Genomic DNA, 57,671 nt, shown 5'->3' with positions numbered 1-57,671 from the left:
TCGGGGAAAACTACATTTATAAATTCATTATTAAAACGATATTCTGAAAAACAATTTGCACTGGTTGAAAATGAGTTTGGCGACATAGCAATTGATACAAAGTTGATAAAAGGCGTGGAAGCCAGTCAGATGTTTGAATTAAAAGAAGGATGTATTTGTTGCACAATTACCGATGAATATGAATTGGTTTTACAGGAATTGGCTAAACGTTTTCCGAATGTGGAACATTTGCTAATTGAAACCACCGGTGTTGCCGATCCGGCATCGGTTATTCGTCCGTTTTTTCGGGATGAAAATTTACAGCAACTTTATTCTTTTGACGGTACAATTTGTCTGCTCGATGCTTTGAATTTTCATAACGGTTATGAAAAGGATTTGAAATACAAACAAATTGCAGTGGCCGATTTTGTTTTGGTGAATAAAACCGAAAAACAATCATTGGAAGAAAAGGAAGCTTTAAAAAAGCAAGTTCAGCAGATAAATCCGCTGAGCAAAATTCAGTTTGCAGAATATGGATTAGCACCCGATTTTGAGCTTGAAAAGGTAACATATCGTCCGAAATTTTATCCCGCTTTTCAAGGAGAAAAATCACCTCATTCCCAGATTTCAACACAAACAATGGTGTTTTCAAAACCAATAAATAAGTCGGAATTTGAACACTGGCTTTCCTATACTTTAGATGTTTATAAAAATGAAATTTACCGGATAAAAGGAATTCTATGTTTTGAAAATGAAGCGTTTGAATTTTTTTTGCAGGGAGCAGGCGGAAGCTACGAACTTTTTGAAGGTGAGAATATAATATCGGGAAATAACAGTGAAATTGTTGTGATTGGGAAACTGGATAAAGTGGAATTAACAACAAATTTTTGATTAACTCAGAACAACCATCCACAGCGGAATTGTAAAAATTGACAGCGAAGTTGCCAAAACCACAATTCTCGCAACAACTGTAGTTTCCAGTTTGTATTGTACCGCCAGCGCGTAAGGAGTCACACCAAGCGGCATTGAGGCATCCAGAATTGAAGCATCAAACTGCATAGAATCCAGTCCTGCCTGTTTGATGGATAAGTAATAAATAAACGGTAGAACAAGCATTGTAAGCACTGCAAAAATAAAAACCTGAATCCATTCTCCGGGGTGCCCGACTTTGTTAAAACCAAGAAAAATTCCGAGCGAGAATAATACAACTGCAGTTACGGAATTGGAAAAAAGATTGATTGTTTCTTCAAAAATCATGGGCAATTTCAGTTTGAAAAAAACAATCAGCAAACCAATAAAGATGGAAATCAGCAGCGGATTTTTTACCAGGTTTAATCCGATTTTTTTTATATCAATCTCTTTTTTGCTGTTCGATTCAATAAGGATAATTCCAAGCGTTAAAAGCCAAAAAAGATAAACCGCCGATAGGATGGCTGCCGTGGGTAAAACTTCGGTACCAAATGCATTAAATAAAACAGGAATTCCCAGGTAGGCAACATTGCCAAAAGAGAAAACCAGAAAAAGCGAACTGCGCATTCGTTTGGAAAGCTTGAATATTCGCGCAACGGGAAACGCCAGCAACATGGAAATAACGATGTATGCTGAATTTAACAAAATCAACTTTAAATAAGATTCTCCTTCCACTTCCAAATTCATCAGCGACGCAATGACCAAAGCCGGGAAACCAATCCAGAGGGCATATTTATTCAGAATATCAACCCAGGTTTCGCTGGCCGCTTTTGTTTTCGAAAAAATTAATCCTGCAAAAATGATAAGGAAAAGCGGTAAGACCGTTTTTAGTGCAATTATGAAAGAACCCATTCGCCGTAATTAATAAACGGGCGGACGTCGGTAATCATCATTCCCGCTGTTTTAGCAGCTGTAATTCCCAAATCACCATCTTCAAAAACCTGGCAAAATTCCGGATCAATATTCATTAATCTGGCACATTCCAGAAAAGTATCCGGGTTGGGTTTATGGCTGGTAACGTCGTCGGCAGAAACGATTGTATCAAAATATTCAGTTATTCCAAGTGCTTTTAACTGTACTTCAGCGCTTTTCCTGCTGGCCCCTGTTCCAACGGCCATTGGTAATTTTCCGTGGTAGTTTTTTACAATGGTAACTACTTCCTCCACCGGGCGCAATAAATGGGCAAGCTCCCAAAAAGAAGTTTGTTTTTGTTTTACAATGTCTACCGGATTTGCCGAAAGATTATACTGTTCCACAACCCGTTTGGCAAACTCGATGGTTGGGCGGCCTGTCATTTCGTATACAATCTGAGTATCAAATTCAAAACCGTATTTTTTCCCAATCTGATTCCACGTTTCAACGTGAACCGGCAGAGAATCTGATAAGGTTCCGTCTAAATCAAAAATTAAAGCTTTTGCTTTTGGTGAGACCTGTATTTCCATTCATTTTACTTTGTTGCCAAAAGTAACAGTTCATTTGTTGAATATGTTTGAGTTGTTGCGTATTTAACCGAGATTTAAAATTCGCTTAAAAAAATTATCTTTGGAGAAAACACAAAATATACTGGAAATGAGATTTTTAATGTTGCTGCTTTGTTTTTGTACGTTTATTACGGCCTGTGCGCAAAATTTGGGTTCTGAAGCTGAGAGCAGAAATACAAAGTGGGAATTGGTTTGGGAGGATAATTTTGATACCGACGGATTACCCGATAAAAATATCTGGTCGTACGAAGTGGGGTATATCCGGAATAACGAGGCCCAGTATTATACCGAAAAAAGAATTGAAAATGCACATGTTGAAAATGGTAATTTGATTATTGAGGCCCGAAAAGACAATTTTGAAGGGAACGAAATTACATCGGCAAGCATAAATACCTTTAATAAAAGAAATATTTTATACGGAAGGGTGGAAGTAAAGGCAAAACTTCCTACCGGACGTGGAACCTGGCCGGCAATATGGATGCTGGGGACAAGTATTAAGAATGGAACCGGATGGCCAGCTTGCGGCGAAATAGATATCATGGAAAATGTCGGCTTTGAGCCGAACGTAATTCATGCAAATATTCATACAAAATCGTATAATCATGTGTTGGGAACAAACAAGGGAAACAGTACTGTAGTTCAAAAACCATATGAAGATTTTCATGTGTATACCCTTGAGTGGTTTGAAGATCACATGGATTTTTACATAGATAATACGCTGTACTTCAGCTTTAAAAATGAAAATACAGGCAACGACACCTGGCCTTTTGATAAACCGCATTATCTGCTGATTAATCTCGCTATCGGAGGCGGATGGGGCGGTCAAAAGGGAATTGATGAATCAATCTTCCCGCAGAAATATTATATCGATTATGTAAAAGTTTACAAACAGAAATAAAATTTATTGTTTAATGATTTTTGTGGAAAAGACTTCCGAATTTTTTCTCAACTGAACAAAGTACATCCCTGGTTTTATGTTTGCCAGGTTAAAAATATTTTCATTTTGTTGCAGTTCTTTTTGTAAAATCAATTCTCCGGAAATGTTAAAAATCAATATCTGCTTGTAGTCTCCATTGTTTTTTACAATTAGGTTTTCAGTTACCGGGTTGGGATAAATTTCAATTCCTTCCGGAGTGGTTTTTTTCTCTGATAAGTTTGTAACCAACTCAATTTCTTCAAGTAAGATACCGGTCACTGAAAAATTGATATCAGATTTTCCCAAATCAAATACAATGCGAGCCCGGTCGTCGTTTTCTGTCATGTCGAAAATGACTGTAAATGTTTGCAGACTGTCATTCGCAGTATAAGCGTTATAGCCGCTGTATGATGACCATTGGGAAATACTTTGCCCCACATAGGGCGAAAAAGACCGGTTGGCATCCGCTTTTGCCCTAAACGATAATCTGTATTTTTTCCCTTTTTCCAAAGAAATATTCCCTCGAACCAATTGTACGTGCCAGCTTTCTGTGCTTCCGTTTGAAATGGTTATTTCCAATGAATTGTTGCCGTTGGAGAGTTCTGCATCACCGGTTCCCTGTGTGTATAAATTCCAGTTGTCGGTCGAGTTTTCAAAATCGGAGGTATAAACAGTTGTCCCCTTATAGCTTGCCGGTTCCGGCATTTTATTGTGAAGGAGCGCATTTACCAAATCTTCATAGTACGTTTCAGCATTGGGATTATAAATTCCAAATCCGGCACTAAATTCCCAATAAGCCCAGCTCCAGTTTTGCTGTTCAAAATAACGGGCGAGAAAAGTGGTCCATTTTGCACGGGAAGTCATGTCGGCCTCACTATATGCACCAAATTCACCAATATGAACCGGAATTGAATTTTCCAGGCTAAATGTTACCAACGAAGAAAATTCCTGCCGCATCACATCTCTTTCATCTTTGGTGTCCGTCCATTCTGTTCCCAGCCAGCTATCAGCATCATCTCCTGCCCAGCTTGCTCCCTGGTGGGTAAATGAAAATGGATTGTAGTAATGAACGGTAACAATTATATTTTCATCATCTGGGAGTTGGAGCTCAGGAAGCCCGAAGAGTCCGCCGTATTCAGCAGTGCCAATCAAAACAATTCGGTCCGGATTATCCATTCGAATGGTTTGTAGTGCCTCGCCTGACAAACTATTCCATTTATCAGTGGTAAGATTTCCGTGGGGTTCATTTAATATTTCAAAAAGAAGCGAATCCGAATAGTCTTTTAAAAAATCGGAAATTTGTTTCCATTGAGCCAGAAAACGCTCTTTTTGTGCGTCGGGATAGGCATACAACGAATCGTGGTGATGCATGTTTATTATCACAAACAAATCGTTATTTAATGCTGAATCAACGACCTGTTTTATCCGGTTCAAGAATGAAGTTTCAATTGTGTAGGGAGAAGTCAGGGAACTTCTTGCTTCGGGTTCCCAACGAATCGGAATCCGAACGTGATTAAAACCCAATTCTGCAATCATCGATGCATATTCCGGCTGCCACGGGTTTTCCCACGATGTTTCGGTTGGCGCTTCAAACATGTTCCCGTAATTGATTCCGCGGCCTAGTTTTTTATTAATTTCAAAAGCGTGTTCGCGTGTTTGTCCAAAAGAATTTAAAAAGATAAAAATTACAACTGCAAGCGTAAATATTTTCATAAAGTTTCATTTGTAAAGCGTTCAGAAAACTCTCAGAAATACTAAAAGTAATTAGATTTGTTTTGGAGTTAAATAAATTTCGTCGATTTTTTCCCCCAGTGAATAGTCCTTATCTGTAATTTTATTTTCGCGGTGTGTGAAAAGCATCATTTTTACTTTTTTGTAGGAATGAATCAAAATATCAGGGTGATGATTTGCATCCTCAGCTAAAGGAACAATTTTATCCACAAAACTTACAGCTTCCGCAAAGTTTGAAAATGTGAATTCTTTTTCGAGGTGTTTGTCTTTTGTCTTCCATTTCATAAACGAGCTTTTTAATAAAACAATTGAGATGTTGAAATGTTAGTGATTTTTTTTAAACAAAATGATTTTAATTTGATGGAAATGATTTATATTGAATCCATTGATATAAAAAAGTTTATTTTTTTTGCAGAACTATATAGTTGCGTGTTTGTTGTTTACTTATGCAGTAAAACAGGAATAATAGAAATAAAACGTTATTGAGCTACACCTTTTTATATACCAAGCCTTATGAGCACTTCTTTCTCAAATTTGTATATTCAAAAATTGAGCTACACTGAGCGAAAAATAATTGAATACAATGAAAAATTGTTTGGTCTGTTTATTCGTTTTGATAATAAGGAAAACTGGCCCATTCTATACTGTAGTAAATCTGTTGAAAGAGTTACTGGTTTTACCCATAAAGAATTGATTTCAAAAACGTTTCGTTGGTGGGATGCAATTCATGAAGATGATAAGAAACTGGTTGATGATAATTTGAAATCTGCTGCAGAAGAAAACAAATCTGTTGAATTTTCTTTTCGTTTTAACTCTGCTAATGGAGATCTTGTCTGGTTAAGGTTTAGCGGAGGATGTTCGTTTTTTCGCACTGATGTAATTGACGGGATTTTTACTGATATTACAAAAGAAAAGAAAAATCAAATTTCTGTAAAAGAAGAGTTAAATAGTTTAAAGATTTCTCTTCGGGAAATGGGAGCGCATTATTGGGTTCAAAACATAGAAACAAGAGAATTAAAGTTTGAGTCAGAACAATTTTTTCAGCGCCTGGGATATGCAGAAAATGAGTACCCTACAAACCAGGACGAGTACTTGAGTCTGGTAGAGCCTGCTGATATTGAAAAAACAATGGATACGTATGAGAAGCATATTCAAGGTTTGTTGCCTGTGCACACCGCTGAGTACAGGATAAAAACAAAAGAAGGCAAATGGATATGGACTCTGAATATCGCCCGGGTAACACAGAGAGGAAAATCCGGCTCCATTAAAGAAGTATCAGGTATTACTATCGATAACACCGAGAATAAAGTAGCAGAAGAACGTTTAAATGCTGAACGAGAAAGGCTACAGCAGATAATGGATACAAGCCCGATTGCTGTTGCTTTAACTACTGACAGTATTATTCAATACAGTAATAAACGTTTTGAACATATTTTCGGTGTGAGAAAGGGAGAGTCTATTGTTCCAACATATATAAGAAAACAGGATCGCGACACAGTAATGGAACAGCTGAAGCACCAACAATATGTTTTCAATTATGAGTTGAATAAGTTAGATAAAAACGGAAAAGTTATTGACTGTATTGTAAACTATTCAGTAACGCAAATTGATGGAAGGGAAAGTATTTTGAGTTGGATTTTAGAAGTTACTCCACTAAAAGAAGCAGAAAAAAAGGCCGATCTTGCACGAAGAACTTCGGAGCGAATCTTCGAAACTGTACCTGTTCCAATTTTTGTTGTTGATTTTAATAAGAACAGGATTTTAAAATGTAATAAAGCACTGCTGGATTTTCATCAAATAGAAAGGATTGATAAATACGACCCGGAAAATATTTGGGTCAGTTTTGAAGATAGAATGAAGATAATGAACAGGTTGTCGGTTGTTGGTTTTGTATATAATCAGGAAATACAAATTCGACGTCTTGGGACAGCTGAAAAAGTTTGGGGAATGTATTCCATTTATCCCATTAACTATCTCGGAAAAGAATGTCATATCATTTCATTTGTTGATTTAACCAAAATAAAAGAAACCGAGCTTCAGTTATCGTTTGCCAAAGAAGAGGCGGTTTTGGCAACCAAAGCAAAAAGTGAATTTTTGGCAAGGATGAGTCATGAGATTAGAACACCAATGAATGCGATTATCGGCTTAACGCATCTAACCCTTCAAACCAAATTGGCAAAAAAACAACGGGAACATCTTTCAAAAGTGCATTCGTCAGGTGTTACTCTTTTGGGAATTGTAAACGATGTTCTCGACTTTTCAAAAATTGAAGCGGGAAAAATGGAACTTGATCTTCACGAATTTGACCTCGAAAAGTTGTTTATTGATTTTACGAATGTTGTAACCTTTAAAGCTCATGAAAAGAATCTGGAAGTGATTATGGATTTGGATCGGAGAATTCCCAAATTGTTAATCGGCGACTCGTTAAAAATAAAACAGGTACTTGTTAACTTATCAAACAACGCGATTAAATTTACTGAAGAAGGTGAAATTGTAATAAAAGCCGAAATCACGGAGATTAAGGAAAAGCAACTCAAAATATTGTTTTCGGTATCTGATACAGGAATTGGACTTACAAAGAATGAAATAGGAAGGTTATTTCATTCTTTTAGTCAGGCTGATGGAACAACAACGCGAAGATATGGTGGAACAGGTCTTGGTTTATCAATTAGCAAACGTTTGGTTGAGTTAATGGGCGGCGAAATTTGGGTGGAAAGTGAAAAAAATACCGGAAGTACTTTTGGCTTTTCACTTTGGTTGAATACTGCAAAAGCAGACAGTCGGAGAAACGATTTGTCTGAGCTAAAAGAAAGCCGGATTTTAATTTGCGACGACAACAAAACTTCTTGTACAATACTAGCTGGTTTGCTTTCTGAAATAAAATCTGAAATTACGATAGTCAACAATGGAAGGGATGCCATCGCAGCATTGGAAAAAGACCGTGGTGAAAATTTCGATCTGTTACTTATTGACTGGAAAATGGCAGGATTAAATGGTATCGAAACCATTAAACAGATCAAAAAAAGTGGTAAAATAAAGTCAGTTCCTTCAATAATTATGGTTACTGCTTATAATCGTGAAGATGTTATTAGTGAGGCGATAAAGGTTGGCGTAAATTCAACGTTAATAAAACCTGTTAGTTACTCAACTCTTTACGACACGCTTCTGGATGTTTTTGGGAAAAATGAAGACGTTCGTGAAGAGAAATATTCAGTCCCGTTTTTATCTGAAATAAAAAGTCGCGTACAAGGGGCCAATGTCCTTCTGGTTGAAGATAATGCAGTAAATCAGGATGTAGCAATTGGAATGTTACAGGAAGTTGGAGTCAGTGTTGAAATAGCAAACAATGGATTGGAAGCTGTTTCAAAAGTTCGGGGTTCGGGAAATCCCTCAAAATATGAATTGGTAATTATGGATTTACAAATGCCGGTAATGGACGGGTATGACGCGACTATCGAAATTCGAAAAATGGATGAATATAAAAAATTACCAATTGTTGCTTTAACGGCCGATGCTGTGGAAGAAATAAAAGAAAATTGTCTGAGAATTGGAATGAATGATTTTATTTCCAAACCAATAAATCCCGATACATTTTATTTGTCGGTTGATAAATGGATTCAAGTTGTTGAGAATAGAACTGAAGTGCAAGTGCCGATTGCGGAAAATGAAGTTCAGGAAATAACTGCAATCGAGGGGGTGAATTTGAAAAACGGATTGAATCGGATTAATAATAAACTTTCATTGTATCAGAAACTCTTGATTAAGTTTTACAAACATTATGAAGGGTTTGTTGATGAAATAAGAAAAAGACATCGTGAGTCGGAAAACATCGATGATTTGAAAAAAGATATTCATACATTGAAAGGAGTTGCCGGAAATATAGGAGCGGAAAAGTTATTTTTATATTCAAAGAACTTTGAGCAAAAATTAAAAGAGGACGGTCAGAACAGTATTGACAAAGATTTAGATGAGTTACAGAATTTGATAACACCAATTTTAGATTCGATAAAGGCACAGCTGATTACAGGAAAAGAAGACACTACGAGTGATATCGCAGTTGTTTTTGATGAAAATAAAAAGGAACAGCTGGATAAAATTTTGGAAGAGCTCAAAATATTGTTGTCAAGAAATAGTTTCAAGGCAGTTAATAAAACCAATGAGTTGATGAGGTTGGTTGCCGGAACGGAATTAGAGAGACACGCAACGAAAATTGAAGAATTTGTTTCGGATTATGAATTTGAAAAAAGTTTTGCAGAGTTAAAAGAATTTATGAAACATATAACAACGTAGTGGTACCGCACGAATAAAACTTGAATTATGGAAAACTATTCAAACCTTGATGCAGAAGAATTTAGAATATTGATAGTTGAGGATGCCCCTGAAAATATAGATATACTTATTGGTGTTCTTTCTAATTACAATTTGATTATTTCGAAAACGGGGGAGAAGGCTTTAAAATTAATGGCCGGCGATGCTCAACCGGATTTAGTTTTATTAGATATTGAACTCCCGAATATAAGTGGTTATTCTGTTTGTAATCAAATAAGGCAAAATAAAGAATATGATGATATTCCTATTGTATTTTTGACTTCAAAAACAGATAGAGAATCCATCTTAAAAGGATTTGAAACCGGCGGACAAGATTATATCACTAAGCCCTTTGATACAAAAGAATTGTTGGCGCGGGTTAAAACACATATCGAATTAAAGAAAAATAAAGAACAGCTGAAAAATGTAAACCGCTGGCTGGAGAATAAAGTAGCGCAACGAACCGAAGAATTAAAAGGCGCTAATAATGAGCTTATTAGGGTGAATTCTGAATTGGAGAAGTTAAACAAAGAATTGATTAACTTAGATAAAGAAAAAGCCGAATTTCTTTCCATAATAAGTCATGAAATAAGAACGCCCTTAAATGGTCTAATAGGTTTTCTTGATATTATAAAATCAAGTATTGACGACGAGAAAATATTGGAGTACTTTAACTATATCGATATTTCCACTTCCCGGCTGGAAAAATTTGCTTTGCTTGCGCTTCAGATGACACAATTGAAAGTTAAAAATCTAAAACTTGATAAACTTGAATTAAATCTGAATGATATTATTTTGGGATTCACAAATTCGAAATTTGGAGAAGAGTTATCCCAAAAAAAAATTTCTACCAATTTTGATTTCTCACCTCAGGATATGGTTGTTTATGTAGACGAGTCTTTATTCCACCAATGTATTTCGTGTGTTTATGAAAATGCAATTAGTTATACAAATGAAGGAAGCACAATTGAAATACGGGGTTTTTTAAAAGACAACTACTCATGTATTGAATTTGTAGATGAAGGCCCCGGATTTTCAGAGAAGGCACTAAATAATTTATTTAAGCCTTTTATTCCCGGAATAAAACATGTTGACGAAAATATGGGGCTCGATTTGGCAGTTGTAAATTTGATTATTGAGGAACACGGAGGGAAAATTGAAATCGAGAATCAAGATAAAAAAGGTGCATTGGTCAGATTACTATTACCGGCCAAAGAGGCTGGCTGACAATTTGTTTTGTGCCGGGGTCAATTTAATCGCTGATATTCTTTTATGATTTCTAACAACTCTTTCCGATTAAAAGGTTTGGAGAGATAATCATCAAAACCGGACTCAAGAACTTTTTGTTTTTCTTCTTCAAAAGCAAAAGCGGTTTGTGCAATAACAGGAAGGTCGGAGCGAATATCTTTTATTTTTTTGGTTGCCTGGTAACCGTCCATTACCGGCATTTTTAAATCCATCAAAACCAGAAAAATGTTTTTTTCCGTTTTGCAAATTTCAACGGCTTCTTTTCCATTTTTTGCAACGGCATAATTAATTTGTGCCCGCCGCAGAATCTCCATCACGTATCGTAAATTGGAATTGTCGTCTTCAACAACTAAAATTAAAGCCTCGTTTTTGGGATTGGCTATAACATCCGATTCCAATGAATTTATTTCGGCGCCCTTGTTTTTTGTTTTATACGGAATGGTAAAATAAAATCTGGAGCCAACTCCTTCTTCTGAATCCAGGCCAATTTCTCCATGTAACAAATCGATATTTCCTTTACAAATAGCAAGTCCCAGCCCAATACCGTCATACAATCTCATAAGATTATTGTCTGCTTTCCGGAAACGTTCAAAAATTTTCTCGTGTAGTTCGCTCTTAATCCCGATACCGGTATCTTCAACATAAAATTTTAGTTTTTTGTTTTTGATGTAATAACCAAATTCAATAAATCCCTTTTCTGTAAATTTTATTGAATTGCTAATCAGGTTTACAAGAACCTGCCTTAGTTTAGCATGGTCGGTGAGCACAAAAACGGATTTGTTATCCAGCCCCCTGGTTAAAATAAATTTTACCTCGGCGGGAACACGAGGTTTGAAAACAGTGTAAATGTCTTCCAACAATTCATTAATATTTACAATTTCCTCGTTGACCTTAATATTTCCCGACTGAATCATTGAAATATCAAGTACATCATTTACAATGGAAAGAAGTTGTTTTGATGACTTTGTAATTATTTTGATATACTCTTTTTTTTGTGCTTCGGGCAAATCATCAAATTCGAGCAAACTTGCAAAACCTATAATGCCGTTCATGGGAGTACGAATTTCATGCGAAATATTTTGCAAAAACGATGTTTTTAAACGGTCACTTTCTTTGGCCTCCTGTTCTGCTTTACGCAGTCTTTCCAAATGCCGTTTAAGAAGGATATAAAACAAAATTCCGGTTAAAATTACATAGAACCATCCTTTTAATGTTTGCAGCTGAGTTAGGTATGCGTTGTCTATAACAAGTGTGTGGAGAATCTTGTCGGAAAAAAGAATCCACAGACCACCTATCAGCAAGTAAGCCAGGGTAATTTTGTATTCAAATTTTAAGTTGATTTTCATCTGTCATTTAACGACTTTTTTTTATTCTGGAAATAGTTCATAACGTTTTTTGAATCATTGAATTATAGTTAATATTTAAACGTAATTTTCAAATAAAAGTTTTTGTCTGATACAGAGTGTTTTCTAATAAGTTTGAAGAGTCCGGTCTGGCTCATTTCCAAATCCGTTAATTATGATATTATCATTTTCAATTTTTACAACGGCAAATGAATTTATATTTTCTGTTTCTACCATTCCTGTTAGATTCAGAAAGTGTATTCCTTCCCAAAACACGTAATTCCCCGCATGATTATGTCCGTTCATCCAACATTTTACACATTTATATTTTTGGAGGATTGTTAAAACTTCCTCCGAATTCCAGAGCGTATGCGCTTCTAGTGGTAGTAGTGGATAGTGGCAAAATAAAATCACTTTTTGATTATTTTTCTGCGCCTCTTTAAGCTGACTTTCCATCCATACAAATTGTTCTTCGCCGATTCCACCGTTCCAATCAAAAGAATTGGGCTTGTTTTCGGTTTTCATTTTGGCGACAATTTTTTTAGCTTGATTCACTATTCCGGGGTCGTTTGAATGAAAGGTGATATCATTTCCGTTTAAAAAGATAAACCGCCAGCCGTTTTTTACAAAAGAATACCAGGTTTTTGAAAGGTTGAGCTTTTCAGGTACTTTTTCCAGAAATTCGCTGTTTACCTCCAAATCGTGATTTCCGATAACATGAAAAATTTTACTTTTTGATTCTCTTAAAATAGGGGTCAATGTATCATAACTTGATAAATTTCTGTCAATGAGATCTCCCAGGCCAACTACAAACTCAATATTTCCATTTTGATTAAAGAAAGTGATACATTCGTTTAATTTATCGGGAGAGTTTTTGTAGAAACGTGTGTTCCATGTTTCACAGTCGCAGTATTGGCAATCGGCAAAAACACCAAATTCTGTTTGAGATTTTATGGGTTGACTATAACTCATGAGCAAAAAAGTGGTACTTATTAGAATCGTTGATTTAATTTTCATTTGTTTCTCGATTGGTTTACTAATTTAGCGTAATTATTGATTTTTAATGTTATGAAAAAATTAACAGTTGTAATTTTAAGTTTGTTTATCGTCATTTCCTGTTTGGGCCAGGATAAAATGGAAAAGAAGGACAGGACTGAAATCAGTAGTTTGCTAAAAAAACAGGTTGATGCATGGAACGCGGGCAATTTGGAAAAGTTTATGGAAACATACTGGAATTCGGATAGTTTGGTGTTTGTGGGAGGAAGTGGTCCTACTTATGGTTGGCAAAAAACGCTCGAAAATTATAAAAAAAGATATCCGACACGAGCTGAAATGGGCGAAACCCATTTTAAGATTCTAAGAATGTCGAAGATTGACGATAAAACAGTTTTTGTAATTGGTCGTTACGAATTAACGCGGGAAATGGGAAACTTGGCCGGACATTTTACATTGATAATTCAGAATATCGACGGAAAATGGTTGATTATAAGTGACCATTCCAGCGCTGAAAGCTGAAATTAAACGTATATCATTTTTCGCGTCATTCCTCCATCGACAATAAAATTCTGTCCGGTTATAAAACTGTTTTCCGGGTTTAGTAAAAACAGAATCATATTCGAAATATCTTTCGCATTTCCCACACGGCCTGCGGGATGTTGTTTTTTGTCTTCTTCAGTTTGTTGATATACTACTGCTTCCGATTTTTTTCGAATTCCGGAAACATCAATCCAGCCCGGACTAATTGAATTGACCCTGATATCTGGTCCCAAACTCATAGCCAGTGCATGTGTTAAAGAATAAACTCCTCCTTTGCTGGCGGAGTAAGCTTCAGTGTTGGGCTCCGACTGGAAAGCACGGCTTGAACTGATGTTGATAATACTTCCTTTACTTTTTTTAAGAAAAGGCGCAGCGTATTTTGCACACAAAAAAGTTCCCGAAAGATTTACTGAAATTACGCGGTTCCACGCTTCAAAAGTAAGCTCGGTGATCGGTTTATTATCAAGAATGGCAGCATTGTTTATTAACCCCGAAATATTTCCAAATTGTTGAGATGAGGCCAAAATGGATTGCTGAACGTTTTTTTCATCTGCAACGTCGGTTTGGAAAAATGAAATATTTCCAGAGTTTACTTCCGATTGAAACTCTTCAATGGCTTCTTTATCAATTTCAAAAACGGAAACGGAATATCCATTTTTTAGCAATTCCTGCGACACAATTTTTCCAATTCCCTGCGCTCCGCCGGTTACAATAATGTTTTTATTCATTTTATTTTTCCTTCCTGAAAACGATTCTTAACGTCAGTTCCGATTCAACAGGTGTTCCATTGATGGTTTTTGCCTTCCATTTTGGACCGTTAAAAATAAGTTGCTTCGCTTTTTCAAACAGTTCGGAATCCGCGTTGTTTTTATTTTCTATTTTTTTTATTTCACCATCGGAGTCTAAGTGTATTTTTATTTTTACAATGACTTTTTTTGATGGGTAGTCGTCTGGCAATACAGCATTTTTTTTCAGATATTTTTCAAAATAGTCTTTCCCATTAACGGTGCTGGCTGGAATATTTTTTTCTGCCGATATTCGACTTACCGCGCCAACAGTATGTGTTTTTTTATTTGTATAGGCCCCGGTTACAACAATTTCATCAAGCGCCATCGGCGACGCTTCCAATCCAACGGTCACGACAGAATCGTTTGTTGGATGAAATTCAGTGCTTCCCATTCCAATAAAGCTGGCAACCAGAGCACTGTCGTTTTTATTTGTTAGTTGTAGTGTGAAAGTTCCATCCTTGCCGGAAACGGTAACGTTTGAGGTTCCTTTTTCTGCAATAACAGCACCGGTGAGCGGCAAACTGTCAGCCAAAGAAATTACTTTTCCACGAACCACTTTTCCCGCTTTTAGCGCAGAATTTGTTATTTGTGAAAATTGAACCGCATCACCATCTGACGCTTTCGAAGTTCTTCTCAAACTGCTTACTCCGCGAATAGCAACCGGAGCTTTTTTTTGTTCTGCACTTTTTTCAACTTTTGCTGCTGCCATCTTTGGTGGTTTTTCAACTTTTTTTCCTTCTGATTTTGCAACATTAACAGCTTGCTGAGGAAAGCTTTCTTCAACATTTGAATCATTAATTTCTAATGAAATTTCGGTATCTGGTTGCTCAACTGTTTTTGCCGTCCGTGGCGTTATTTTTTCTGTTTCTTTGATTTTTACAGGTTCTTCTGGTTTTGCTTTTTCTTGCTCTTGTGTTTCAAGGTTGGGTACTTTTATTTTTTCTTTTTCAGGAGTGCTTTTTTCCTGCTGAATTTCCGTGTTTTTTATCTCAGCCATTTCCGGCACCGGGGATGTGTTCCTTAACTGAAACCAGATAATTCCTACAGAGAATAATAACAAAATAGTTGCCGCTGCTGCCCAAATCGGTGTATTTCTTCTTTTCTTTTCAGCAATTCTTTTGGAAAGTTGGTCTAAATCTTTTTGGATTTCTTCAGCAGAGAATTGCTGCATGCCTTCCAACGCTTCTGCTTCAAACGGATTTTTTTGCATTTCACGCTCAAACGCATTTCTTTCTGCATCGGTCTTCTGATTGTTCAAATACCGCTGGAAATTTTCGTTGCTGATATGTTTTTTATTCTTAGGCATTCTTACTTTCCAAACAAATTTTAAGGTTGCGTTTTCCGTTCTGAATAAAACTTTTTACTTTTTTCTCCTCCAATTTTAGTGCTGTGCAAATTTCGCGATAACTTTTATTTTCATAATAAAACAAACGAATACAGCTTTTTTGTTCGTTTTTTAGCCGTTCTATACAGTCGCTCAAGGCCTGTTCATCTATTTCATCCGCTTCCCTGTCAATAGGATGCAATTCCGACTCGTTTTCCATAAAAGCAGCCATTTCGTTTTCGTCAGCTATCGAAATTATTTTTCCTGCCTTTGTTTTGCGCAGTTCCATTAAACAATGGTTTTTGGCAACTACATACAACCAACTTTTAAAATTACGGATTTCGTGTTTTTCTATTTCAATAATTAACTTTTCAAAAATCTGAATAACCGCATCCTGCGATTTTTCCCGTTCTTTAAAATACTTCAGACACACTCCGTAAACCAGGTGCATGTATCTTTTATACAACTCACCAAGAACATTCATGTCCTTGTTTGCCAGATAATCCGCCAATAGTTCTTCTTCGGATTTTTCTTTGTTTTTATGACGAAACGGGTTAAGCTGCATGTTTTTGATTTCATGCTAAAAGTATAAAAAAGAATTTTTTTGAAAATTTTTTATGGAATTTGATTTTGACCTGCATCATGATTGTGAAAATAAATTTAAAAAACGATAATCATGAAAAGAATAATTTTGGCTTTGGTAATAACAATTTTAGTTTCCGGATTTATTTCAGCGCGTGAAATTACCGGAACAGTGAGAGACGAATCAGGGAATGTTTTGCCGGGTGTGACCGTGCAGGTTCAAAATACCAACCGGGGAACCGTAACCGATATTCAGGGATTTTACAAAATTGAGGTTCAGCCTGAAGATAAATTCCTGGTGTTTTCATTTATCGGAATGGAAACCGAGAAGGTGAGAATTGGCTCAGTTAATACCATTGATATTCAGATGAAAACGTCAGATGTGTCATTAGACGAGGTTGTTGTAGTCGGAACAAACTCAAAAAGGGAAATACGAACGTGTTCGTCGGTTGTAAGTGTGAGAGGCTTAGGTATGTTGAAGAGCGCCGCAATGAGCCCAACTCCCAACTGGAACACGGAGAATTATTCCACCATTCATAAAAATGGTTTTAAAGATGTTAAGGCTAATCCGCTTTCTACATTTTCAATTGACGTTGACAACGCGTCGTATTCCAACGTGCGGCGATATATTAATCAGGGGGAGTTACCGCCGGTTGATGCGGTTCGGATTGAAGAGATGATAAACTATTTTCATTACAAATATCCGGAGCCAACAGGAGAAACTCCGTTTAGTGTAACAGCTGAATTGGGAACATGTCCGTGGAATGAAGACCACTATTTAATGCACGTGGGTTTAAAAGGAAAAAGTATTGATAAGAGTGAGTTACCTCCTTCGAACCTGGTTTTTCTGATTGATGTTTCCGGTTCGATGAATGCGTATAACAAATTGCCTTTGTTAAAACGGGCTTTTACGATGCTGGTAAATGAATTACGACCTGAAGATCGTGTGGCGATTGTTGTTTATGCGGGTGCTGCCGGAAAAGTATTAAACTCTACTCCGGGCGATGAAAAACAGGAAATTCTGGATGCGCTGGAACATTTAAATGCCGGAGGTTCAACAGCTGGAGGTGAAGGATTAAAGCTGGCTTATAAAATTGCTCAGAATCATTTTATCGAAGGTGGGAACAACCGCATTATTTTGGCCACCGACGGCGATTTTAATGTGGGGGTTTCCAGTACTTCGGAAATGGAAAGACTGGTGGAAAAAGAACGCGAAAGTGGCATTTTTATGTCGGTAGTGGGTTTTGGAACCGGCAATATTAAAGATGATAAAATGGAAGTTATCGCAGACAAAGGCAATGGTAATTATTCGTATATCGATAATATTCAGGAAGCACGGAAAGTATTTATTTCGGAGTTTGGCGGAACTCTTTTTACCGTTGCCAAAGATGTAAAATTTCAATTGGAATTTAATCCGAAACAGGTAAAATCCTATCGTTTGGTTGGGTATGAAAATCGTTTGTTGAACGATGAAGATTTTAACGACGACACCAAAGATGCCGGTGAAATGGGAGCAGGACACACGGTTACAGCGCTGTATGAAATTATTCCCACAGGTTCTGATGGCGAAACACCGTCGGTTGATCCTTTAAAATATCAAGAATCAAAACCTGTTTCAGGGAAATACAATAATGAATTACTGACTGTAAAATTACGCTACAAAGAACCGGACGGCGGTAAAAGCAAATTGTTGGAACAAGCCATTTCAAACAAAATTGAGAAAAATACATCCGATGATTTTCGTTTTTCTGCTGCTGTGACTTCGTTTGGAATGTTGTTGCGAAATTCTGAATTCAAAGGAAATACAACCATCGATTCGATTGTGAAATTGGCAAAAAATGCAAAAGGCGAAGATGAAAACGGATATCGTTCAGAATTTATTCAGCTGGTAAAAACGGTGGACGATTTGCATCTTGTGGCCGAAAAATAATATTTGATTTCTAATTGTTTCTAACTTGTTTTCAAAAGCATCGTCTGCAGAGGCGGTGCTTTATCAGGTTAAGCAATCATTCGATTTGAAACTCATTTGAATAAAACGAATGGTACCCTTCTCCGTGTTTGATTATAAAGCTGTACTCAATTCTATAAATTCCTTTTTCAAAATTTAAATTCAACGTATCCAGGTATATTTCCTTTGCGTCGAGGCCATTACAACACCACGAGGAATATCCGTTGCAAATTGGCCCCCAAAATCCGGTCCACTCATTATTACTATATTTTAATACCGAGGGTGGAATACCGTCATAAGAACTACATTTATAGTAACTGATTTCGTCTGCGTAATTATTAGAAACTTTAATCAGGACGTTCTCTTTTGTACTGTATTTTTCTTTATCCGTTTCTATAACAACATCTTTGTAAAAGTCATCTTCTTTGTTGCAACTGAAACTGAAAATAAATAAGCTTAACAGCAGGTAATAGCGCGGTTTCATAACTGTTTGATTTTGAAAAAGATGTTTGGCTGGTAGTTTTGGTTGCGTTAGATTCAAAAAAGATAAATGATATTGAGTTTTGTTTGTTAATGGCTTTGAATTGCCTTCGTAAGAAATGAAGTTTTTACAATTTTAGCATGGTAAATGAAATTATTAACATTACTACAGCTACAATTGCACCTCCAATAAAAGCTGTTCCGGTTCCTCCCAGAGCATAAAAAAAACCGATTATAATTGGTCCGGTGGTTTGCCCAAGCCGCAAAACCATACTGTTTATCGACATAAAACCTGCACGCTCTGTAATCGGGGCAAAACCTACCAGTAAAGTTTGAACTCCGGGAATAATCATACCGTGAGCCATTCCGAAGGTAACAATTGGGAAAAGTAATTTCCACCATTCATCGGCAAAGGAAAGTAAAAGCATTGAAACAAGATACAAAGTAAAGCCAATTTGTAACTGTGTTTTAGGTTTTAGAATTTTGTTTATTCTTTTTAGTTGGGAAGAAGTAATGGCAGTAACAACAGAAAAACCCGACATAAACAGCCCGATTTGAAGTGAACTTGATTTCATCCTCTCAGTCATGAGTTGCGGAAAGTAGGAAAGATAAGCTCCGTATAAAATTACAAACAAAAGAACGTTCAGAATAAAAAGTCCCCATACTGTTTTTTGATTGACATTTTTCCAGGTTCTTTTCAAATAATCAGCAAGGTTTTGTTTTTTATCGGGTTCAGGATTTTTTAACCAGAATATTACCATGAAAGCAGTCGGAACTCCAAGCAAAGCCAAAAGAAACGGAAACTGCCACCCGGCCATTGCAAGGGCGCCGCCAACTGCCGGGTAAGTTGCTGTGCCAATGCTTAAAACACTGGCGTTGTATCCCATTATTTCACCCCTTTTCGGACCGCTAAAAAGGTCTCCGATTAAAGTCACATTCAACATGCCGAGAGACGCTGCTCCAATTCCCTGGAAAAAACGCAGAACCAGCAGAACATGCCAGTTTTTGGTGAAAAAACATGCCAATCCGGCCAGCCCGAAAAGAAATAGAGAGGGTATCAGGATCGTTTTTCGGCCAAAATTATCTGCAAGAACTCCAATTACCGGTGCCAAAAATATGCCTGGAAATGTAAAAACCGTAATCAGCAGCGTAACTTGCGTGGGAGTAATTCCAAAATGTTTAATGATGGAGGGAAAAGCCGGCGTGATACTTGCAACACCCATCACTGCGATAAGTGTTGACAGAAAAATTACAGTAAGATTTTTTCGTTGCATAAATTTGTTTTAGACGGGCTAATGTAACTTATTCAATCGGAAACAGTCAATTTCTCAGTGTGTTTTTTTAAGATTTAAAAATTAGTTTTCAGCAATATTTTTTATCATCCCGTTAAAAATAAAAAAGTGAAATGGGGAAGTCGCAATCCAGTACAGTCGTCCCAAAATTCCGCGTGGACGGAACGTTGCTGTTTGATGCAGCATCTTATGTTCATCAATCTTAAATTCCAGCCACGCTTCCCCCGGAAGTTTCATTTCTGCAAAAAGTAAAAGCCTCTGTTTTTCACGGCTGGCGTACAAAACTCGCCAGAAATCGAGTGCATCGCCCGGATTTATTTCTCTGGGTGAAGTTCGCCCCCTTTTTAATCCAACACCTCCAACAATCTGGTCAAAAAAGCCTCGGATTTTCCAGAGCCAGTTGGCATAATAGTAACCTTTTTCTCCTCCTATGGTCCAAATATTCTGGATGACCCTATCGATGTTCTCTACTTTATATTTTTTGATGTTTTTGTAACATCCGAATTGCGGAACTTCAATAAAATCGGATAAAGAGAGTCCCAGACTGCTGCTGATTATTGAATCTTTCCAGCTGCTTAGAACCAGATGTTGTTTTATTCTTTGAAATGCATTTTTTAGTGCCTGCTGATAAGTAATTGGTTTTACCTGAAGAATTTGTTCCAAATCGTTATTCCTGCAAATTACTTCGGTTTTCATACTTTCTACCAAACTTATAGCCAGTTTATATGAAACCGACGTTATAAAAAACAACCAGTACGATGAAACTTTCGGGCTAATCAAAGAAGTGGTATAAAAGGGTCTTTTTAATTTTCGTTCTTTGGCATATTGAATCATCATTTCTTTATACGTAAGTATCTCCGGCCCCCCGATATCAAAGGTTTGGTTCAGACATTTTTCCTGAAACAGTACACCCTGTAAATACGAAATTACATCCCGTATGGCAATCGGTTGTGTTTGGGTAAGAAGCCATTTGGGAGCAATAATTACCGGTAGTTTTTCTACAATATCACGGATTATTTCAAAGGATGCGCTTCCTGAGCCAACAACTATCCCGGCACGTAAAACCGTTAGTGAATAAACGTTACTTTTTAAAATATCTTCTACCTTTCTGCGCGATGCCAGGTGACGCGAGAGTTTCGTTGTATTGGTAATCCCACTCAAATAAATAAGCTGTTTTACCCGTGTGTTTTCCATGTACTTTTTAAAATTTTCAGCTGCTTTTGATTCCAGTAAATCAAATTTCTCTGACGAAGTAGTCATGGAATGAATAAGGTAATATGCAGCATCAATATCTTTAGGAATGAGGTCAAGATCAGGTTTATTCAAAAAATCAACTTCAACCACCTCCAGTTTTTCAAGAAGATTTTTGTGAAAATTTAGCCTCCGTTTTTCACGTACGCAACAAATTACATGATGTCCTTTTTCAATGAGTACCGGGAGTAAACGTTTTCCTACATAACCTGTTACGCCTGTTAAAAGTATTCTCATAATTTGTTGATTCAGAAAGAGAACAAATAATCGAGCTTTAAAGTTTACATGTTCTGTTGAACCGATTTATATATGTGGGAATTTCCGGTTTTCTTGACGAAAATTCTTTTTAGCTGCTAATTCTTTCTTTATTTTCGCAACCCAATATACAAAATTGAATCATGCGAAAAATCTTTCTTCTTTTTTTGTTTTTGGCGCAGCTTGTTGTTGCCCAGCAAAAACAAATGACGCTTGGGGATGCCATCCTTGGCCGCTACAATGGTCTTAGTCCTGAATCATTTGAGAATCTGAGCTGGAGGAGTGAAATTGAGTTTACTTATCTTGAGAGTGATACCTTATGGCTTGAATCTGCAAAGAAAGGGGAAAAGATACCCTTTATTGTTCTTGAGGAGTTAAACGCGATTGTGCATGACTCAACGGGAATTCGTTTTAAAAATTTTCCGCAATATTCATGGGTGAACGATTCCGAAATGTTGATTCAGAACAGAAATAAGTTTTTGCTGATTGACAGCGGAAATAAAAAGTTGGTTTATAAATATGAATTGCCCCTAAGTGCTGAAAATGCTGAATTTAATATAGCTGGAAAATTTGTTGTTTATACGGTTAAAGATGATTTGTTTATCTCTTTTGCTGACGGCGGGAAGGTGCAAGTTACTTTTGACGGCGGACAAGGAATTGTAAATGGCAAATCGGTCCACCGAAGTGAATTTGGAATTTCCGGTGGAATTTTTAATTCGCCGCAAGGGAATTTTGTAGCTTTCTACCGGAAGGACGAAAGCAGGGTTCACGATTATCCGCTGGTCGATTTTATGGAGAGGCAGGCAGAATACACTCCCGTAAAATATCCGATGGCCGGATTAACCAGCGAGCAGGTAAAACTGGGGATTTATAAAATTTCCAGTGGCAAAACTGTTTTTATGAAAACCGGAGAACCGCTTGATCATTATCTGACCAATATTGCCTGGTCGCCGGATGAAAAGAACATTTATATTGCAGAACTGAACCGCGGGCAAAACCACATGCAACTGAATTGTTACGATGTTTCGTCCGGAGAAAAAGTAAAAACTTTATTTGAGGAGACCGATGAACGATATGTTGAGCCGCTGTATCCGATTCAATTCTCCCAAACAAATAAAAATGAGTTTTATTATTTGAGCCGGAAAGACGGTTGGTTTCACATATACAAATACAACACACAAGGACAATTGCTAAAACAAATTACAAAAGGAGAGTGGGAAGTAACCAATGTTTTAGGTTTCGACAGTAAAGAAAAATTTGTTTTTGTGGAGGCAACAAAAGAAAGTCCGCTGGAAAATCATATTTACCGGGTGAATATTAAAACCGGGGAAATGGAAAAGCTTTCAAACAGACAAGGCGTTCACAGCGGCGTAGTCAGCCCCGGTGGCAAATTTATAATTGATAACTGGAGTGCGCCGAAGATCCCCCACAATACAGACCTTATTTCTGCGGACGGCAGCAAAAGAAAAAATCTGTTAAGTTCCAAAGACCCGCTGGAAGACTTTCAATTGGGAGAGAATAAACTGGTTTCTATCCTGTCTGCCGACGGAAAAACAGAATTGGCGGGCCGTTTAATTTTGCCGGTGGACTTTGATCCATCAAAAAAATATCCGGTGATTGTTTATGTGTATGGCGGGCCGCATTCTCAACTGGTCAATAAAAGCTGGAACAACCAGGCGCGCTGGTGGCAGTATTACATGGCCTCGCAGGGATATATTGCATTTACGATGGACAACAGGGGAACGCTCAACCGCGGCCGCGATTTTGAAACGGTTGTTCATCGCCAATTGGGAATTCTGGAAACAGAGGATCAGATGAAAGGGATTGAATATTTGAAATCATTACCTTATGTCGATTCAGACAGGATTGGTGTACACGGATGGAGTTACGGTGGATTTATGACACTAAACCTGATGCTGCGCCATCCCGAAGTTTTTAAAGTTGGTGTGGCCGGAGGCCCTGTTGTTGACTGGAGCATGTATGAAGTAATGTATGGTGAGCGCTACATGGATACCCCACAGGAAAATCCCGAAGGATTTAAGGAAACCAATATGTTAAACCATGTTCCCGGTCTTCAGGGGAAACTGATGCTGGTTCACGGTGTGCAGGACGAAACCGTGGTTATGCAGCACAGCATGAAGTTTCTCCGGGAATGCGTAAAACAGGAAAAGCAACTCGATTTTTTTGTTTATCCCACACATCCGCACAACGTTCGTGGAAAAGACAGGGTGCATTTGATGCAAAAAGTAAGCGACTATTTTATTGATAACTTGTAGCCTCCTTTTTTAATAAGCAGCGAAAAGAACGAAAAATCGAACAATAAAACCGATATAAAATATGCGACAAGGGAAGCTGGACAATTTCTATGTAAAGGCTATACCTTTGTTCTTAATTACTAACCTAAAGTGAAAAAAATATGAACGGACAAATTCGCGAAATAGCATTGAGATTAAGGGGTTTACGCGATCTGATGGATATACCGGTGGAAGAAATGGCAACAGCCTGCAATATCAGCACAAATGAGTATCTGGAATACGAAAGTGGTGATAATGACATTCCTATTGGCGCCCTTCAAAATATTTCAAAAAAATATAATGTTGAGTTAACTGCATTGCTTTTTGGTAGTGAGCCAACGATGAAATCTTTTTTCCTTACACGAAAAGGGCAGGGCACAGCAATGGAGCGAATAAGTGCTTATAAATATCAGTCGCTGGCGGCTGGTTTTGTGGGCCGAAAAGCCGATCCGTTTATTGTAACCGTTGAACCGAATGAAAATAGACTGCATTTGAATAGTCACAACGGACAGGAATTTAATTATGTTTTGGAAGGAAGGATGCTGTTGAGCGTTGGCGGGCACGAGCTCACTTTAAACGAAGGAGACAGCCTCTATTTTGATGCCTCTCTTCCGCATGGAATGAAAGCATTACAAAATGAAACCGTTAAATTTCTTTCCCTGATATTTTAATAAAACCAAAGAAATTACAGCTACATGATTGAGAAGTATTTAAAACAAATGGCTTTTAAAGATTTTGAAGATTTTAAAGCCAACTATGAGCTGGTTATCCCCGAAGATTTCAATTTTGCCTGCGACGTTGTTGACGGCTGGGCAGCTGCAAACCCACATAAACGTGCCTTGCTCTGGACAAACGACCAGGGGCAGTGCAAAACCTACACTTTTGGCGAGTTAAAAGAAATTACCGACCGCACTGCGGGCTATTTTTCTTCGCTCGGAATTAAAAAAGGCGACATGGTGATGGCTATTTTGAAACGCCGTGCCGAGTTTTGGTTTACCATTATTGCATTGCATAAAATTGGGGCGGTTATTATTCCGGCAACTCATTTGCTTACGTCAAAAGACATTGTTTACCGAAATAATGCAGCTACCATAAAAGCCATTGTTTGCGACGGAACAGAATTGATTTTAAGTCATGTGGATGGCGCGATGGCAAAATCTCCTTCAATTGAACGGCGAATTTCAATTGGACCAATCGTTCCTGAAGGATGGGAAGATTTTCATAAAGGAATTGAAGGTGCCACACCTTTTGAACGTCCGGCGGAGCCAACAAAAAACGACGACCCGATTATCGTAAGTTTTACTTCGGGAACAACCGGCGACCCCAAAATGGTAGTGCTCGACAGTGTGTATCCGCTGGCGCATATTATTACCGCAAAATACTGGCAAAATTTGCATGAAAACAGTTTGCATTTAACCATTGCCGATACCGGTTGGTTAAAAGCTGTTTGGGGAAAATTATACGGACAGTGGCTCGTTGGATCTTCTGTGTTTGTTTACGACCACGAGAAATTTACTCCTGCCGATATTCTTACCGTTTTGTCGAAACACAAAGTAACATCGCTTTGTGCGCCGCCAACGATTTTTCGTTTTCTGATTCGTGAAGATTTAAGCCACTACGATTTGTCGGCACTGGAATGGTGTACCATTGCCGGTGAAGCGCTGAACCCGGAAGTGTACAATAAATTTTACCAGTTAACAGGTATTAAATTGCGCGAAGGTTACGGGCAAAGTGAAACCACACTTTCGGTATTTACTTCGCCGTGGGTGGAACCCAAACCCGGTTCCATGGGATTGCCAAATCCGCATTACGATGTTGATTTACTCACTCCGGACGGGCGCTCAGCCGAAGCCGGAGAGCAGGGACAAATTGTTATTCATTACGATAAAAAATATCCCACCGGGCTTTTTAAAGGCTACTACCGGAATCAGCAATTGACCGATGAAGCCATGTCAGACGGGATTTATTACACCGGCGATTTAGCCTGGAAAGATGAAGACGGTTATTTTTGGTTTGTGGGCAGAGCTGACGATGTGATTAAAAGTTCGGGCTACCGCATAGGGCCGTTTGAAGTGGAAAGCGCATTAATGACACATCCCGCAGTGGTGGAATGTGCCATTACCGGTGTGCCCGATGATATTCGAGGGCAGGTGGTAAAAGCTACTGTTGTTTTGGGCTATGATTACAAAAAAAAGGCAGGCGATGATTTGGTAAAAGAATTGCAAAGCCATGTAAAAAAAGTAACAGCCCCCTACAAATACCCAAGGGTTATTGAATTTGTTGATGAATTGCCTAAAACCATCAGCGGAAAAATTCGTCGGGTGGAAATTCGAGAACGAGACCATCAATAGAAGACGGTATTAAAGACGAACCATTTTAAAGTGTCATTTCAGACAGGAAAAAAAATCCGGTATTATCGATTTCTATCCGTTTAAGATGACACTTTTTTAATCAGTTAAATCAGGCTTAACGACCTGAGTCCGGCTCCTTATTGTACAAGATTAGAATTCTATCCCCCGGATAAACGGCTGCAAAGCATTGCCCCAAATTTTGTATCCGGCATCGTTTGGATGACAGAAATCTATAGTAAATTCCTTGGTCAGTACCCCATCAGTAGGAAGCATTTCAGAACTGATATCCAACAGCGTTATATCATTTTCTTTAGCGTATGCTTCCAGTACTTTATTTATTTTGTTGATCAATATCCGGCGCGGATTGTCCGGCATTTCTTCCCGCGGCATTATTTTCATCAACACGATTTTTGCCCGTGGAACTTTCGAACGCACACGCAGGCATACTGCTTTAATTCCTTCTACAATTTCCTCAGGGGTATTCATGCGGGCATTTTCTGTTTCACTGGTGTTGTTGGTACCAATGTGTATGACTACCAATTTTGGGTCGAGGGCATCAAGTTCACCATGATCAAGACGCCACAATACGTTTTGTGTTCGATCCCAGCCATATCCTAAATTAAGCACGCGGTGATTCCCAAAAGTTTCCTGCCATGCATCTGGTCCATTGGCTTTGCGCGGACTTCCATCAGTATTTTTAAGCGGCGGATTCTGGCCTCCCCAGAAATGAGTAATCGAATTTCCAATTAATACGATATCCGGATTTAATGTATCTTTCACCCTTAACACATCATCGTGACGAACCCACCAGTCATAACAGTCCTCTTCCAATTTGGTCGTTGGTATAATGGCTGTATTGGCCGGTTTTTTATCATCACGCGATTTGTCTTCCATTAATTCCAAAAGCAGCGGTTCCATTGCTTGTGCCCAGGCTTCAGCTCCTGCCGGTGTCGGATGCAGCCAGTCGCCCAGCATGTCATGATTGATCGAACCATCCATATTCAGGAATACATGGTTTACATCGCAATAAAAAATGTGTTTGTTGTCGGCCCAGCGGGAAACAATATCCGAAGCACGTTCCAGTATCCGGCGGTGCGAAGTAGGATTTGGCCCGCCGTAAGCTCCGGGGAAACAACGCAGCAGAATAATTTTAGACTCCGGGCATTTTTCTCTGAATATTTCCACGATTTTTTTCATTCCGCCTGCCAGTTGTCCGGCTGTGTGACGTGTCGGGTAATTTTTTTCATCGATATTGTTGGTGCCGATTTCAAGAATAATCACTTTCGGTGACTGCCCTTCCATCTCTCCGTTTTGAATATTCCATATAATATTTTCGGTACGATATCCTGAAAATCCCAAATTCACTGCATTTCTTGAAGCAAAATATTTTTTCCACACCGCCTGAAATCCCGGTTTTTCAAAATTATTGGTAATGGAGTTCCCTACAAACAGCAAATCGTATTTGTGATTTTGCACCAACTTTATTTTCTCCGCATGACGTTTAGACGAATATCCTTCCACCGGAACCGCTGCAGGATTTCCTTCTTCTTTGGGAAAGACCACTTCTCCGTTCCAGAAGGGCGCCAGAACAGTTTCTACTGAACTTATATTTTTTGCGTCGGCAACCGTTTTGTTAAAGGCAATCCCGTCGTAGCCTATCCAGGTTTTTGTAAATTCAATCGCAGCGTTGAGTGCTGTTGGTGTAAGTGTTATGGAGTCAGTAATACACAAAAGTTTTGTTTTTGTGCTTAAAGGCGGATTAATTACCGGGAAAACGGTTCCTTGTATGGTTTCTTCAAAACCGCCGGGGGTTATCAGAATTAAATCGTTGGGGCGTTCATTTTCGTCCAGTTCGTACACTGTGAGCGCCGCCAGCTTGCTTCCATCTGAAATTCCGACGATGGAAGTATGCCCGGTTTCCAGCTGTAGTTTTTCATCCGACAGAATCAAACGAAAAGCTTCCACTGCATCGGCTAAATTAATATTATTTCCTTTGATGGTTGCCACTGAAAATCCCTGCTGTTTTATAACTCCGGTGAGCGAATCGTTTTTTGATTCACTTCCCGGGAAAAACAGAACAGTCCCGTTTGAAGATGCGGTATAGTTTACTTGTAAATAAGGTGCCGTTGTTTCATTTACCTCTCCGGAGGAAAGAATGGTTCCGTCAAGAGCAACAGTTTGTATTTTTTGTTGCTGGCAAGCTAAGATGTTTAAGACAAGAACAGCAAAACAGAGGAATTTTGTCAATCGTTTCATGATCAATGCGGTAATTTTTTTTTTGATGGCTAAAAGTAGATAAAATTCCCGCATGAACGAAATCTGATATCCTTATTCATCAGGTGACTTCAAGCCTCCAGATAAAGTGTTGGCGGAAAATGCCTGACATGAATTTTTCCTTTTCGGTTTTCATTCCCACAGGAAATGATATTTTTGCAGCTTTAATTTATTTGAATTGAATCTGAATATAAAAAATATCGTTTTGATTTTGCTGGCGGTATCTTTAGTCTGCACATCCAGGATAAATGCTCAATCTGATACCATCCCCGGAAATTATTTCTCAGTATTCACAGAAAATATAAACCAGATTTCTGGTTTGATTTTTTTTTCTCAAAAGGAACTTTATCCTGGAAAGTTTACATTTGAAAATACAACTGATTTTTCCGAAGTATATAAATCGTTACATTTTCCTGTCTTTCCTGAAGCTATTGATAAGTCAGAAGAATATTTCAGCTTTCTAAATTCGCTGGCAGAAGATCAGAAAAAGAATCTGGTTCAACTGTTTTCGTTTTATGAAAAAGATTTTGAAACGGAATTTAAAAAAGCGGGTTTGCCTGTTGAATTAAAATATCTGGCTCCTGCAATTTCTGTTTTAAATGTACATTCAACCGGAGAAGGCAAAAGAGCCGGTATTTGGCATCTTTCTCATTTTCAGGCTTTGTTGAATGGCGGCGAAGTAACTCGTTTGGTGGATGAACGACTGGATGTTATACGTTCAACAAGATTAGCAGCCCGGGACCTGAAACAAAATCTGGAAATTTACAATAACACAGAGTTGGCTGTTCTCGCTTTTATTTCAGGGAACACAGCGGTAAAAAATGCGATCCATTTTGCAGGTGAAAGCTCGGGCACCGCTGCCGTTTTAAGTCATCTTTCGGGAAAAGTTGCTGAGCAAATAGCAGCGTTTCAGGCAATGGCCGCGTTTTTGAATACCAGTCGTTTTTTTCCTGAACCGGTATTTTATCAAAAAAAGAACGCTCCTGACACCGTTAAGATATACCGGCAGTTGCATTTTAAACAAATTGAAAAAGTAATTGGGGTTTCGGCTGAGCAAATCAGTGATTTAAATCCGCAGTACAAATATTCCATTGTCCCGGAGAATTCAAGGGGGCGGAGGGTTGCTCTTCCCAAAGGCAAACGAGATGATTTTGTGTTATGGAACGATTCGATAAACAACGCCACTGATTCGAGTTATTTTCAATTGATAACACAAAAAATTGAATATCCGTCGGCACCCAACCGACAGTATTTGGGGGAACCCGTAAAAGACCTGGAAATTGAAGGGAAGACAAAAATAAAATATCGTTTAAAAACCGGTGATGTACTTGGTATTATTGCCGAAACTTACGACGTTCGTATTGCCGATTTAAAATACTGGAACAATATTGTGAATGAAAGGCGAATCCAGGCAGGGCAAATGATTGATATTTTTGTACCTGATGATCAGGTTGATTATTACCGGAGTCTTGAAAATCAAACGGCAGAGAAATCGATTGAGAAGGAAGATGTTATTGATAGAATTCAGAGTACCACTGCTTTAAAAGTTTATGAACAGTTTGATACAAACCCAAAAATAGAACACGTGGTAAAAAATGGTGAATCTCCGTTTGTTATTGCAAAGCAGTATGATGGTGTAACACCAGAACTGATATTGGAGTGGAATAACATTGATAATCCGAGAAAAATACAAATTGGTCAGAAACTAATAATATATCCCCGAAAATGAAACCAGTTAAAATATTGCTTTTTACGTTTGGCGTTTTTCTGCTTTTGGCGGGTACCATGTGGATTACCCCCGGAGGGGGAGTAAAATTAGGTGTCTTTACATTTCACATGCCTACTTTTAAAGAAATGCTGGCCGATAATGAGGTAGAATATGCCGATGTTTCTGAAATTCTGGAACAGCAGTTTGATATTGATTCTCTGGTGGACATCGATTTGGATATGGACACTGTTTTCTCTGATTCAGTTGCTGAATTTATTCCAAGTGCCAGTTATGATTCCCTCGTTGCCTCGATTTATAAAATTGAATTGGCAGATACAGGGAAAATCAATTTGTATCGGTTTTTTAAAACCCTTCACGACAGTACATTGGTTCGGATAATGCACTATGGCGACAGCCAAATTGAGGGGGACCGGATTACCAGTTTTATCCGGAATAAGTTTCAGGTGAAATTTGGCGGAAGTGGTCCCGGGTTACGCCCGGCTTTACAACCTTACGATTATATTTTTAGCGCCGTTCAGGAAAATTCCGATAATTGGAAACGTTATCCCATTTACGGGAAAGTCGATTCCACCGTTGAGCATGATCGTTACGGTGTAATGGGGGCTTTTTCAAGATTTGCGCCGCCGGCAAGCGACACTCTTCCTTTCCGGGATTCAATTTTGTACGATGCAGAGTTGAATATTTCCAAATCAGATATTTCGTACAAACTTACAAGAGAATATAGACATTTCAGAATGTTCTACGGAAATGCCAAACGCCCTGTTGAAATGCAGCTCATAGTAAAAGCAGACACCTTGCTGACCGATACTTTGCCTGCAGCGTTGGAGTATGGTGTGATTGAATGTCAGCTTCCTGATTCGGTAAGTCATATTTCTGTTCGTTTCTCGGGCTACGACAGTCCCGATATTTACGGTATAGAGTTGGCGGAACAGCGGGGTGTGATTATGGATAATATTGCGCTTCGCGGAAGTTCGGGAACTATTTTTACAAAATCAGATTACCTCCACAGCCTGAAAATGTACAGTGATTTAAAACCCGGGCTTTTTCTTCTTCAATTTGGCGGTAATGTTGTGCCCTATATAAAAAATGAAAAGGCCATAAAAAATTACGGGCGCTGGTTTAAAAGTCAAATATTAAGATTGCAGAATTTGTGCCCGGATGCTGCCATTATTATAATCGGACCAAGTGACATGTCAACCAAGGAAAAAGACAAGTATGTTACCTACGAATATTTGCCTGTTGTAGTGGAAACTTTAAAAGAAGTTGCGCTGTCGACCGGCTGCGGATTTTGGGATATGTATGAGGCAATGGGAGGATACAACAGTATGCCTTCATGGGTTAACGCCGATCCTGAGTTGGCACGTCCTGACTATGTGCATTTTTCGGCTCGCGGAGCACGTCTGGTGGCGAATATGTTTTATAATGCATTGATTTTTGAGTACAACAATTTTTTAATGGAAATAAATTGAAGAGATTCATTGTTATATTGATTGGGTTGCTGTTTTCTGTGCACGTACTAGCACAGGACGAAAGTTATTTATACCAGGTAAATCCGTATAATTTTATCCGGTACGACCGGAATGAACTGCATCATTTTGGAAACGATAAGTATGCGCAGAAACTTTTTGCAAAGCTTGAAAATATGCTTTCAACGGGAGAGGGAAGAATAAATGTGGTTCATATTGGCGGATCACATATTCAGGCCGGAACTTTTTCCGGAAGACTCAGGAGCCGTTTTCAGCAATTAAATGGCGATATGAACGCGGGGTGGGGGTTTATGTTCCCCTATCGGATAGCTAGAACAAATTCGCCGTACGGCTACTATATTCGTTATTCCGGAGGCTGGCAAAGTTGCCGGAATATAGAGAGAAGAAAAAATGATCAGTTACTGGGAGTGGGAGGAATTTCAGCAACAACAAGGGCACCTTTTACCGACCTTACAATTTTGCTGGAAGATGAAAATGAGTTGGATTACAGCTTTCATAAACTTAAGGTTTTTTGCAATTACGAAACATCAAAGTATTCAGTGTCGGTTGACAGCAGTTTGGTAAAAAGACAAGTAAACGGAGATGGTTTTATTGAGTTTGAATTAAATGCACATGTTGACAGTTTACGGCTGTTGATTCAGCGTGAAGCCAATTCATCTGAAGGATTTACGCTGTATGGAATAAGTACGGAAAAGGCGCCGAACGGTTTTGTATATAACAGCATTGGTGTAAATGGAGCACATGTTCCGGCATTTTTACGTTGCCAGCTTTTTGAAGAACAAATGAAACAGTTGCAACCCGACCTGGTTATTCTCGGGCTTGGAATTAATGATGCGTACGGAAGGCGTTTTTCACAAAAGAGGTTTGAAGACAACTATTCTGAATTGATAGGAAAAATCAGAAAGGCAGCACCGCATACAACCATCATTTTAACCACAAATAACGACAGTTATCTTTATCGCAGGTATGTGAATAAAAACGGAGAGAAAGTGGAAGAGAGCATGTTTAAACTGGCAGAGAAACATGATACGGGTGTTTGGGATATGTTTGAAGTAATGGGAGGACTAAATTCAGTGGTTTTATGGGAAAGAAATTATTTGGCCCAGCACGATAAAATCCATTTTACACGGGAAGGTTATCTTATGCTCGGTGATCTCTTTTTTGCAGCGTTTATGCAGAATTTTGAAAACTATGTTCAAACCAAAAATGAAGTTTCACAACTAACAAAATAAAACTTGGATTTTATACAACAAATAAATTGGGGAGAATGGCTAAAAGGCATTTTGATTTATGATAAATCGGCACCGTTGATTTTTACCCGTTTTTTCTTTTGGGGATTTTTTGCCCTGGTTCTTTTGGGATACTCTTTTGTGTACAATAAAAAAAATCGAAGTATCCGTGCCGGTTATTTATTTGCTGCCAGTTTATTTTTTTACTACAAGTCCAGTGGTTTTTTCTTTTTTATTTTATTGTTCAGTACGATAACCGATTTTTTTATTGGGAAATGGATTTATAATTCCCGGAATGAAATGGCTCGGAAGTTTCTTGTTGCTGCGAGTGTGGTTGTGAATCTTACTTTGCTGGCTTATTTTAAATATGCCTATTTTTTTACCGACAGTATAAATACATTGTTGGGAACCGACCTGCATGTCATCAATCATCTGGCAGTTATCGCAAATCAAACTGCGGGAACACATTTTAATGTAAACCAGATTTTATTGCCGGTGGGAATTTCATTTTTTACATTTCAAACCATTAGCTATTCTGTTGATGTTTTCCGAAGGCAGACTGAGCCGGTAAAAAATCTTATCGACTTTGGTTTTTATGTTTCCTTTTTTCCTCAGTTGGTTGCCGGTCCAATTGTACGGGCATCCGGTTTTGTAAAACAAATTTACGAAGATTACCATGTTTCGAAGCGTGAATTTGGCTGGGCTGTTTTTATGATTTTAAAAGGACTCATAAAAAAAATATTTATTGGTGATTTTATTGCCGTAAATTTTGTTGATCGTGTTTTTTCAGATCCGATTACTTACACCGGCTTTGAAAATCTGATGGCTTTATTTGGTTACTCATTGCAAGTATATGTTGATTTTTCAGGATATACCGACATCGCAATCGGAGTAGCTTTATTGATGGGATTCAGGTTGCCGCAAAACTTTAATTCACCCTACAAAGCAAAAAGTGTTGGTGAGTTTTGGAAACGCTGGCATATGTCGCTCTCTTCCTGGTTAAAAGATTACCTGTATATTCCAATTGGTGGAAACCGCAACGGTTCGGTTTTTAGCTATATCAGTTTAGGGATTGTTTTAGCAATTGTTGTGTTGCTGGCCGGTAAATTTATTTTGGTGCCCATTTTTGCTGTGGCGGTTTTGGTATTTGCAATTCTGGCCAGAATTTTTCCGAGTGTCAAACGGCAAATTGATACCAATATAAATTTAATGTTGACTATGTTGTTGGGAGGTTTGTGGCACGGAGCATCGTGGCAATTTATCATCTGGGGAGGTTTAAACGGAATTGGCCTGGTTACTTACAAATTCTGGCGAAAAATAAGTCCCTGGGAAAAAAGAAATAACGTTTTGGTTAACATCTGGAAAATTGCTATCACATTTGGTTTTATCACATTTACACGTATCTTTTTCCGATCCGAGTCGATGACCGTTGTAAACGGAATGATGCATCAAATAGCTACTGATTTACATTTAAATGTTATACCAGAGGTTTTGGTTGCCTACAAGTGGGTTTTTCTGATGATGTTGTTTGGATTTTTTATTCACTGGTTAAGTGATAAATGGAAGGAGAAAATTACCGAGTGGTTTATTGGAACGCCTTTGTGGTTGAAAATTGTAATTTCTGCAGTTGTTGTGATAATCGTTTATCAATCCATTTCAGCCGATATGCAAGCATTTATTTATTTCCAGTTTTAAAAATTATTTGAAATCCAGTGGGGCGGGAGCGGTAGGCTCGAAACTGTAAAAGTTTTTCTTCAATTGTTCTTCAAAGATAAAACCAACAAAACTCATGTCGCTGGGGTGAAAAGGATAGAAAGCGAGCCTGACTTGCAGGGTTTTGAAAACCAGGTTTTCATTATGAAGTCGCAAGCCGAGGCCAAGGCCGCTGTAATAGTGCTGAGTAAAAATGAGCTTTTTGTTTGAACCTATAACTCCCACGTCGGCAAATCCATAGAAAGCCATATTAAACTTGTAGAATTCTCTGCGTAAAAACAAAACATATTCAAGATCTACACTCAGTTTTTGTTTGCCAACCGCTTCTTTACTTGAAAATCCACGAATATCTTCATTTCGGCTTAAGTCAAGATTCTCGATATCAAAACGTTTAAGGCCAAGAATATAATTTGAACGGATAAATAGTCGAAATCTCTTTCTTCCTGCATTAAACTGGCGCGAAATAAAATTGGTACTCGCCTGAACTTGTCCTTGTTCAAACTTCGATTTATTAAAATAGCCACCAATACCTGCCGACATAAAAAGATAACCTTTTCTTTTTATCAGTAAATTCCCGTTTGAAAGATAAAGGTGTAAATAATGTCTGTTCCCAAACTCATTGGCATCAAATCCGTAAACAATCTCATTTTTAAATCCCTCCGGTATATCTTCAACAATGCCGTAACTGTATATTAACTGGTCCTGAATATATCGCCGTTGAGTAAAAGTCAAACCTGTTAAGTAAAATGTATTGTTGGAGAAAAACTGATTCTCCGTAAACGATGGATTTGGTCTGTGGTGGTAGGTGCGATTATAAAATCCTCCCGAAATAACTACTTGAGAGCTATTGTAATTGTTTCTGTTTATCTGAAAGCTTCTTCCTGCCCAGGCACTGTAAAATGAATAATCAAGAGGCTCATCAATAACTAGCGGCTCATTGTTAAAAATCTGGTTCGTTCGGTGCATTCTTAACGCAGAAGCTCCGTAACCCCATTTCATTGATGGAATTAGAAATGGTTTTTCCAACTCAAAAGAGAATCCTTCTTTTAGGTAAGTATTCATGTATCCTGCAGAAACATCCACAAACTTTCCTTTAACATTGTTAATAGAATAGAACGTTTCTAATCCCATGTACGGTTGTTTGTGCAAATGACCGACAAAACGCAGTGAAATTTCATGGCCAACGCCAAAAATATTCTGGTTGTATAGTTCGAGTGCTGCAGAACTTGTCCCGTTTACATTTCCCGAAATTCCAAGCGAAAACCTGTCTTTTGTAATTACATGAACAGTTACCAAGTCCGGGTTAATAGAATCCTGTTCCAGAAAAAAACGGGCGTCTTTAATATAGGGAAGCGCTCTTATTATACGTTCGTTTTCGTACAATTCTTCAGCATCGATAATATCACCCACCTTAAACATTAACATTTTTTCGATGGTGTTAAGGTTGGATTTTGTATGAAGCGCATTGGCCGTTCGTTCAACCCAACTTTTGGCTCTTTTTGTTGTATCTTCAAGGGCGGGACCAAATACATCAAGTGCAGTGATATCAATTTCAGAAATAGTTTTTCCCTCCATCCGACTGTAATATTCCAGAGCCATCTCCTTTTTATCAACATAGGGACGAGGTGGAGAAATCAGAAAATCGTAAAAAAAACGAGTGATTTTGTTTTGATTGGCTTTGTACTTCAAACTATCATAAAATTGGTTATATTTTTCTTCGGGTAATTTTTCAATAAAGACAGTATCTTTTGTATATGACTGTGCATGAACTTCAAAGCCTAAGACATTTGTTAATGTTATGATAATTAGAATCAATATTTTCGACCACCCACTCATTCCTGCATTAAAATACGATATTATTTTTGATTCAATAGGGAATTAAATTTCATTTTATAAACATGCAAAAAAAAAGTCATTCAGATATTAAAACTTTGAAAAACAGAGTGTTAAAAACTGTTAAACGATGTATGGGAATAGAAAATTTGAGGTGAATTTGTGTTTTGAAAACAGGAATAGTGACGAGTATAATGATAAAGATCAGTAACTTACATCAAGTCATAGAAATTATCTCCATGTGTTATTTAAACGGAATTTTTTATGCTGTTTAATAAATTTTGAAGGTCAAATTACGTTAAGGGTTTAGCGGTTATTTTATACTTTTGCTGCATGAGCAAATTGGGGAAATTTTATAAACGGAACATCTACGGGGTAATGGGTACTTTGGTTTTCCATATTTTGCTCGTTCTTGCATTTCTTTTGGCGGAAGTAGATATGAAAGGAAATGTAAAAGAAGAAGAAATAATTATCGAATTTCCTGATATTTTACCGGAACCGGAGGAAATAATCGAAGAGCCGGAAGTCGAGCAACAGGATGATACTCCAAATGACCCTTCATCGCAAAATACCGAAACCCAAAGTCAGAGAACAAATCGCGCTTCAAACAGGTTATCTGCAACTGAAGAATTTTTTGATGAAGACTATCTCAAAGAAGTAGAGGCAGCGCGACAACTGGCAGCTGATGTTAATAACCAGTTGTCAAAAGAAAGAGTAAAGCTTGAAGACATAGAGATGCCGGTAGAAACTACTGAAGGAATGAATCCTGATTCCATTAAAAATGTGGTTTACACAGGTGAAAGTAATATTGTTTATTATTTGGAAAACAGATATCATTTGAGTTTACCTATTCCTGTTTACTTAACACAAGGAGGTGGAAAAATAGTTGTTGATATTGAAGTTGACCGAAATGGGCGGGTTGTTAAAGCCTCGGCGCGTAAAAATAAAAATATACGCAATGAACAAATTTATACGTATGCAGAAGTGGCTGCGTTAAGAACGATTTTTAATAAGGACTACAATTCACCTGATATTCAGAAAGGTACAATCCATTATACATTTATTGCTCAATAGGTGTTCATGTTAAATTAATATAATCTTTAACATGATTTAACAGAAAATAGTTGCTCCAATTCATTTCTGCTTTTATCTTTGTGGTACGTTTATTTTCATAAGTTTAGGTTTAGTTAGGTTAGTTAGTTTAATGAGAAAAGGCTGGTTGTTGAACCGGCCTTTTTGTTTTTAACTAGGTCTTATAAAATTTTTAGCCCAAATTTCATTATTCTTGATTAGATTTGTACATTTACAATCTTAAATGTAAGGTGTTGTTTATGAGAATATTTCAGCCCGTTGTTTCAAACATATTAATAACAATTTAAAGAATTATTAAAAATACGGGTTACCTTTTTGATAAAAATCGAATTATATATATAGAAGATGAGAAGTTATAGCGATGAGCAAATCCTAAAAGGTATTTTAAGACATGATAATCTGATCTTACAATACATTTATAAGGAGTATTATTACAAGGTTAGTTTTTTTATTAAGAAAAATCAAGGTAGCGAAGATGACGCTAATGATGTATTTCAGGAAGCTATAATTGTTATCTACAGAAAATTAAAAGAGAATGATTTAATTTTCGCAAAGAGTTCTTTTCATGGTTATTTATTTTCTGTCTGTCGTTTTTTATGGTTAAAACAACTGGAAAAACGTAGGATAGAAAAAGAAAAGTTAAATGACACTCTTCCATACCAGGATGATTTATACGATGAAAACCTGGTTGACTTAGTGGATAAAAATGAAAGATACAGTTTGTATCAGAAGCATTTTAAGACTCTTGGATCAGATTGTCAGAAATTATTGCAACTTTTTTTCGATAAAGTCCCGTTAAAGGAAATAGCCAAGATAATGGGATATAAAGGAGAAAAATATGCGAAAACCAGAAAATATAAGTGTAAAGAATTACTGATAAACAGGATAAAGCAAGATACAGAATACAAAAAAATACTTGAAGATGATACCTAAAGCAGAATTTTTTGAATGGATTGAAAATTATTTCGAAGACCAGTTAAGCGAGGTCGATCGAAAAGAATTTGAATCTGAACTTAAACATAACGGTGATTTAAGGGAAGAGCTCAAATTACATCAGGAAATTAAATCAGCAGTCAGCGAAAAAGACATTGTTAACCTCCGGGACAAACTCCAAAACATTTCAAAAACACAAAAATCAGAAAAAAACAGTTTGGGCGCATTTGAATTACTCGATGAATTTGCAGACATTGAGGAAATAAATGAAAATGTATCTCCTGAGGAACTCATCAATTTCTATGATTCGCTTCCCAAAGTGCATGTTTACCAGCACGAAATGAGCTCTAAAGAGAATGTTCATGAGTTTTACAGAGAGCAGGAAAAATCAAATCTTAATGGAGAAATGGACGATTCTCTTGAAGGTTTTGATTTCGAAGAATTAGAAGATCTGGAAGGGCTGGAAGAGGCTGTTTTGGAAAAAGATATTATCAATTTACGGGAAACACTTTCCCAGGTAGCTAAATCAGTAAAACCACAATATTCAACCGAAGATATCGATAGTTATTTGAGCGGAGAGTTAAGTGGAGAGAAACTTCATGAGTTTGAGACAGAACTTGAGCAGAACAGGGCACTCAGAGAAGAAGTTCAACTTCATCGAGAAATGGAAAGTGCTTTACTTGAAGGAGATATACTGGAACTTCGTAATCAGTTAAGTCATATTTTAGAAACCGAGACATCCTGGAATGTTAGTGAAAAAGATATTGAAAGTTACATCGACGGAGAGCTGGAGGGGGAATTGTTAGACGAATTCTTAGCTGAACTGACCGAAAATACTGATTTAATGTCGGAAGTTAATTTGCGTAGAAATGTAAATGAAGCAGCAAGTGAGAAAGATATATTTGACTTGAGAGAAGAGTTAGCTGAAGCGCGTAGAAATGCAGAAAATACTGAAGTTAAATCAATCATACCCGATTCAAAAATTAAACTGGCAAAGAATCTGAAGAGATATGCAGCTGTTATTATTCTTTTATTAGGTATTTCTGGAGTTTTAAATATCAGCTTTAATTCGTTAGACAAAACATACAATTCGTATTACAAATCTCCGCAGTGGTCTCCTGAACGTTCGCTTACCTATGAAGCTACCAGAGCAAATCATTATTTTACCGAGGGGAATCTCTATTTTATGAATGGTGATTACCAAATGGCCATACAGAATTATAATAAAGCACTGGAAAAGGAAAATGAAAAATATGCATCCCACTTCTATAAAGGAGCAAGTTTGCAAAATTTGAATCAGTTTAAAGAAGCAATTCCTGAATACAATCAGGTTATCAAACACGCAGACAATCTTTTTATTGAAGAGGCAGAATGGAACAGAGCACTGTGTAATATTAAGCTTGGAGAATTGGATAAAGCAAAGGTGCAATTAACCGCAATCATCGATAAAAATAGTTTTTATAAAAAGGACGCAAAGGCGATACTAAGAAGACTTAAATATTCTATAAAATAGTTGTAATAAAGAGATTCGTTTGAATTGTTAAATCACACATTCATTCTAAACAATTCAAATCATCACAAGCTCATTGAAATAAATTACTGGAATTAAACTTAAAAATCACACACATTCTAAAAAGTTCAATAACAGTAAATTGTTTTGTTAGACGAATAAAAATCACACACATTATTCAATTTATATTCGTATAACGAAGAAGTAGAGTTTGGTGAAAAAAATAGTTAGGAATAGTCAGTCCAGGTACTTGTAAAAGTTATTCTGTGTAATATACAGTTAAGCCCGTCTTTTGCGGGCTTTTCTAATACGGATTATCTGTTCTGTAGTAACACCGATAATTGTGAGTAAAAGCAAACTAAAGAAGTAAAAATCATAACTCTTATACAGAGAGGTATTATCGCCAATACTAACATAACCAAGCCAGTAATGAGGGTGAGCCAGTCTTGAATTGGCATTTTCCAAATATTCCAGCTTTGCAAGTCTTAACGCTTCGTCTTTATTTTTTCCTTTTTTAAGAAATTTGTAAAATGAGCTCATAATTTTTGTTCCGGAATTATCTTCAACTTCCCATAAAGTCATAATAATTGCCGGACAGCCTGCATAAAGAAAGCCTCGTGCTAAACTAATGACTCCCTCTCCCTTCTTCAACTGGCCTGTTCCGGTGTTACAAGCACTCAAAACAGAGAGACGGGCCTTCAAGTTTAAATTATATATATCCGCAGTACTTAAAAGCCCGTCAGAAGAAAGGTTTCCGTTTTTATTTTGAGCAAAGGCAAATTGAGAAAGTGATGGAAGGGAATCGTTTATAAAAGCATGCATTGCCAAATGTAAAATATCATAATCTTCACTTTTTTCCCTAAACTTTAATTCTGTGGCATTCTCTCCCTTATATACTTCTGTTTTTATTTCTGAGGCGATTAAATCAACTTCCTTTTGTGTTCCTATAAGAGGGCGTAAGGGAAATACACTATTTCCAATTGTAATTGAGTCTGAATTATATTCCGGGGCAAATGCCAGTATTCGTTTTTTAGAATTCGTTTTAGTATTATCAATGTTGTAAATTAAATTTGCTGAATATGAGTAGTTTATGATATTTGATTTAATCAGATAATCTAATTTGTTAAATTGAATAGTTGATGTTGTATCAGGTAAATCAGTGAGTAGTGCATCAAAAGATATGTAGCTTAATTTACCATCGGGTACAATTATTAAACTCTTGTCTTTTATTTTGTTTTCATAGGGAGCAATTAAGTTTTTGTACAGTTGATTTGAAGCAACACAATATTTCTTTGAATCTTCATTTTTTGTGAAAATATAACTAGAGTTGGACATAAATTGGAATATCTCATCGATGTTTTTGGAAAAAGAAGGTGCTAATTCCTGACGTTCAAATTGAACTTCGTTGTTTGTAAAGAAAAAGGTGTAGAGTTCTGTAAGTGAATCCATTTCATTTAAGACATACTCGACCAGAACTTCATCGGATTTTAGTTTATCTTGTATCTTATTGATGTTTATAGAGTTATCGGAGTATTTCAGATTATAATATTGTTTGTAGTTGTCTTCCAAATAATCATTGAGCTCTGTTCTTTGTCTTCTTAAACTAAAAAGAACGGAATCGAGGCGGTTAATTTCCGATACATCAGGAGTCTCTGAAACCTGCTCATTGTATTTCATGGAGCTAAAGTTTGTGATGTTTAAATTAATTTTTCTTTCCAATGTTAAAAGACTATCCGGTATTAGACTTGACTGCATTGCTTCATCATTTGATAATTTATCGAACAAACTTCCTGATTTTAAGGATTCAGCGTTTTTAAAAGCACGTTCGACATACTCCTGAGAGTTTTCTAACTTGTATGCTCTGAATGATGTTTCTATTAGTTTAATAAGGGTTGACTGTTCCAATCCTGCCAACAGTATTCTGCTATCGTCGTCTGAGATCTCTCGTTTTGTTTTTTGTAATAAATCACTTATAAAATCATAATAATCAAGAGCCCGGTCAATAGATTTTTTATAAATATCCTTATCGTTTCCTTCATATATTAATCCCATTTCAACGTAGTTGTCTGCTATAAATTTCAAAATACTGATACTTGATACTACAGATGTGGAGTTAATTTCATCCAGAGAGGTAATTGGTTCAGGATCAGTCGGGAAGTTGTACGCTTTAAGTGCTTTCTTGAAGTAAAAAATTGCTTGTTGGTAGTTCTGATATTTTTGATTTTTAAAATCCTCTACATCAGTTGTATTAATTTTTTTTCCTGAGTTTAAAAATCCATAAATTCTATAGTACTCCGCAATGGTGGTCCCCGTTTGGGTTTCTGTTAAAGAAATTATAGAATAAGCTTTTTTTAGGTATTCTTCAGCTACTTCATAATTATTTATATTGTATTTAAAAGAGGCATAGTTGAGATATTGAAAAGCAATATTTATATCATTGGTCGGGTAAAAATCCAGCGTATATTTTATTGCTTTTTCGTAAGCTATGGAAGCTAGGTCATATTTTTTCTCTGTGTTGTAAATTGCACCTAGTAGTTCATAATAATAGATTTTATCGATGGTCTCTGATTTGTCAATATTATTTTTAATAATTTCGATGGCTCTATCATATCGTTCCATTAAATAATATATCTCTGCAACACTATAATTTATATATGCGATAAGAACATGGTCTACAACCTCTTGGTTTTTAAGGATACTTATACTTTGTTCAAAATATTGTATGGCTTCAGCATAATTCAATTTCGCTCTGTATATATTCCCGATGTTAAAATAAACGTTTGATATTCTGCTACTGTTTGCGCCATATCTGTCTTTATAAAGCTGTTCAGCAATTAAAACATTTTGTTCTGCCAAATCGTATCTTCCAATATTCTTATATGCGGTACCAACTGCCATGTATGTTCCTGCCAAAAGACTTTTCTTTTCGCCTACCAAATAATTCTGCCTTAATTTAAGGGCTACTAAAAATGAATCCAGGCTTTCAAAATACTGTCCTGCATTGCTTAGGTTCGCAGCTGCTCTGTATGCATTGGAAGCCCGAATGCTATCAATATTGTTATTTAGAGTGTTTCCAGATAATAATTCTAGTGGTGTGATTAACATTAAGAAAATGAGTGAAATATATTCTTTTTTCATTAAGTCCTCTCTGTATTTAACAGCGCCAAATTAGCTGAAATAAAAATTTTTTCCAATTCGGGGGTTACCTTTTTACCAATATCCGAATATATAAGTAGAATGTGTGATTTTTAAGTTTAACGAATTAATTTATTTACGATGAAAAAGATGATTGATAACTCAGTAGAAAATTTCCAAAGTTTTGATATTTTAAGTGAAAACGAAATGATGCAAGTTCGTGGAGGCGGAGATCCTATCCCACCAAAAACTCGCGACAGAGATATTTTCGATGACGAAGAAGTTTAATAATTTCCTCTTTTTTTAATTTAATTTTACTGTAAAAACATATTATTGTTGTGATAATTTACCACTAAAGAGTCGGTATTTATTATAATTGCATTCAAGTGAGCCGTTGTACAGCTTTAATTTTTGAGATGTTTTTAAAGCTATTTGTTTCAAACTTGCTGAAGATGCGCTTAGAATCCATACAGTACAACCTGCGAATTGATGTTTTAGTCGCTCGCCAATCATAGCGTAGAGGCCATCGAGGTTACTTGATTTTATGCGTTCTCCATAAGGTGGATTAATAATTATTACAGCATTTTCAGAAATGTCCAGATTCAGATCTTTAAAATCGGTTGTTTCAAATTGAATTTTATTAAAAACCAATGACCTTCTTGCATTTGTTTGTGCATTTAATACATTGCTTTTTAAAATGTCAGAAGCATAGATTTTATATTTAAAATCTCTTCTATCGGAAGACTGTTGTACTTTATCAAATAGTTCTTCATTATAATCCGGCCAGTTTTGAAATGCATAATTTTTTCTGAATCTTCCGGCAGGTATATTTTGCGCGATAAAAGCTGCTTCAATTGGTAAAGTCCCGGAGCCACACATAGGATCAACAAAATCAGAAGTTCCATCCCATCCGGATAATAAAATCATTCCTGCTGCCAATACTTCGTTTAAAGGAGCATCTCCCTGTATAACTTTGTAGTTTCTTTTATGTAACGATTCACCCGAACTATCCAATGAAATGGTGCAATTATTCTTATTAATATGCACATTAATTACTATATCCGGAGTTTTAGTATCAACATTGGGTCTTTTTCCGGTTTTGTCTCTGTAATAATCAGCAATGGCATCTTTTACTTTGAGAGAAGCAAACATTGAATTGCGAAAATCCCTTGAATTGGAAACTGTACTATTTATGACAAAACTTTGATTAATATTAAAGATGTTTTCCCATCTGACTTTTTTACAATACAAATAAAACTGGTCAACATCTTTAAATTGAAAAAATTCTATCTCCTTTAGGATTCGTAATGCGGTACGCAAAAAATAATTGGATTTGTATATCATTTCCAGGTCGCCTTCATAATAGACTACTCTGTTACCCGGTTTTATATTCTTGCCTCCAATCTTATTAATTTCCGATGCCAAAACATTTTCCAGTCCGGCAAAGGTTTTGGCTGTAAGTTTAAAAGTTCTCAAAAGGTTTTATTTTTATTTGATTAAATTCCAGCACCGTCGGCAAAAGTTGTTTCTTTAGGACGTGACTGTATAACTTTAGATTCAGGTGGCAAATCGCGCGTAACCCAGACGTTTCCTCCGATAACCGAACCCTTGCCAATAGTCACTCTTCCCAGAATAGTTGCTCCGGCATAAATAACTACATCATCTTCAACAATGGGATGTCGTGGAATTCCTTTTATGGGATTTCCTTTTTCATCCAGTGGAAAGCTTTTGGCACCCAATGTGACTCCCTGGTAGATTTTGACATTTTTGCCTAAAATACAAGTTGATCCAATTACAACACCTGTACCATGATCAATGGTAAATGACTCGCCAATCTGTGCACGTGGATGGATATCAATTCCGGTTTCGCTATGGGCCATTTCAGAAATAAAACGAGGGATTAACGGAACGTCAAGTTCAAGTAACTTATTCGCCATCCTGTAATTTGTAATAGCGCGTATGGCCGGGTAACAAAAAATTACTTCGCCGCGGTTTCTTGCTGCCGGGTCGTTCAGATAGGTTGCTTCAACATCAGCCACCAGTTTTCGTCTCATTTCAGGAAGATACTCGATAAAATCGATGGCAATATGTTTGGCCCTGTCTGAATGTTTTTCAACCTTGTTTGCTTTCTCATCTTCACACTCAAAACACATCCCGGCTAATATTTCCCGGCTGAGTAATTCATATAACTCGTCAATGTATACGCCCATGTAATGTGTTGTTGTGTGGGGACGTAAAGAGGTGTTGCCAAAATACCCGGGGAAAATTATTTCACGAACCATTTCAATTACTTTGCTCAGTGATTTTTTTGAAGGTAGTGGTTCGCCCAAACGGTGTTCATGACAAACCTTATCATATGAAAACGGATCGCTGAGTTTTTGAATGGTATAACTTATTTTTGATTCTAATTCTTTTGTTGTCATAATTTTGATAAAATTCCTGGAATTTCAGAATTTAAATTTACAATATTCAATTCTAAAACATATAGATGTGGACATGGTTTTAAATTATTCACATAAATTTTAAAAAATGCAAGGCTTTTTTTAGTCTTTTTTCGTCATGTCCTGATACAACTTTATAACTAAAATTGTAATATTCAATTTGTTCCAAATAGGTTTTCTGAAGTATTTTTCTGTTTTTTCCTCCGTTTTCACGAACAGGATCCGGAATCCAGGGTAAGTCGGTATCACAAACCAGGAAAAGGTCGATTTTTGTTTTTTGAATTTCATTTTCAATCCACTCCGGGACCTTTTTAAAAACAACTTCTAGCCAGATTTTTGTAATAATGAGCCAGGTGTCTACAAATAGAAAAGGATAATCCGAGTTTGAAAACTGGTGTAATAATTCGACCTGTTTTTTTGCAATCGTTTCAACATCATTATAATTGTATTTTCGGTCGATATTTTCAACATATTCTCGCGCAATTTCTGGTATGAAAGGTACCCCGAAATGTTTTGCCAACGATTCAGTTAAAACACTTTTTCCTGTCGATTCGGCTCCGGTTATGACTATTATTTTAGGCAAATTGGTTAACTTTTTGATGATGATTTAGATCTTTTTTCCACTGGTAATAACCTACAGTAGCCATTACAGTGTACACGACAAACAGTACAGCAGTTGCCCATAAATTTTTATACACATATAATCCTGATGAGAATAAATCTACAAAAACCCATATTAGCCAATGCTCCATGTATTTTCTTGCCAGCATCCAGGTGGCAACAATGCTTAACGCGGTTGTAAGTGAGTCCATAAAAGGAACGTCTGAATCGGTAAATTTTATAAGGATAAACAAAATAACGAAATAAATAATAATCGCTGCCACACTCAATTTTAGCCATAAGCGATTAGGTGTTTTTTTTACCGGGACATTGTTGTCATCACCTGTTGCACCTTTCAGCCAATAATACCAGCCGTATATACTAATCATTACATAATATACCTGCAATCCCATATCGGCATAAAATTTTGATTGAAAAAAAACGACAACGTATAAAACTGATGTCAGCAAACCCGTGGGCCAGGTTAAAACATTTTGTTTTATCGAAAAGATAATGTATAAAATACCAAGAATGGCTCCCAGTACTTCAATTTTGTTGCCCAGGAGCCATTCCAGAAAATTATTAAGCATAATTTTTATCAATCTTTCGAAACAAGCAGGTTGTTGTATTCATTTTGGTTTTGAATCACTTCAAGAGCTTTTAAAATGCCTTCATCGTCAGCATAATAAACCCTGTAAAATTCATTTCGGGAAAATAAATCACGAGCAATTAAAGCTTTTATCTCTTTTCTCATCGAGTTTAAAGTGAACTCCAGGCTTTCTTCATCTTTTTCTATTCCGTCATTTTCACCATTTTCCACAATTTGCTCAATCATTTCATCGCTTACAGAAAAACTGGAATTGAATGCTTCAAAATCAGCGTTCTCTTTTTCCAGTTGAGTTCTGTGTTTGTCAATATAATCCAAAACATAATTGTAAACTATGTTATTTCTTCTTAACTGGTTAAAATAGCGATAATGTGAAGATGTATCCATGGGCACAAAAATATCGGGAATAATACCACCACCACCAAAAACAGGACGACTGTTTACCAGTGTTTTGTATTCCAGAGAGTCTTCTATTGAAATGCTGTCAGCGCTAAACATTTCGCCATTTGTTAACCGGGTTTGATAATCGTGGCGATATTCAGTGATTCCGTGGTCGTAGGGCTTTTGAATACAACGACCACTCGGCGTATAGTAATGTGCTGTTGTTAAGCGTACCATCGAGCCATCGGTCAAAAAGAAGGGCTTCTGAACCAAACCCTTTCCAAAGGATCGGCGCCCGATAATTACACCTCTGTCCCAGTCCTGAACAGCTCCCGAGACAATCTCACTTGCCGAAGCAGAGGATTCATCAACCAAAACGACCAGATTACCCTCTTCAAACATCCCCATCGAAGTTGCTTTGTATTCTCTTCTAGGTTCGTTGGAACCGTCAGTAAAAACAACCATTTTGTTGTTTTTCAGAAACTGGTCGGAGATTTCAATGGCTGTTTTGAGGTAACCCCCTCCATTCCCCCTTAAATCCAGCACAAGATTTTCCATGTTTTGAGTTCGCAGTTCTTTCATCGCGTCTACAAATTCCTCAGTTGTAGTTGCTGAGAATTTATTGAGTTTGATGTAACCAGTTGATTCGTCAAGCATGTAGGATGCATCTAGACTATAAATCGGAATTTTATCACGAACGATGGTAAAATCCAGTAAATCTTTTTCCTGCTTACGTAGTACTTTTAATTCAACAGTTGTTCCTTTTTTTCCACGTAATAAATCAAAAACATCGCTGTTTTTTAAACCAATACCGGCGATGTCTTTTCCGTCAACTTCCACAATGCGGTCTCCGGCTCTGAGACCAACTTTTTCTGAAGGCCCCCCGGGGATAGTGGTCGTTACCAGTAATGTATCTTTAAATACATTAAATGAAATCCCGATTCCTTCAAAATTTCCTTTTAAGGGCTCGTTCATTTTTTCCACTTCTTCTCTGGATATATAGACCGAATGAGGATCTAATTCTCCGAGCAGGCTAACAATTGCTTTTTCCGTTAGTTCGTCAACATTTGCGCTGTCAACATAATATCCGTCAACGAGCCGCAATAACCTTCCAAACTTTAGCTGGTTTTTTTGAACTTCTTCCTGCGCTTTTATAAGATCAGGAGACAGGATCAAAAAAGCAAAAAACAATGTGATGACTATTTGAGAAACGTATCTGTTTTTTTTCTGCATGACAATGGTTTTAATGTTATTCTCTTACTAATTTTCCGGAATAAATTCCAAACCTTATTTATTAGAATTTATTATTGGAAAACAGTGATTACAACAGCAACAATCATTCCCATTCAATTGTTGCCGGTGGTTTTGAACTAATATCGTAAACAACGCGGTTTATACCACGAACTTTGTTTATGATTTCGTTTGACATTTTTGCCAAAAAATCATAGGGCAGATGAACCCAGTCGGCCGTCATCCCGTCGGTTGAGGTAACAGCGCGGAGTGCAACCGTGTTTTCGTAAGTCCTTTCATCGCCCATTACACCAACCGATTGAATGGGCAATAAAATAACAGCAGCTTGCCATACTTCATCATACAAACCCCAGTTTTTTAATCCGTTTATAAAAATGGAATCCGCCTCCTGAAGCATTCTTACCTTATCCGGAGTAACATCACCTAAAATGCGAATTCCCAACCCTGGTCCCGGGAAGGGGTGGCGTCCGAGTAATTCTTTTTTTATTCTCAACGCTTTTCCTACACGCCGCACTTCATCTTTAAAAAGCAGACGTAAAGGCTCTACTACTTTCAGGTTCATTTTTTCCGGCAAGCCACCTACATTATGGTGCGATTTTATAGTTGCCGATGGGCCGTTTACCGAAACTGATTCAATTACATCAGGATAAATGGTACCTTGTGCCAGCCATTTTACATTCCGGATCTTGTGTGCTTCAACATCAAAAACTTCTATAAAATTCCGGCCAATCACTTTTCTTTTTTGTTCTGGTTCTGTGATTCCTTTTAAGTCATCCCAGAATTTTTGTTTTGCATCTACACCAATTACGTTGAGACCCATGTCTTTATAGGAATGCAACACATCTTCAAACTCATTTTTTCGCAGCAACCCGTTATCTACAAAAATGCAGGTTAAATTATCGCCAATTGCTTTATTAAGCAAAACTCCGGCAACCGATGAATCGACACCGCCCGACAAGCCTAAAACAACTTTATCGTTGCCCAGTTTTGCCTTCAGCTCATTCACTGTGGTTTCAATAAAAGAATCGGGTGTCCAGTTCTGCTCACAACCACAAATGTCGGTTACAAAGTTGCTGAGCAACTGTTTTCCTTCAGTTGTGTGGTAAACTTCAGGATGAAATTGGATGGCGTATGTTTTTTCATCATCAATTTTGTAAGCCGCAAAATTTACATCTTCGGTTGACGCTATGACTTTATAGTTCTTTGGAAGTTTTACGATGGTATCTCCATGCGACATCCAAACTTGCGTGTGTAAAGAAATATCTTTAAAAAGTTCGCTGTCGTGGTCAATAAATCCCAGTTTGGCACGACCATATTCACGTGAGTCGGAAGGAGCAACTTCACCACCAAAAAAGTGAGCCATATATTGTGCACCGTAACAAACACCCAAAACAGGCAATTTGCCTTTTATTTTCGATAAATCGGGGCGTGGGGCATCTTTATCTCTCACTGAAAAAGGACTTCCTGATAAAACGACTCCTTTTACACTTTCATCAATGTCGGGAAAATGATTAAAAGGATGTATTTCGCAATACACATTCAATTCACGAATTTTCCGTCCGATAAGCTGCGTATACTGCGAGCCAAAATCAAGAATGATTATTTTTTCCTGCATTTAATATTTATTTTTAGTAGTGAAAACCCACTTTAAAGAGCAAAAATAGAAATAACAAAGTAAAACTTTTGAAATATTTTACAAAAAGAACAATTCTTAACAGCAGAAGAATAAAATTACAAATGGAACAAAGACCATAAAATTAATTTCAAATAGAAACGTTTAAAAACAAACGTTGATCAATAATTGTTAAATTTGACCCAATTTTTAAATCCGATAATTCGATGAAGATTTTTCAGATAGTAGTTTTATTTCTGGTTATTTTAGCTTTTCCGTCTCTTTTGGGAGCACAGCAACTAAAAGAAAATGAGGTTGTTGTTATTAGCGGAGAGAAGTATATTTTGCATCAGGTACGTACTGGTGAAACCATTTATTCTATTTCTCAACATTTTGAGGTTGACGATGAAGAATTGCTCCGGATAAATCCAAAAATTAAACAAGGTTTAAAAATAGGTGATATTATTAAAATTCCTTTTACCGAAGGTGTCGATTTGGCCAACGAACCGGTATACAAAAAAGGTGATCCTACAAGTTTTGAGTTTCATACGATAGAATCAAGAAGTGAAACGCCTTATTTTATTGCCAAAAACTATGGAGTAACCATTGAAGAATTGTATGCTTATAATCCGGAGGTGAAAAAATTCCGAAAAGGTACGCGACTTCGAATACCACTTTGGGAAGAAAAAGCGATCGCAGTTCAAGAACCTGTTGGTAAAAACGAGCCCGTTTCATCGGAAACAGAATCTTTACAACCCAATGAACTCATTACTCATACGGTAAAACTCGGGGAAACACTTTACTCGATTGCCGGACAATACAACGTTACCGAAAGTGAAATTTTATTTTATAATCCTGATGCCCGCCAGTTAAAAGCAGGAACAAAGGTTTATCTGCCAAAATCAGTAATGGAAAATATAACAAGTGCGCCGGTTTTGGAACAAAGCAACAAAGTAGCCAATTATTTTGAGCATATTATTGAATCGGGAGAGACCTTATGGGGAATTACCAGAAAATATGATGTAAGTGAAAATGAATTACAGGCATTAAATCCTTTTTTAACCGACGGTTTTCCGGCTGGAGCTGTTTTAAAAGTTCCGGTGAAAGGCGCTGAAGTAAAAAATGTTCAACCTGTGAATGAAGATGCTTTTATTAAGCATGAAGTTGAGAAAGGAGAGACATTGTATGGGTTATCTGCTAAATATGATATTAAAATTCCGGAGATTAAAAAATACAATCCTGTTTTGGAAACAAGAAATCTCTTGCGTGGAGAAACCGTTTTGATACCGCGAAGACCTGAACCTGAGATAATAGAATTTATGGCAGAAAGGGGGGCTGAAGTTGAATCAAAACAAGAGATTGAAAATAAGGAGACACCGGAAGAATTGCTTACGACACCGGATTATTATGATGTAAAAGTTCCGTCGGAGCTTCCCGTAGCAGTTCCTGAATCGTGTCAGCCGAGACAAACATCCTGGAACTCGTTTGAAACCTATCAGATTGCTTTATTTCTTCCTTTGTTTCAGGAAGCAAATGATACGCTGAATAAGGTGATTGAAATTTCGGATTCAGATAGTTTACTGCTGGAAAATGAAGAAATTACAGACGATGTAGTTGCTGCATCCGAGCTGGATACTTTTGTTGAAGAAGTGGTAAAAGAAGATATGTTTATCGGATTCTACCGGGGAAGTGAAAATTTTGTTCAGTTTTACGAAGGTGTGTTGCTTGCTGTTGATTCGATGCAGCAGGCAGGGATGAATATTGAATTAAAAGTTTTTGACACACAGCAAAATGCCGACTCGGTTCGAAAGGCTGTTTATTCCGACGATTTTTTAGAGACCGATTTAATCATCGGTCCGGTGTTTCCAAACATTCAAAATGATCTTGCGGATATTGCCGCAAAAAATCGCATCCCGATGGTTTCTCCACTTTCGGCACAGACAAATAAAACACAGAATAACCCGTATTATTACCAGGTGAATCCCGACCGTGATTATCTTGCAGTTAAAACCGCAGAATTGGTGGCTGAGGAATATTTTAACAGCAATTTTATTGTTTTCCGAACCAGTAACTACCAGGGAACAGATGAAGGAAGACTGGTAGAACTTATTCAGGAAAAACTTTACAATTCTGGTTTTATGGGAAAATCGGCCGGAGTGAGTTTTAGTGTTTACGATTTTGAACACGACGGGCCCTTTGGTTTGCGACGGATTCTTTCACACAACAAAGAAAATGTTATTTATATCCCGTCGTCAGTGGAAGGAGAGTTAAGTATTGGCATTTCAAATATCAATAACCTTGCTGATGAATATTCCATTACCCTGATTGGAACGAGTCGTTTCCCGCAGTATGAAAGTATTCAGATTGACTATTTTCATAATTTAAAAATGGAATATGTTTCACCCTACTGGGTGGATTATAAAAAAACGTCGACAATAAATTTTATTGAGAAATTTAAATCAAATTTTTATACCGAGCCTGATAATTTTGGAATTCAGGGTTACGACGTTACTTTTTATTTCTTGAATGCGTTAAAAAACTACGGAAACGATTTTCGCGATTGTTTGCCTTATTTGCAGGTAGATTTAATCCAGGGAAATTATCAGTTTGAAAAAGTATCGCAGTTTGGGGGATACATGAACCAGGGAGTCTCTGTAATTTCCTATCAACGCAATTTCGATGTAGTGAGGAAAAGGGTAGAGGGGCAGTTGCATTTGGCAACAAATTAAATTCCAGCCTGCTTTCCCCGTTGCTTTTTAAATGCCTTTTTTGCAATCATAAAAAGGATAAAGGCAAAACTCAACACAATCAGAATATTTCCTGTTTTGGCATAAATGGTTGTTACAGACTGTACCGGTATTTCTGCACAAAGGATTTTTTCATTCGAATGAAAAGTATTTAAAGAAGCGATGGAGTTTCCCATGTAATCGTAGGCTGCAGTTAATCCCTTGCCGTTTGCTCTAAGCAATGAAAAACCAAACTGAATGGCTTCCAGACACGCCATTTCGGAGTGCAGAGGCGTTATTCCAGGCCAATCGAATGAAGGGACAAGCAGGATGTCAATGTTTTGTTTCCCGGTTTGTTTAATGTAAGCAGGCATGTCCAAATCGGCACAAATAACATTGCCAATTTTTCCGTATTCGGTTTGGATTGAAGGAATTTCAAAATTTCCGTTGTTAATTATTGGTGTTTCTGCATAAGGATGAAGATAGGATTTTATATATTCCCAAACCACATTTCCGTCAGGAGAAATCAGAATACTTTTGTTGTTAAACGGTTTTTGATTGGATTGTACTGATTCTTCCAAAAAAGCAATCAAAACATAAACTTGTTCTTTTAAACAAAAAGACTTCATTTCTGTAAGAAGGTTTTGTTTCTGTGCCTGGTTTAAAACAAAAGCAATTTCATTCCACACAATGATTTTCGCTCCCTGATTTGAAGCTTCTTTGGTCCGGTCAATGAGTGTGTTTACCTTTTCAGGAGCGGAGAAAAACTCAGAAGGAAGTTTGGCGCTGTAATCGTTTGCCAGAGTTTTTATGGTTTCCTCATTGTTTTCCACGATTTTATGAATATCGGTATCACTGATAACTGCCGCAACTTTTACGGTTTTTTTATTTGGTGAATACTGAGTTTTACGAATAAGTCCGAATAGGACAACAAGGAGAAAGATACCGCCGTATATAAGGCCTGCTATGTATATTTTACGGCGTTTATTTTTATTCTCAATGAGCCAGTTCAGCACCGAAGCAAACCAAACGACTAAAAATGAAATACCAAAAGTGCCTGTAACAGAACTCAATTGCAATAAGGACTTAAATTCAAACTGGGTGTGTGCAATGCTTCCCCATGTTCCGATAGCAAAACTCATAACGTATTCAACCAGAATAACTGCTGACGGAAATATCAGGCTGGTATAAAAAGGGCTGTTTTTTTTGTATAAAGCTTTGTCGGTAACATATGCAATTCCTGTAAGAAGCCCAAAACTTACTCCGTTAAAAATATTAACTGTGGCTAAATGAAACAGGTTATTGCCGGTTTGAGAAATCATTCCCGAAACAACAAGAGTCAAAAAGAGAAGCAACATCTCCATCCATTTTGCTTTTCGGGTAAACATCAACAAAAAAACCGGTGCTATCCATGCTGCAATTCCAATGGTCCAGTTTATTCCGGCTAAAGTAATTGCAACTCCTCCCGCAAGAAGCAGAAATATTTTATTTATTGTTTTATGGCTCTTCATTTTTGTTTTTTTTAGTTCATCCAAAATAAATTAAAAGCAAACATAGCTTTTGGAATTATTCTTATTTTTGATTGCAAAATTATGTTCCCTGATTATTGCAGGAAATAGTGAATTATCATCAATTTTATGAAAAGGCGTGCAGAACAAATAGAAGCAGAACTACTTCGGAATATGGAAACACATCGATGTGCGGTTGCCGAGGAGGATTATGAGCGAATTGCGCCTAAAATTGATTTACTGCAACGTTTGGCTGAAGCAGAGCGTTCGCTGTTTGCAGTATTTGACATGAACAAGAAAAATTATCTCCTGGAAAGTCCGGAGCAAAAGCGCTTATTTGGGAGCAATAATATCGATAGAGAAGGGAAATATAATTCCGATTCGACCTACCGGAATATTCATCCTGATGATTTTGCTTTTGTGCTGGAAACCGACCTTTTGATTTATCGTTTTTATTCTCAGCTTCAGCCGGCCGAAAAAATGAATTATAAATTAATTTATGATTTCAGGGTGAAAGATACCGATGGTTTTTACCGGCGTTACATGCACCAATCCATTATTATGGAGCTTGACAAAAACGGAAAAGCCTGGCTTTCGCTGGTCATTACCGATTTGTTGCCTGAAAAAGCAGGAAATTACCAACCCCAGAGAAGACTGATTAACATAAAAAACGGAAAGCTGTATCTGTTTACTGATGATGAAAACAATTCGCCAGGTTTGCTTACCAAAAGGGAAAAAGAGATTTTACATTTAATTTCCCGTGGTTACGATAGTAAAAGTATATCTGACAAATTGTTTATTAGCGTAAACACCGTAAATAATCACCGCCAGAATATTCTTCGGAAAACCAGAACGGAAAATACCACCCAGGCTGTTTTATATTGTAAGAGGTTGGGGATTATCTAGGAATTATTTTCTCCTTCCAATTTTCTCCCTTTTTTTCAATGAATAGTATTCCCTGCTCGGAGCCGTTTAAGCTAGCCACAAGTTCTCCTTTTTTGTTCCAGAATGCACTTTTTCCACCACCGGAAAGCCCATAGGGACAACCGGCAAAGTTTGACATCAGTACATTAATCGATTGTGTTTTTGCATAGCCGGAAAGTATTAAGTGTGCTTTTGTCATCTCATGAGGTTCAAAAAATATTCCTGCCATGTAAATTGTAGCACCCATTTTTTTTGCGTTCTCCGGATGTTGTGGATTATTTATATCGGCACAAATCGCGAGCGAAAACTGTTCGTTTTTAATTCTAATTTGCGGATTATAGTCTGCAGAGGCAGCAAAATAATTATTCTCTTCGCCATGTAAAAACTGTTTGGTGTAAACTGAAATCGTTTCGTCGGGTTGTATTATAAATGCACCAATATATAAATTGTTGGCCATCAGAAACGGAGCTCCGGCAACCACAACAATTTGATTTTTTGCAGATAATCTCCTTAATTTATCTAGTCTTTTGTCATTGGGTTCAAAAGCAAATTCTCCGGCTCTTTCTCTTTCGTATCCGCTAATCGATAATTCAGGAAACAAGAGTAAATTAGCGCCGTTTTTGCCAGCTAATTCAATTAGCCTGTAATGAGCAAGCAAATTTTTATTAATGTCAAATCTAGTCGGTCTGGTTTGGGCTGATGCTATTATCATTTTTTGCTTAAAATTAGTTTGTATTTGGTATTTTTTTAATCTGTCAGATATTTTTTGATGAAAAAATATCGAAATCATTTCTTATTTAAATTTTTTTTTCACCAGAGCTGTTTCAGTATTTTTCCCGCGATATGCTTTCTGGTCGTAAAAGTCCAAAATGTTTTCCTTTTTAAGGATTGTTTATACAAGATCCCTTATGTTTGCCAACATTCCTCCAGTAGATTCAGAAACTCCCCACTCTTTTTTGTAATTACTTATCCTGACGGATTTCTCCCTATAACTATCATCCAGTTTTTTTGTGTTGAATTGTTATTGAGCAGAGAGTATACCGGCAACAAATGTGTTGTTATAGTAGCTCTTCGTTATCACAATTTTCTTGTTTTTCAATGAGATATTGTAAAATGGCATAGCTTTGGTTCGAATCGTAGTATTCATCGTTTGGGGAATTAGTGAGAGCTAATTTGCATTTATTGTTACAAATATTTTTTCTCTTATATTCGCGTTATCCGGTTTGGATAGGTACTCGTGAAATTTATAAAAAAACAAAAATGAAAAAGATCAAACCTGCTTTTTTGCTGATTTTCATTCTCTTTTTTAATCAGTTTCTGATGGCACAAAATATTTATCAGTGGCGTGGTCCTGCCCGCGACGGGAAGTACAATGAAAAAGGGCTACTGACAAAGTGGCCGCAAGACGGCCCCAGATTATTATGGTCTGCCGAAAATTTAGGAGCAGGTTATGCTGCACCGGTGGTAAGTGCTGACAAGTTGTTGGTAATGGGAGTAGAAAACGGTAACAGCACCCTATTTGCCTTTGATCTGAGTGGCAAAATATTGTGGAAATCATCCAATGGAAAATCATTTGTGGGGTCAGGTTATGCTGCCAATTTTCCGGGGGCACGCTCAACACCAACAGTTGTGGGTGATCGGGTATATGCTACTTCCGGAACCGGAAGAATAGCCTGTTTTGACCTTAACACCGGTGAAGAGGTGTGGGCAGTGGATATGGTCAATGATCTAAAAGGTTTTATGAATGAATTTAGTTATTCAGAATCGTTGGTAACAGATGATAAATACGTCTACTGTTTTCCGGGCGGCAAAGAAATTAGTGTTGCCAAACTTAACCGGTTCACCGGGGAAACCGTTTGGACATCAAAAGCAACGGGCGATACCACTCATTTTGTGTCACCAATTTTGGTTGATTTACCGGCACGGAGAGTTTTTGTTTCGACATCGCGCAATTATATTTTTGGAGTGGACGGCAACAATGGTGAACTGTTATGGAAATATAAAATTGCTATCCGGCACGATGGCGACCATGCCAATACACCAGTGTACGATGCACCATATATATACATAGCTACCAACGACAATAACGGTAAAGGTACCATAAAGATGGAACTCTCCTCTGATGGGAAAAGTGTAAAAGAGGTGTGGAGCAACAAACAGGTAAAAAACGATATGGGTGGGATGATTGTGGCTGACCAGAAATTGTTTTTGACCACTGAAAATAGAAATCTGAATATTCTTGATCCAGCTACGGGGAATGTAATTGACAAGACAAGATCGCCATTTGGAGGGCTTATTTTTGCCGACAATAAATTTATTTGTTATGGTACAAACGGTGATGTAAGCCTGTTTAACTACAATAATGGCAAACTTACACCTGGAGGAACATTTAAAATTACGATGGGGAGTAAAGAACATTTTTCACATCCTGTAGTGGCAAACGGAGTATTGTATATCAGGCATGGTGAGGCATTGATGGCATATCAGATAAAATGAAGATACTCTCATCAAAAAAAGCACTATCTCATAAACTGTGTAAATAGGAATACCGGGGGTTGCAACCCCCGGTATTTTTTGTTTAATTTTAAACTTTATGCAGTAATGAAAAAA

At 37.2% G+C, this 57,671-nt stretch carries 43 protein-coding genes (1 of these 43 running past the window's edge); 20 read left to right on the top strand and 23 right to left on the bottom strand.

The features are described 5' to 3' along the window. On the top strand, window positions 1-870 hold the 3' portion of the coding sequence (locus K5G00_RS18530; RefSeq protein WP_238767680.1) for a CobW family GTP-binding protein. Its footprint begins 51 nt before the window's first position; only the last 870 of its 921 coding nucleotides appear in the window; its start codon lies beyond the left edge, outside the window; the stop codon is at window positions 868-870. On the opposite strand, the gene K5G00_RS18525 is transcribed toward K5G00_RS18530, so the two are convergent. Then, window positions 871-1,800, bottom strand: a complete 930-nt coding sequence (locus tag K5G00_RS18525; protein ID WP_238767679.1) for an AEC family transporter — start codon at window positions 1,798-1,800, stop codon at window positions 871-873. Further along, window positions 1,785-2,390: a beta-phosphoglucomutase family hydrolase gene (locus K5G00_RS18520; RefSeq protein WP_238767678.1), complete on the bottom strand. Its 606-nt coding sequence runs from the start codon at window positions 2,388-2,390 to the stop codon at window positions 1,785-1,787. Before K5G00_RS18520 ends, K5G00_RS18525 begins: the two co-directional genes overlap by 16 nt. A 127-nt stretch (window positions 2,391-2,517) precedes the next feature. Between K5G00_RS18520 and K5G00_RS18515 the strand changes: the two genes are divergently transcribed. After that, entirely contained in the window at window positions 2,518-3,327 is an 810-nt protein-coding gene (locus K5G00_RS18515; RefSeq protein ID WP_238767677.1) for a glycoside hydrolase family 16 protein, read from the top strand. A 3-nt stretch (window positions 3,328-3,330) separates the two neighbouring features. Here K5G00_RS18515 and K5G00_RS18510 read toward each other — a convergent pair whose 3' ends face one another. Both K5G00_RS18510 and K5G00_RS18505 read right to left on the bottom strand, forming a co-directional pair. Then, entirely contained in the window at window positions 3,331-5,058 is a 1,728-nt protein-coding gene (locus tag K5G00_RS18510) for a cellulase family glycosylhydrolase (protein WP_238767676.1), read from the bottom strand. Window positions 5,059-5,109: 51 nt separating this feature from the next. Then, the gene (locus tag K5G00_RS18505) at window positions 5,110-5,361 is read right to left on the bottom strand and encodes a 4a-hydroxytetrahydrobiopterin dehydratase (RefSeq protein ID WP_238767675.1); all 252 of its coding nucleotides are present in this window, start codon (window positions 5,359-5,361) and stop codon (window positions 5,110-5,112) included. Between the two features lie 264 nt (window positions 5,362-5,625). Here K5G00_RS18505 and K5G00_RS18500 point away from each other — a divergent pair, with 264 nt between their 5' ends. Together K5G00_RS18500 and K5G00_RS18495 are read left to right on the top strand one after the other, a co-directional pair. Next, complete coding sequence (locus K5G00_RS18500; protein WP_238767674.1) at window positions 5,626-9,366, top strand: response regulator; 3,741 nt, start codon at window positions 5,626-5,628, stop codon at window positions 9,364-9,366. Window positions 9,367-9,393: 27 nt separating this feature from the next. Then, window positions 9,394-10,611: a hybrid sensor histidine kinase/response regulator gene (locus K5G00_RS18495; RefSeq protein ID WP_238767673.1), complete on the top strand. Its 1,218-nt coding sequence runs from the start codon at window positions 9,394-9,396 to the stop codon at window positions 10,609-10,611. 20 nt (window positions 10,612-10,631) lie between these two features. Here the strand turns inward: K5G00_RS18495 and K5G00_RS18490 are convergent, their stop codons facing one another. Together K5G00_RS18490 and K5G00_RS18485 are read right to left on the bottom strand one after the other, a co-directional pair. Beyond that, the gene (locus K5G00_RS18490) at window positions 10,632-11,978 is read right to left on the bottom strand and encodes a response regulator (RefSeq protein WP_238767672.1); all 1,347 of its coding nucleotides are present in this window, start codon (window positions 11,976-11,978) and stop codon (window positions 10,632-10,634) included. A gap of 123 nt (window positions 11,979-12,101) precedes the next feature. After that, window positions 12,102-12,992, bottom strand: coding sequence for a metallophosphoesterase (locus K5G00_RS18485; RefSeq protein ID WP_238767671.1), 891 nt, complete (start codon window positions 12,990-12,992; stop codon window positions 12,102-12,104). A gap of 51 nt (window positions 12,993-13,043) precedes the next feature. Between K5G00_RS18485 and K5G00_RS18480 the strand changes: the two genes are divergently transcribed. Then, window positions 13,044-13,490: a YybH family protein gene (locus K5G00_RS18480; RefSeq protein WP_238767670.1), complete on the top strand. Its 447-nt coding sequence runs from the start codon at window positions 13,044-13,046 to the stop codon at window positions 13,488-13,490. Window positions 13,491-13,492: 2 nt separating this feature from the next. Here K5G00_RS18480 and K5G00_RS18475 read toward each other — a convergent pair whose 3' ends face one another. The 3 genes from K5G00_RS18475 to K5G00_RS18465 are packed head-to-tail and all read right to left on the bottom strand — an operon-like array spanning window position 13,493 to window position 16,188. After that, window positions 13,493-14,239, bottom strand: coding sequence for an SDR family oxidoreductase (locus tag K5G00_RS18475; RefSeq protein WP_238767669.1), 747 nt, complete (start codon window positions 14,237-14,239; stop codon window positions 13,493-13,495). A gap of 1 nt (window position 14,240) precedes the next feature. Next, entirely contained in the window at window positions 14,241-15,605 is a 1,365-nt protein-coding gene (locus K5G00_RS18470; protein ID WP_238767668.1) for a carboxypeptidase-like regulatory domain-containing protein, read from the bottom strand. After that, on the bottom strand, window positions 15,598-16,188 hold the full coding sequence (locus K5G00_RS18465) for an RNA polymerase sigma factor (RefSeq protein WP_238767667.1): 591 nt from the start codon (window positions 16,186-16,188) through the stop codon (window positions 15,598-15,600). The genes K5G00_RS18470 and K5G00_RS18465 overlap by 8 nt, the downstream gene beginning before the upstream one ends. A 111-nt stretch (window positions 16,189-16,299) precedes the next feature. Between K5G00_RS18465 and K5G00_RS18460 the strand changes: the two genes are divergently transcribed. Next, the gene (locus tag K5G00_RS18460) at window positions 16,300-18,135 is read left to right on the top strand and encodes a vWA domain-containing protein (RefSeq protein WP_238767666.1); all 1,836 of its coding nucleotides are present in this window, start codon (window positions 16,300-16,302) and stop codon (window positions 18,133-18,135) included. Window positions 18,136-18,211: 76 nt separating this feature from the next. Here the strand turns inward: K5G00_RS18460 and K5G00_RS18455 are convergent, their stop codons facing one another. From K5G00_RS18455 to K5G00_RS18445, 3 genes are all read right to left on the bottom strand, one after another. Further along, window positions 18,212-18,637 carry a hypothetical protein gene (locus K5G00_RS18455; protein ID WP_158869878.1) on the bottom strand — a complete coding sequence of 142 codons (426 nt, stop codon included), beginning with the start codon at window positions 18,635-18,637 and terminating at the stop codon, window positions 18,212-18,214. A 124-nt stretch (window positions 18,638-18,761) separates the two neighbouring features. After that, on the bottom strand, window positions 18,762-19,907 hold the full coding sequence (locus tag K5G00_RS18450; RefSeq protein WP_238767665.1) for an MFS transporter: 1,146 nt from the start codon (window positions 19,905-19,907) through the stop codon (window positions 18,762-18,764). An 81-nt stretch (window positions 19,908-19,988) separates the two neighbouring features. Beyond that, entirely contained in the window at window positions 19,989-21,413 is a 1,425-nt protein-coding gene (locus K5G00_RS18445) for an SDR family oxidoreductase (protein WP_238767664.1), read from the bottom strand. A gap of 161 nt (window positions 21,414-21,574) precedes the next feature. Here K5G00_RS18445 and K5G00_RS18440 point away from each other — a divergent pair, with 161 nt between their 5' ends. The 3 genes from K5G00_RS18440 to K5G00_RS18430 all read left to right on the top strand — a co-directional run bounded on the left by K5G00_RS18440 (window position 21,575) and on the right by K5G00_RS18430 (window position 26,076). After that, window positions 21,575-23,707 carry a S9 family peptidase gene (locus K5G00_RS18440; RefSeq protein WP_238767663.1) on the top strand — a complete coding sequence of 711 codons (2,133 nt, stop codon included), beginning with the start codon at window positions 21,575-21,577 and terminating at the stop codon, window positions 23,705-23,707. A 140-nt stretch (window positions 23,708-23,847) separates the two neighbouring features. Continuing rightward, window positions 23,848-24,396, top strand: coding sequence for a helix-turn-helix domain-containing protein (locus K5G00_RS18435; protein WP_238767662.1), 549 nt, complete (start codon window positions 23,848-23,850; stop codon window positions 24,394-24,396). Window positions 24,397-24,420: 24 nt separating this feature from the next. After that, entirely contained in the window at window positions 24,421-26,076 is a 1,656-nt protein-coding gene (locus tag K5G00_RS18430; protein WP_238767661.1) for an AMP-binding protein, read from the top strand. Window positions 26,077-26,226: 150 nt separating this feature from the next. Here the strand turns inward: K5G00_RS18430 and K5G00_RS18425 are convergent, their stop codons facing one another. Beyond that, window positions 26,227-28,332, bottom strand: coding sequence for a GDSL-type esterase/lipase family protein (locus tag K5G00_RS18425; RefSeq protein ID WP_238767660.1), 2,106 nt, complete (start codon window positions 28,330-28,332; stop codon window positions 26,227-26,229). A gap of 196 nt (window positions 28,333-28,528) precedes the next feature. Here K5G00_RS18425 and K5G00_RS18420 point away from each other — a divergent pair, with 196 nt between their 5' ends. From K5G00_RS18420 to K5G00_RS18405, 4 genes are read left to right on the top strand one after another with little or no spacing between them, the layout of a single operon-like run. Then, the gene (locus tag K5G00_RS18420; protein WP_238767659.1) at window positions 28,529-30,079 is read left to right on the top strand and encodes a LysM peptidoglycan-binding domain-containing protein; all 1,551 of its coding nucleotides are present in this window, start codon (window positions 28,529-28,531) and stop codon (window positions 30,077-30,079) included. Further along, complete coding sequence (locus tag K5G00_RS18415) at window positions 30,076-31,548, top strand: SGNH/GDSL hydrolase family protein (RefSeq protein ID WP_238767658.1); 1,473 nt, start codon at window positions 30,076-30,078, stop codon at window positions 31,546-31,548. Before K5G00_RS18420 ends, K5G00_RS18415 begins: the two co-directional genes overlap by 4 nt. Then, on the top strand, window positions 31,545-32,798 hold the full coding sequence (locus K5G00_RS18410; protein WP_238767657.1) for a GDSL-type esterase/lipase family protein: 1,254 nt from the start codon (window positions 31,545-31,547) through the stop codon (window positions 32,796-32,798). Before K5G00_RS18415 ends, K5G00_RS18410 begins: the two co-directional genes overlap by 4 nt. Before the next feature lie 3 nt (window positions 32,799-32,801). After that, a complete protein-coding gene (locus K5G00_RS18405; protein ID WP_238767656.1) occupies window positions 32,802-34,490 on the top strand; it encodes an MBOAT family O-acyltransferase in 1,689 nt (562 codons plus the stop codon). A 3-nt stretch (window positions 34,491-34,493) separates the two neighbouring features. Here the strand turns inward: K5G00_RS18405 and K5G00_RS18400 are convergent, their stop codons facing one another. After that, a complete protein-coding gene (locus K5G00_RS18400; RefSeq protein ID WP_238767655.1) occupies window positions 34,494-36,344 on the bottom strand; it encodes a BamA/TamA family outer membrane protein in 1,851 nt (616 codons plus the stop codon). Window positions 36,345-36,674: 330 nt separating this feature from the next. Between K5G00_RS18400 and K5G00_RS18395 the strand changes: the two genes are divergently transcribed. The 3 genes from K5G00_RS18395 (at window position 36,675) to K5G00_RS18385 (ending at window position 39,879) form a co-directional block, all read left to right on the top strand. Continuing rightward, on the top strand, window positions 36,675-37,415 hold the full coding sequence (locus K5G00_RS18395) for a hypothetical protein (RefSeq protein ID WP_238767654.1): 741 nt from the start codon (window positions 36,675-36,677) through the stop codon (window positions 37,413-37,415). Window positions 37,416-37,778: 363 nt separating this feature from the next. Next, complete coding sequence (locus K5G00_RS18390) at window positions 37,779-38,366, top strand: RNA polymerase sigma factor (protein WP_158869914.1); 588 nt, start codon at window positions 37,779-37,781, stop codon at window positions 38,364-38,366. Then, on the top strand, window positions 38,356-39,879 hold the full coding sequence (locus tag K5G00_RS18385) for a tetratricopeptide repeat protein (RefSeq protein WP_238767653.1): 1,524 nt from the start codon (window positions 38,356-38,358) through the stop codon (window positions 39,877-39,879). Before K5G00_RS18390 ends, K5G00_RS18385 begins: the two co-directional genes overlap by 11 nt. Before the next feature lie 276 nt (window positions 39,880-40,155). Here the strand turns inward: K5G00_RS18385 and K5G00_RS18380 are convergent, their stop codons facing one another. Beyond that, on the bottom strand, window positions 40,156-43,014 hold the full coding sequence (locus K5G00_RS18380; protein WP_238767652.1) for a CHAT domain-containing protein: 2,859 nt from the start codon (window positions 43,012-43,014) through the stop codon (window positions 40,156-40,158). Window positions 43,015-43,161: 147 nt separating this feature from the next. On the opposite strand from K5G00_RS18380, the gene K5G00_RS18375 reads away from it, so the two are divergent. After that, window positions 43,162-43,299, top strand: a complete 138-nt coding sequence (locus tag K5G00_RS18375) for a hypothetical protein (RefSeq protein WP_238767651.1) — start codon at window positions 43,162-43,164, stop codon at window positions 43,297-43,299. A 42-nt stretch (window positions 43,300-43,341) separates the two neighbouring features. Here K5G00_RS18375 and K5G00_RS18370 read toward each other — a convergent pair whose 3' ends face one another. The 6 genes from K5G00_RS18370 to guaA form a co-directional block, all read right to left on the bottom strand. Next, a complete protein-coding gene (locus tag K5G00_RS18370) occupies window positions 43,342-44,487 on the bottom strand; it encodes a THUMP domain-containing class I SAM-dependent RNA methyltransferase (RefSeq protein ID WP_238767650.1) in 1,146 nt (381 codons plus the stop codon). Between the two features lie 20 nt (window positions 44,488-44,507). Further along, complete coding sequence (gene epsC, locus K5G00_RS18365) at window positions 44,508-45,434, bottom strand: serine O-acetyltransferase EpsC (protein ID WP_238767649.1); 927 nt, start codon at window positions 45,432-45,434, stop codon at window positions 44,508-44,510. 88 nt (window positions 45,435-45,522) lie between these two features. Continuing rightward, window positions 45,523-46,035 carry an AAA family ATPase gene (locus tag K5G00_RS18360; protein ID WP_238767648.1) on the bottom strand — a complete coding sequence of 171 codons (513 nt, stop codon included), beginning with the start codon at window positions 46,033-46,035 and terminating at the stop codon, window positions 45,523-45,525. Continuing rightward, on the bottom strand, window positions 46,028-46,642 hold the full coding sequence (pnuC, locus tag K5G00_RS18355) for a nicotinamide riboside transporter PnuC (protein ID WP_238767647.1): 615 nt from the start codon (window positions 46,640-46,642) through the stop codon (window positions 46,028-46,030). Before pnuC ends, K5G00_RS18360 begins: the two co-directional genes overlap by 8 nt. Before the next feature lie 8 nt (window positions 46,643-46,650). Continuing rightward, window positions 46,651-48,273: a S41 family peptidase gene (locus K5G00_RS18350; protein WP_238767646.1), complete on the bottom strand. Its 1,623-nt coding sequence runs from the start codon at window positions 48,271-48,273 to the stop codon at window positions 46,651-46,653. 103 nt (window positions 48,274-48,376) lie between these two features. Next, complete coding sequence (gene guaA / locus K5G00_RS18345; RefSeq protein WP_238767645.1) at window positions 48,377-49,906, bottom strand: glutamine-hydrolyzing GMP synthase; 1,530 nt, start codon at window positions 49,904-49,906, stop codon at window positions 48,377-48,379. 224 nt (window positions 49,907-50,130) lie between these two features. On the opposite strand from guaA, the gene K5G00_RS18340 reads away from it, so the two are divergent. Beyond that, the gene (locus tag K5G00_RS18340; RefSeq protein WP_238767644.1) at window positions 50,131-52,632 is read left to right on the top strand and encodes a LysM peptidoglycan-binding domain-containing protein; all 2,502 of its coding nucleotides are present in this window, start codon (window positions 50,131-50,133) and stop codon (window positions 52,630-52,632) included. On the opposite strand, the gene K5G00_RS18335 is transcribed toward K5G00_RS18340, so the two are convergent. After that, window positions 52,629-54,140, bottom strand: a complete 1,512-nt coding sequence (locus tag K5G00_RS18335; RefSeq protein ID WP_238767643.1) for a nitrilase-related carbon-nitrogen hydrolase — start codon at window positions 54,138-54,140, stop codon at window positions 52,629-52,631. The two genes, K5G00_RS18340 and K5G00_RS18335, sit on opposite strands and share 4 nt — an antisense overlap. 126 nt (window positions 54,141-54,266) lie before the next feature. Here K5G00_RS18335 and K5G00_RS18330 point away from each other — a divergent pair, with 126 nt between their 5' ends. Beyond that, window positions 54,267-55,043, top strand: a complete 777-nt coding sequence (locus tag K5G00_RS18330) for a helix-turn-helix domain-containing protein (RefSeq protein ID WP_238767642.1) — start codon at window positions 54,267-54,269, stop codon at window positions 55,041-55,043. Here K5G00_RS18330 and K5G00_RS18325 read toward each other — a convergent pair. Next, window positions 55,036-55,773 carry a carbon-nitrogen hydrolase family protein gene (locus tag K5G00_RS18325; protein ID WP_238767641.1) on the bottom strand — a complete coding sequence of 246 codons (738 nt, stop codon included), beginning with the start codon at window positions 55,771-55,773 and terminating at the stop codon, window positions 55,036-55,038. The two genes, K5G00_RS18330 and K5G00_RS18325, sit on opposite strands and share 8 nt — an antisense overlap. 548 nt (window positions 55,774-56,321) lie before the next feature. Here K5G00_RS18325 and K5G00_RS18320 point away from each other — a divergent pair. Then, window positions 56,322-57,557: a PQQ-binding-like beta-propeller repeat protein gene (locus tag K5G00_RS18320; protein WP_238767640.1), complete on the top strand. Its 1,236-nt coding sequence runs from the start codon at window positions 56,322-56,324 to the stop codon at window positions 57,555-57,557. Window positions 57,558-57,671: the final 114 nt, after the last annotated feature.

Source organism: Maribellus maritimus (assembly GCF_022267315.1).
Classification (GTDB): Bacteria; Bacteroidota; Bacteroidia; order Bacteroidales; family Prolixibacteraceae; genus Draconibacterium; species Draconibacterium maritimum.
The sequence above is the reverse complement of the archived record's forward strand: the minus strand, read 5'-3'. Positions and strand labels throughout refer to the sequence as shown.

Excerpts from the sequence above, each read along its gene's own strand:
- K5G00_RS18525 (WP_238767679.1), bottom strand. The coding sequence starts at position 1,800 with ATGGGTTCTTTCATAATTGCACTAAAAACGGTCTTACCGCTTTTCCTT.
- K5G00_RS18520 (WP_238767678.1), bottom strand. The coding sequence starts at position 2,390 with ATGGAAATACAGGTCTCACCAAAAGCAAAAGCTTTAATTTTTGATTTA.
- K5G00_RS18515 (WP_238767677.1), top strand. The coding sequence starts at position 2,518 with ATGAGATTTTTAATGTTGCTGCTTTGTTTTTGTACGTTTATTACGGCC.
- K5G00_RS18510 (WP_238767676.1), bottom strand. The coding sequence starts at position 5,058 with ATGAAAATATTTACGCTTGCAGTTGTAATTTTTATCTTTTTAAATTCT.
- K5G00_RS18505 (WP_238767675.1), bottom strand. The coding sequence starts at position 5,361 with ATGAAATGGAAGACAAAAGACAAACACCTCGAAAAAGAATTCACATTT.
- K5G00_RS18495 (WP_238767673.1), top strand. The coding sequence starts at position 9,394 with ATGGAAAACTATTCAAACCTTGATGCAGAAGAATTTAGAATATTGATA.
- K5G00_RS18490 (WP_238767672.1), bottom strand. The coding sequence starts at position 11,978 with ATGAAAATCAACTTAAAATTTGAATACAAAATTACCCTGGCTTACTTG.
- K5G00_RS18485 (WP_238767671.1), bottom strand. The coding sequence starts at position 12,992 with ATGAAAATTAAATCAACGATTCTAATAAGTACCACTTTTTTGCTCATG.
- K5G00_RS18480 (WP_238767670.1), top strand. The coding sequence starts at position 13,044 with ATGAAAAAATTAACAGTTGTAATTTTAAGTTTGTTTATCGTCATTTCC.
- K5G00_RS18475 (WP_238767669.1), bottom strand. The coding sequence starts at position 14,239 with ATGAATAAAAACATTATTGTAACCGGCGGAGCGCAGGGAATTGGAAAA.
- K5G00_RS18470 (WP_238767668.1), bottom strand. The coding sequence starts at position 15,605 with ATGCCTAAGAATAAAAAACATATCAGCAACGAAAATTTCCAGCGGTAT.
- K5G00_RS18465 (WP_238767667.1), bottom strand. The coding sequence starts at position 16,188 with ATGCAGCTTAACCCGTTTCGTCATAAAAACAAAGAAAAATCCGAAGAA.
- K5G00_RS18460 (WP_238767666.1), top strand. The coding sequence starts at position 16,300 with ATGAAAAGAATAATTTTGGCTTTGGTAATAACAATTTTAGTTTCCGGA.
- K5G00_RS18455 (WP_158869878.1), bottom strand. The coding sequence starts at position 18,637 with ATGAAACCGCGCTATTACCTGCTGTTAAGCTTATTTATTTTCAGTTTC.
- K5G00_RS18450 (WP_238767665.1), bottom strand. The coding sequence starts at position 19,907 with ATGCAACGAAAAAATCTTACTGTAATTTTTCTGTCAACACTTATCGCA.
- K5G00_RS18445 (WP_238767664.1), bottom strand. The coding sequence starts at position 21,413 with ATGAGAATACTTTTAACAGGCGTAACAGGTTATGTAGGAAAACGTTTA.
- K5G00_RS18440 (WP_238767663.1), top strand. The coding sequence starts at position 21,575 with ATGCGAAAAATCTTTCTTCTTTTTTTGTTTTTGGCGCAGCTTGTTGTT.
- K5G00_RS18435 (WP_238767662.1), top strand. The coding sequence starts at position 23,848 with ATGAACGGACAAATTCGCGAAATAGCATTGAGATTAAGGGGTTTACGC.
- K5G00_RS18430 (WP_238767661.1), top strand. The coding sequence starts at position 24,421 with ATGATTGAGAAGTATTTAAAACAAATGGCTTTTAAAGATTTTGAAGAT.
- K5G00_RS18425 (WP_238767660.1), bottom strand. The coding sequence starts at position 28,332 with ATGAAACGATTGACAAAATTCCTCTGTTTTGCTGTTCTTGTCTTAAAC.
- K5G00_RS18415 (WP_238767658.1), top strand. The coding sequence starts at position 30,076 with ATGAAACCAGTTAAAATATTGCTTTTTACGTTTGGCGTTTTTCTGCTT.
- K5G00_RS18400 (WP_238767655.1), bottom strand. The coding sequence starts at position 36,344 with ATGAGTGGGTGGTCGAAAATATTGATTCTAATTATCATAACATTAACA.
- K5G00_RS18395 (WP_238767654.1), top strand. The coding sequence starts at position 36,675 with ATGAGCAAATTGGGGAAATTTTATAAACGGAACATCTACGGGGTAATG.
- K5G00_RS18390 (WP_158869914.1), top strand. The coding sequence starts at position 37,779 with ATGAGAAGTTATAGCGATGAGCAAATCCTAAAAGGTATTTTAAGACAT.
- K5G00_RS18385 (WP_238767653.1), top strand. The coding sequence starts at position 38,356 with ATGATACCTAAAGCAGAATTTTTTGAATGGATTGAAAATTATTTCGAA.
- K5G00_RS18380 (WP_238767652.1), bottom strand. The coding sequence starts at position 43,014 with ATGAAAAAAGAATATATTTCACTCATTTTCTTAATGTTAATCACACCA.
- K5G00_RS18375 (WP_238767651.1), top strand. The coding sequence starts at position 43,162 with ATGATTGATAACTCAGTAGAAAATTTCCAAAGTTTTGATATTTTAAGT.
- epsC (WP_238767649.1), bottom strand. The coding sequence starts at position 45,434 with ATGACAACAAAAGAATTAGAATCAAAAATAAGTTATACCATTCAAAAA.
- pnuC (WP_238767647.1), bottom strand. The coding sequence starts at position 46,642 with ATGCTTAATAATTTTCTGGAATGGCTCCTGGGCAACAAAATTGAAGTA.
- K5G00_RS18350 (WP_238767646.1), bottom strand. The coding sequence starts at position 48,273 with ATGCAGAAAAAAAACAGATACGTTTCTCAAATAGTCATCACATTGTTT.
- guaA (WP_238767645.1), bottom strand. The coding sequence starts at position 49,906 with ATGCAGGAAAAAATAATCATTCTTGATTTTGGCTCGCAGTATACGCAG.
- K5G00_RS18340 (WP_238767644.1), top strand. The coding sequence starts at position 50,131 with ATGAAGATTTTTCAGATAGTAGTTTTATTTCTGGTTATTTTAGCTTTT.
- K5G00_RS18335 (WP_238767643.1), bottom strand. The coding sequence starts at position 54,140 with ATGAAGAGCCATAAAACAATAAATAAAATATTTCTGCTTCTTGCGGGA.
- K5G00_RS18330 (WP_238767642.1), top strand. The coding sequence starts at position 54,267 with ATGAAAAGGCGTGCAGAACAAATAGAAGCAGAACTACTTCGGAATATG.
- K5G00_RS18325 (WP_238767641.1), bottom strand. The coding sequence starts at position 55,773 with ATGATAATAGCATCAGCCCAAACCAGACCGACTAGATTTGACATTAAT.
- K5G00_RS18320 (WP_238767640.1), top strand. The coding sequence starts at position 56,322 with ATGAAAAAGATCAAACCTGCTTTTTTGCTGATTTTCATTCTCTTTTTT.